At 34.4% G+C, this 57,671-nt stretch carries 51 protein-coding genes, 3 tRNA genes, 1 other RNA gene, 1 pseudogene and 1 other annotated feature (1 of these 57 running past the window's edge); of the genes and pseudogenes, 11 read left to right on the forward strand and 45 right to left on the reverse strand.

Features of this window, described 5'->3' with window-relative positions:
- Nucleotides 1–248: 248 nt before the first annotated feature.
- Nucleotides 249–321, reverse strand: a tRNA-Gln gene (locus tag M3005_RS01310).
- A 108-nt stretch (nucleotides 322–429) separates the two neighbouring features.
- On the opposite strand from M3005_RS01310, the gene M3005_RS01315 reads away from it, so the two are divergent.
- A tRNA-Glu gene (locus M3005_RS01315) sits at nucleotides 430–503 on the forward strand.
- A gap of 35 nt (nucleotides 504–538) precedes the next feature.
- Here M3005_RS01315 and M3005_RS01320 read toward each other — a convergent pair.
- Nucleotides 539–1,198, reverse strand: a complete 660-nt coding sequence (locus tag M3005_RS01320) for a cysteine peptidase family C39 domain-containing protein (RefSeq protein ID WP_293792975.1) — start codon at nucleotides 1,196–1,198, stop codon at nucleotides 539–541.
- Nucleotides 1,199–1,333: 135 nt separating this feature from the next.
- Between M3005_RS01320 and ssrA the strand changes: the two genes are divergently transcribed.
- Nucleotides 1,334–1,704, forward strand: a transfer-messenger RNA (tmRNA) gene (gene ssrA / locus M3005_RS01325).
- 38 nt (nucleotides 1,705–1,742) lie between these two features.
- On the opposite strand, the gene M3005_RS01330 is transcribed toward ssrA, so the two are convergent.
- From M3005_RS01330 to M3005_RS01350, 5 genes are all read right to left on the reverse strand, one after another.
- A complete protein-coding gene (locus M3005_RS01330; protein WP_293792977.1) occupies nucleotides 1,743–2,687 on the reverse strand; it encodes a hypothetical protein in 945 nt (314 codons plus the stop codon).
- A gap of 299 nt (nucleotides 2,688–2,986) precedes the next feature.
- Complete coding sequence (locus M3005_RS01335; RefSeq protein ID WP_293792979.1) at nucleotides 2,987–4,165, reverse strand: GH25 family lysozyme; 1,179 nt, start codon at nucleotides 4,163–4,165, stop codon at nucleotides 2,987–2,989.
- Nucleotides 4,166–4,335: 170 nt separating this feature from the next.
- Nucleotides 4,336–4,992: a hypothetical protein gene (locus M3005_RS01340; RefSeq protein WP_293792981.1), complete on the reverse strand. Its 657-nt coding sequence runs from the start codon at nucleotides 4,990–4,992 to the stop codon at nucleotides 4,336–4,338.
- A gap of 80 nt (nucleotides 4,993–5,072) precedes the next feature.
- Complete coding sequence (locus tag M3005_RS01345) at nucleotides 5,073–6,035, reverse strand: NAD(P)H-quinone oxidoreductase (protein ID WP_293792982.1); 963 nt, start codon at nucleotides 6,033–6,035, stop codon at nucleotides 5,073–5,075.
- Between the two features lie 8 nt (nucleotides 6,036–6,043).
- Nucleotides 6,044–6,436: a tautomerase family protein gene (locus M3005_RS01350; RefSeq protein ID WP_293792984.1), complete on the reverse strand. Its 393-nt coding sequence runs from the start codon at nucleotides 6,434–6,436 to the stop codon at nucleotides 6,044–6,046.
- Between the two features lie 141 nt (nucleotides 6,437–6,577).
- Nucleotides 6,578–6,785 (forward strand) — a binding site (T-box leader).
- A gap of 59 nt (nucleotides 6,786–6,844) precedes the next feature.
- On the opposite strand from M3005_RS01350, the gene asnS reads away from it, so the two are divergent.
- Both asnS and M3005_RS01360 read left to right on the forward strand, forming a co-directional pair.
- Nucleotides 6,845–8,233 (forward strand): asparagine--tRNA ligase, encoded by a 1,389-nt coding sequence (gene asnS, locus M3005_RS01355; RefSeq protein ID WP_293792987.1) that lies wholly within the window; start codon nucleotides 6,845–6,847, stop codon nucleotides 8,231–8,233.
- 50 nt (nucleotides 8,234–8,283) lie between these two features.
- Nucleotides 8,284–8,823, forward strand: a complete 540-nt coding sequence (locus tag M3005_RS01360) for an NADPH-dependent FMN reductase (protein ID WP_293792988.1) — start codon at nucleotides 8,284–8,286, stop codon at nucleotides 8,821–8,823.
- Nucleotides 8,824–8,840: 17 nt separating this feature from the next.
- Here M3005_RS01360 and M3005_RS01365 read toward each other — a convergent pair whose 3' ends face one another.
- Entirely contained in the window at nucleotides 8,841–9,167 is a 327-nt protein-coding gene (locus tag M3005_RS01365) for a hypothetical protein (protein WP_293792989.1), read from the reverse strand.
- A gap of 178 nt (nucleotides 9,168–9,345) precedes the next feature.
- On the opposite strand from M3005_RS01365, the gene M3005_RS01370 reads away from it, so the two are divergent.
- The gene (locus tag M3005_RS01370) at nucleotides 9,346–9,852 is read left to right on the forward strand and encodes an HdeD family acid-resistance protein (RefSeq protein ID WP_293792991.1); all 507 of its coding nucleotides are present in this window, start codon (nucleotides 9,346–9,348) and stop codon (nucleotides 9,850–9,852) included.
- A 38-nt stretch (nucleotides 9,853–9,890) separates the two neighbouring features.
- On the opposite strand, the gene M3005_RS01375 is transcribed toward M3005_RS01370, so the two are convergent.
- Both M3005_RS01375 and M3005_RS01380 read right to left on the reverse strand, forming a co-directional pair.
- Entirely contained in the window at nucleotides 9,891–10,760 is an 870-nt protein-coding gene (locus M3005_RS01375; protein WP_293792993.1) for a GRP family sugar transporter, read from the reverse strand.
- A 205-nt stretch (nucleotides 10,761–10,965) separates the two neighbouring features.
- Nucleotides 10,966–11,856 (reverse strand): magnesium transporter CorA family protein, encoded by an 891-nt coding sequence (locus M3005_RS01380; RefSeq protein ID WP_293792994.1) that lies wholly within the window; start codon nucleotides 11,854–11,856, stop codon nucleotides 10,966–10,968.
- Between the two features lie 149 nt (nucleotides 11,857–12,005).
- Here M3005_RS01380 and M3005_RS01385 point away from each other — a divergent pair, with 149 nt between their 5' ends.
- Nucleotides 12,006–13,337 (forward strand): MFS transporter, encoded by a 1,332-nt coding sequence (locus M3005_RS01385; RefSeq protein WP_293792995.1) that lies wholly within the window; start codon nucleotides 12,006–12,008, stop codon nucleotides 13,335–13,337.
- A 42-nt stretch (nucleotides 13,338–13,379) separates the two neighbouring features.
- On the opposite strand, the gene M3005_RS01390 is transcribed toward M3005_RS01385, so the two are convergent.
- Both M3005_RS01390 and M3005_RS01395 read right to left on the reverse strand, forming a co-directional pair.
- Entirely contained in the window at nucleotides 13,380–14,165 is a 786-nt protein-coding gene (locus M3005_RS01390; protein WP_293792996.1) for a glucose-1-dehydrogenase, read from the reverse strand.
- A gap of 75 nt (nucleotides 14,166–14,240) precedes the next feature.
- On the reverse strand, nucleotides 14,241–15,341 hold the full coding sequence (locus M3005_RS01395; protein ID WP_293792997.1) for an SLC13 family permease: 1,101 nt from the start codon (nucleotides 15,339–15,341) through the stop codon (nucleotides 14,241–14,243).
- 158 nt (nucleotides 15,342–15,499) lie between these two features.
- Here M3005_RS01395 and M3005_RS01400 point away from each other — a divergent pair, with 158 nt between their 5' ends.
- Nucleotides 15,500–17,536, forward strand: coding sequence for a KUP/HAK/KT family potassium transporter (locus tag M3005_RS01400; protein WP_293792998.1), 2,037 nt, complete (start codon nucleotides 15,500–15,502; stop codon nucleotides 17,534–17,536).
- A gap of 39 nt (nucleotides 17,537–17,575) precedes the next feature.
- Here M3005_RS01400 and M3005_RS01405 read toward each other — a convergent pair whose 3' ends face one another.
- The 10 genes from M3005_RS01405 to cdaA form a co-directional block, all read right to left on the reverse strand.
- A complete protein-coding gene (locus M3005_RS01405) occupies nucleotides 17,576–18,760 on the reverse strand; it encodes an aminotransferase-like domain-containing protein (RefSeq protein WP_293793000.1) in 1,185 nt (394 codons plus the stop codon).
- 93 nt (nucleotides 18,761–18,853) lie between these two features.
- Nucleotides 18,854–19,114 (reverse strand): hypothetical protein, encoded by a 261-nt coding sequence (locus M3005_RS01410; RefSeq protein ID WP_293793001.1) that lies wholly within the window; start codon nucleotides 19,112–19,114, stop codon nucleotides 18,854–18,856.
- 273 nt (nucleotides 19,115–19,387) lie between these two features.
- Nucleotides 19,388–19,708: a hypothetical protein gene (locus tag M3005_RS01415; RefSeq protein WP_293793002.1), complete on the reverse strand. Its 321-nt coding sequence runs from the start codon at nucleotides 19,706–19,708 to the stop codon at nucleotides 19,388–19,390.
- Between the two features lie 47 nt (nucleotides 19,709–19,755).
- The gene (locus M3005_RS01420; RefSeq protein ID WP_293793003.1) at nucleotides 19,756–20,895 is read right to left on the reverse strand and encodes an ABC transporter ATP-binding protein; all 1,140 of its coding nucleotides are present in this window, start codon (nucleotides 20,893–20,895) and stop codon (nucleotides 19,756–19,758) included.
- A gap of 67 nt (nucleotides 20,896–20,962) precedes the next feature.
- A complete protein-coding gene (locus tag M3005_RS01425; RefSeq protein ID WP_293793004.1) occupies nucleotides 20,963–22,633 on the reverse strand; it encodes a glycoside hydrolase family 73 protein in 1,671 nt (556 codons plus the stop codon).
- 27 nt (nucleotides 22,634–22,660) lie between these two features.
- Nucleotides 22,661–22,783, reverse strand: a complete 123-nt coding sequence (locus tag M3005_RS01430; protein WP_293793006.1) for a hypothetical protein — start codon at nucleotides 22,781–22,783, stop codon at nucleotides 22,661–22,663.
- A 92-nt stretch (nucleotides 22,784–22,875) separates the two neighbouring features.
- A complete protein-coding gene (gene glmS / locus M3005_RS01435) occupies nucleotides 22,876–24,699 on the reverse strand; it encodes a glutamine--fructose-6-phosphate transaminase (isomerizing) (protein WP_293793008.1) in 1,824 nt (607 codons plus the stop codon).
- A 267-nt stretch (nucleotides 24,700–24,966) separates the two neighbouring features.
- The gene (gene glmM / locus M3005_RS01440) at nucleotides 24,967–26,316 is read right to left on the reverse strand and encodes a phosphoglucosamine mutase (RefSeq protein ID WP_293793010.1); all 1,350 of its coding nucleotides are present in this window, start codon (nucleotides 26,314–26,316) and stop codon (nucleotides 24,967–24,969) included.
- A gap of 36 nt (nucleotides 26,317–26,352) precedes the next feature.
- The gene (locus tag M3005_RS01445; RefSeq protein ID WP_293793012.1) at nucleotides 26,353–27,309 is read right to left on the reverse strand and encodes a CdaR family protein; all 957 of its coding nucleotides are present in this window, start codon (nucleotides 27,307–27,309) and stop codon (nucleotides 26,353–26,355) included.
- On the reverse strand, nucleotides 27,309–28,154 hold the full coding sequence (gene cdaA / locus M3005_RS01450) for a diadenylate cyclase CdaA (RefSeq protein WP_293793014.1): 846 nt from the start codon (nucleotides 28,152–28,154) through the stop codon (nucleotides 27,309–27,311). Before cdaA ends, M3005_RS01445 begins: the two co-directional genes overlap by 1 nt.
- Nucleotides 28,155–28,310: 156 nt before the next feature.
- Here cdaA and M3005_RS01455 point away from each other — a divergent pair, with 156 nt between their 5' ends.
- Nucleotides 28,311–28,973, forward strand: coding sequence for a DUF1361 domain-containing protein (locus M3005_RS01455; RefSeq protein ID WP_293793016.1), 663 nt, complete (start codon nucleotides 28,311–28,313; stop codon nucleotides 28,971–28,973).
- A gap of 29 nt (nucleotides 28,974–29,002) precedes the next feature.
- On the opposite strand, the gene M3005_RS01460 is transcribed toward M3005_RS01455, so the two are convergent.
- Together M3005_RS01460 and murB are read right to left on the reverse strand one after the other, a co-directional pair.
- The gene (locus M3005_RS01460; RefSeq protein WP_293793018.1) at nucleotides 29,003–30,967 is read right to left on the reverse strand and encodes a Na+/H+ antiporter; all 1,965 of its coding nucleotides are present in this window, start codon (nucleotides 30,965–30,967) and stop codon (nucleotides 29,003–29,005) included.
- 11 nt (nucleotides 30,968–30,978) lie between these two features.
- Nucleotides 30,979–31,863 carry a UDP-N-acetylmuramate dehydrogenase gene (murB, locus tag M3005_RS01465; RefSeq protein ID WP_293793019.1) on the reverse strand — a complete coding sequence of 295 codons (885 nt, stop codon included), beginning with the start codon at nucleotides 31,861–31,863 and terminating at the stop codon, nucleotides 30,979–30,981.
- 101 nt (nucleotides 31,864–31,964) lie between these two features.
- Between murB and M3005_RS01470 the strand changes: the two genes are divergently transcribed.
- The gene (locus M3005_RS01470; RefSeq protein ID WP_293793020.1) at nucleotides 31,965–32,501 is read left to right on the forward strand and encodes a 3'-5' exonuclease; all 537 of its coding nucleotides are present in this window, start codon (nucleotides 31,965–31,967) and stop codon (nucleotides 32,499–32,501) included.
- A 16-nt stretch (nucleotides 32,502–32,517) separates the two neighbouring features.
- On the opposite strand, the gene M3005_RS01475 is transcribed toward M3005_RS01470, so the two are convergent.
- The 12 genes from M3005_RS01475 to gap form a co-directional block, all read right to left on the reverse strand.
- Nucleotides 32,518–33,018 (reverse strand): GNAT family N-acetyltransferase, encoded by a 501-nt coding sequence (locus M3005_RS01475; protein WP_293793021.1) that lies wholly within the window; start codon nucleotides 33,016–33,018, stop codon nucleotides 32,518–32,520.
- Nucleotide 33,019: 1 nt separating this feature from the next.
- Entirely contained in the window at nucleotides 33,020–33,493 is a 474-nt protein-coding gene (gene tsaE, locus M3005_RS01480; protein ID WP_293793023.1) for a tRNA (adenosine(37)-N6)-threonylcarbamoyltransferase complex ATPase subunit type 1 TsaE, read from the reverse strand.
- A gap of 15 nt (nucleotides 33,494–33,508) precedes the next feature.
- Nucleotides 33,509–34,474 carry a phosphate acetyltransferase gene (pta, locus tag M3005_RS01485; protein WP_293793024.1) on the reverse strand — a complete coding sequence of 322 codons (966 nt, stop codon included), beginning with the start codon at nucleotides 34,472–34,474 and terminating at the stop codon, nucleotides 33,509–33,511.
- Nucleotides 34,475–34,485: 11 nt separating this feature from the next.
- The gene (locus tag M3005_RS01490; protein ID WP_293793025.1) at nucleotides 34,486–35,175 is read right to left on the reverse strand and encodes a uracil-DNA glycosylase; all 690 of its coding nucleotides are present in this window, start codon (nucleotides 35,173–35,175) and stop codon (nucleotides 34,486–34,488) included.
- Between the two features lie 83 nt (nucleotides 35,176–35,258).
- The gene (gene smpB / locus M3005_RS01495) at nucleotides 35,259–35,732 is read right to left on the reverse strand and encodes an SsrA-binding protein SmpB (protein ID WP_053949776.1); all 474 of its coding nucleotides are present in this window, start codon (nucleotides 35,730–35,732) and stop codon (nucleotides 35,259–35,261) included.
- 21 nt (nucleotides 35,733–35,753) lie between these two features.
- Complete coding sequence (gene rnr, locus M3005_RS01500) at nucleotides 35,754–38,102, reverse strand: ribonuclease R (RefSeq protein ID WP_293793027.1); 2,349 nt, start codon at nucleotides 38,100–38,102, stop codon at nucleotides 35,754–35,756.
- 152 nt (nucleotides 38,103–38,254) lie between these two features.
- A complete protein-coding gene (gene secG, locus M3005_RS01505) occupies nucleotides 38,255–38,494 on the reverse strand; it encodes a preprotein translocase subunit SecG (RefSeq protein ID WP_053949774.1) in 240 nt (79 codons plus the stop codon).
- A gap of 103 nt (nucleotides 38,495–38,597) precedes the next feature.
- Nucleotides 38,598–40,124 carry a ClC family H(+)/Cl(-) exchange transporter gene (locus M3005_RS01510; RefSeq protein ID WP_293793030.1) on the reverse strand — a complete coding sequence of 509 codons (1,527 nt, stop codon included), beginning with the start codon at nucleotides 40,122–40,124 and terminating at the stop codon, nucleotides 38,598–38,600.
- Nucleotides 40,125–40,218: 94 nt separating this feature from the next.
- Nucleotides 40,219–41,538 (reverse strand): phosphopyruvate hydratase, encoded by a 1,320-nt coding sequence (eno, locus tag M3005_RS01515; RefSeq protein ID WP_053949772.1) that lies wholly within the window; start codon nucleotides 41,536–41,538, stop codon nucleotides 40,219–40,221.
- A gap of 98 nt (nucleotides 41,539–41,636) precedes the next feature.
- Entirely contained in the window at nucleotides 41,637–42,398 is a 762-nt protein-coding gene (gene tpiA / locus M3005_RS01520) for a triose-phosphate isomerase (protein WP_293793032.1), read from the reverse strand.
- A gap of 174 nt (nucleotides 42,399–42,572) precedes the next feature.
- On the reverse strand, nucleotides 42,573–43,787 hold the full coding sequence (locus M3005_RS01525; RefSeq protein ID WP_293793033.1) for a phosphoglycerate kinase: 1,215 nt from the start codon (nucleotides 43,785–43,787) through the stop codon (nucleotides 42,573–42,575).
- 159 nt (nucleotides 43,788–43,946) lie between these two features.
- Complete coding sequence (gene gap / locus M3005_RS01530) at nucleotides 43,947–44,960, reverse strand: type I glyceraldehyde-3-phosphate dehydrogenase (protein ID WP_053949769.1); 1,014 nt, start codon at nucleotides 44,958–44,960, stop codon at nucleotides 43,947–43,949.
- A 249-nt stretch (nucleotides 44,961–45,209) separates the two neighbouring features.
- Here gap and M3005_RS01535 point away from each other — a divergent pair.
- Together M3005_RS01535 and clpP are read left to right on the forward strand one after the other, a co-directional pair.
- Nucleotides 45,210–45,281 (forward strand) — tRNA-Arg (locus M3005_RS01535).
- 95 nt (nucleotides 45,282–45,376) lie between these two features.
- Nucleotides 45,377–45,973: pseudogene (clpP, locus tag M3005_RS01540) on the forward strand (ATP-dependent Clp endopeptidase proteolytic subunit ClpP); the annotation flags it as partial.
- Between the two features lie 35 nt (nucleotides 45,974–46,008).
- On the opposite strand, the gene whiA reads toward clpP, so the two are convergent.
- The 9 genes from whiA to hprK all read right to left on the reverse strand — a co-directional run.
- Entirely contained in the window at nucleotides 46,009–46,944 is a 936-nt protein-coding gene (gene whiA, locus M3005_RS01545; RefSeq protein ID WP_293793037.1) for a DNA-binding protein WhiA, read from the reverse strand.
- A gap of 11 nt (nucleotides 46,945–46,955) precedes the next feature.
- Complete coding sequence (locus M3005_RS01550; RefSeq protein WP_293793039.1) at nucleotides 46,956–47,930, reverse strand: gluconeogenesis factor YvcK family protein; 975 nt, start codon at nucleotides 47,928–47,930, stop codon at nucleotides 46,956–46,958.
- Nucleotides 47,931–48,035: 105 nt separating this feature from the next.
- Entirely contained in the window at nucleotides 48,036–50,897 is a 2,862-nt protein-coding gene (gene uvrA, locus M3005_RS01555; protein WP_293793041.1) for an excinuclease ABC subunit UvrA, read from the reverse strand.
- Nucleotides 50,898–50,909: 12 nt separating this feature from the next.
- Nucleotides 50,910–52,919 (reverse strand): excinuclease ABC subunit UvrB, encoded by a 2,010-nt coding sequence (gene uvrB, locus M3005_RS01560; RefSeq protein ID WP_435370535.1) that lies wholly within the window; start codon nucleotides 52,917–52,919, stop codon nucleotides 50,910–50,912.
- Between the two features lie 153 nt (nucleotides 52,920–53,072).
- A complete protein-coding gene (trxB, locus tag M3005_RS01565; protein WP_293793215.1) occupies nucleotides 53,073–53,993 on the reverse strand; it encodes a thioredoxin-disulfide reductase in 921 nt (306 codons plus the stop codon).
- A gap of 83 nt (nucleotides 53,994–54,076) precedes the next feature.
- Nucleotides 54,077–54,949, reverse strand: a complete 873-nt coding sequence (gene galU, locus M3005_RS01570; protein ID WP_293793043.1) for a UTP--glucose-1-phosphate uridylyltransferase GalU — start codon at nucleotides 54,947–54,949, stop codon at nucleotides 54,077–54,079.
- A 21-nt stretch (nucleotides 54,950–54,970) separates the two neighbouring features.
- The gene (locus M3005_RS01575) at nucleotides 54,971–55,987 is read right to left on the reverse strand and encodes an NAD(P)H-dependent glycerol-3-phosphate dehydrogenase (protein WP_293793045.1); all 1,017 of its coding nucleotides are present in this window, start codon (nucleotides 55,985–55,987) and stop codon (nucleotides 54,971–54,973) included.
- Between the two features lie 19 nt (nucleotides 55,988–56,006).
- The gene (lgt, locus tag M3005_RS01580) at nucleotides 56,007–56,831 is read right to left on the reverse strand and encodes a prolipoprotein diacylglyceryl transferase (RefSeq protein ID WP_293793047.1); all 825 of its coding nucleotides are present in this window, start codon (nucleotides 56,829–56,831) and stop codon (nucleotides 56,007–56,009) included.
- Nucleotides 56,832–56,856: 25 nt separating this feature from the next.
- Nucleotides 56,857–57,671: the 3' portion of an HPr(Ser) kinase/phosphatase gene (gene hprK / locus M3005_RS01585; RefSeq protein ID WP_293793049.1), read on the reverse strand. It continues 124 nt past the right edge of the window; the window shows 815 of its 939 coding nt (coding positions 125–939); its start codon lies beyond the right edge, outside the window — the gene reads right to left on this strand; the stop codon is at nucleotides 56,857–56,859.

Here is a 57,671-nt window from a genome sequence, read left to right on the forward strand (position 1 = left end):
TTAAATAAAAAAGAGATGCATTGGCATCTCTTTTTATTTTTCAATAAATTATTCCATGATAACTGTCATTTATTTTTTTCGCTAGTTATAAAATGATTGTGATATCAACATTTCTAAAGTGTTTAGTAAATGTCCTTTGCCCATATGTTAATGACTTTTAACGAATAAACTTGGATACTAAAAAAACGCCATCATCCCCAACATGACAGCGTTATGACAACTAATACCCGCTTATGAATATCAGCTTATTGGGCATACTGGACTCGAACCAGTAAATTAAGGATTCAGAGTCCTCTGCCTTACCAATTTGGCGAATGCCCAATGAACATCACGTATTCAATATTAATACAAAGATTTCGTTAATGTCAACATGTCAGGTGCGTTGACATCAATAATATTGGATAGTAATATTGAAAGTGTAAGTTTTATTGCCCGCTGGTCAAACTGGTTTAAGACGTCGCCCTCTCAAGGCGGAGTTACGGGTTCGATCCCCGTGCGGGTGATAATTAAAAAGACAACCATTATTTGGTTGTCTTTTTTAGTAACTAATGGCTTTATAGCCACTTTTTTTCCATAACTTTGTTAACTCTTTAATGGTAATAACCTTCTTTAGTCCGTCTTCTGGATCATAGTAAAAGAATATTTTATGATTAAATCCAAATAAGACCAAACATTGACTATCACGTCTACCCCAGATTAAAACCGGTCGATTTCGACTAATCTGACTTCTTAAGCGACGGAATGACTTTTTAGTAATGTTCTTGTATGAACCAACACTATTTACTAATACTGTTTTATATTCTTTATCTGTTAAATTATCAACTGTTGAATCAATTTTTTCAAAGACTGGATAATCCGGTTTTGAAAAATGAACTAACGTTGATAAGGCATTAGCCTCATTAGAGTTCACTTCGCTAAATTCAATTTGTGTTAAACTCAACACTCGATAGTTTTTACGAATGAATTTATTGGGAATCCAACCGTTAGTAACTTCATTTTCGAAATGAAACCAAAGATGATTTTGAAAAAAGCCGATTTGATCAATTTCAAATTTAGTTAGTTCGTCTTCATGACGAAAAGATTGTCTTTTAGACTTAGCATCTTGCATGTTAGAAATATACCATTTTTCTACGCGACGATGTTTCAAACGAACGTAAAAAGATGGCACTCTTTCACTAGCAATGGCATTGCTCTTCATTTGTTCACCCTCAATTTTTAGGTTTGTATTATATTATACCAATAAATATGTACTAAACACATTAAAATAAGTCTTTTATCTGATATAATTATTTTACTACCTTCTTAAATATGGTAACATTGATATGTATCTTTTGGGGGCGTTATGGATTCGACGGGTATAGTTCGAATTCGGATTGCGTTCGCAGCGGCGTCTGCTCAACCGTCCAGTTTTTAAATTATAACTGCAAACAATAATTCAAACAACGTCGCTTTAGCTGCCTAATAAGCAGTCTACGACAATCCAACTAGCTTTGCCTAGGGGCTAACTTGGGTTTTATATAATAATAGGCTTACGTTGCTTGCTCACACCTGAAGTTAAGCAAAAGAGATTAATCAGGTTAGCTAATCACGTTAACCCCGGAATACGGTGCTCTGATTAGTGAAGTTTAAATAGTATCCCTATGAGCGTAGATGTTCGAATGTCGATATGCTCGGACGCGGGTTCGACTCCCGCCGCCTCCATTGAATAAAAAAGGATTGTAATCAACGATTACAATCCTTTTTTAATATTTACTATCAGCAGAAAGTATAACGATATTAATTTGTACGCTACGATTCATTCTAATAACGCGAATTCCAATCCCGTAGTGTCTTAACCCATAGCCTTCATTACCTAGCAATTGATCCATATGACCGTATCCAGAGTCCGCATCATTAGTAATCATTTCTTTAAAATATCCAACGTACTTGCTAACATTAGAAATCCGATTATCTAAATTCGCATATTCATTTGATTCATAAATGTTATTTTGGTTTCCAACAATTCCCATAGATTGACCATCTAATATTGCGGCTAATTGCTTATGGCGTTTTCCATTAGCTGTTGTATAGTGAGATGCATCCCCTAAGGCAGGATTTACATAGTTTGCTCTTTCTTGAGCCACTTTATCTAAACCTGCACTTCTTAACCAACTACCATTTTTGGTATTAGAACGACTTGACTTAACAAATTGTACGAACTGACTTCTTACACTAGCTATGATTTGCGAGTCAGACATCTTCGTAACATTACCATCAGTATTATCGGTTTGTTCCCCGATATCATCATTGTCTATTATTGTATTTAATGAAGTTGACTTCGCAGCTGCTGGAGCTGCATTATTTTGATGAACAGAAATAATATCGCCTGTGTACATCCAACCCTTTTTAGTCTTGTCTTTACTTTCGACTAACTTAAATTTTTGGGTCTTACCTTTCTTCTTAACAGTTGATTCTGCTTTCGCATAAAGTTCTTTACCGCCAAAATAATCTTTTGCTGATCTCGCTTTGACAGAATTAGCTTGATCATTTTTATAAACCTTCTTATTACCTTTTACTTTAACTTGTTCTGTGCTAATTGATTTCTTAGCAGCATTTACTTGATACCCTTGTGTCAATAATGAAGTACCAACCATTAAAGTTCCAATCATGGTTACAACTATCTTTTTACTTGGTATGGGTATATTCAAAATATTCTATCCTCTCATTAAACTCATACTATTTTCGTTTTTCTTATGCAATACAAAAGATTATATAATGTCTTAAAAGATTAAGAAAGATATAAGCTAGTTAATTTTTTATTAATAAAATAGTTTATTTTTATACACTTAATGTAAAATATCTTATTTTTAGAGGTAATCTTAAGATTTTCTTAATAACTTTTATACAACATTTTTAATAAAAAGGGCATAAAGCGTAATGATTTATGCCCTTTTTTGATTGAAATTAATATAAAAAATAAAAAAGCATCGTCTTAGGACAATGCTTTTTAAAATGCTCGTTGATAAATCCATCCAATAAATTTGCCTTCGTAATAACACTTGTAATAATAACTATGCCAACCATCCTTTATGGCTCTTCCAGTTATGTGAACTCTCTTACCAGCATACTTACTGCCATTTACTAGTTTATGAGTATTAGTAAAGTGGCTATCTACAACATGATTGTAGAAATTATAGTAATTTTTAGCTTTAATTTGTTTAGTCATATTAACCCTTGAGTATGTGATATGAGGACCTAACGCCTTTACGTTAATCCATCCCAAAAGATGGCCATCAAAGTAAGTACGATAATAAGTTTCATTATTAACAGTCGCCTTCATATTGTATGAAATAGTTTTTCCTTTATAATTAGCAACTTCATTACTTACTTTTAATTTGCTTGCATACTTATTATCACCAACTACATGGTTATAAAAGTTATCAGTAGCTCTTGATCTAACTGTGAAAATTCCATTTATCTTTTCATATTTAGCATTAGACTTTGGAGTCGTATTACCAATGAACCAGTCACTATTTTTAACTGTTAGTAAACTGGAGTCAACATATTGACCTAGTGCTGGTGAATAGTAATGGTCAGTATATTGCCATAAGACGTGTTCTCTTTGTGGCTCATTTGTTTGATATGCAGCCAGCCAATAACCATCATAGGCACTAATTGCTTGTGCTGCATGCGTTAACATAAAGCTTTGGTATGAATAGAACAGAATCTTTCTATTTCCAACTAACGGTCTAAGTGCATTAATCCAAGCTAATGTTGATTCGTTAGTTCCACCAGATTTTACGGTTTGTTGTTCATAGTCATTAACATAGAACTTAGCATCAGGTGCTCTATTATATAATGCCTTAGCTTCATCAGCAGCATCGTTTGGATCAGTATACTGACTAAATGAATATACTCCATATGGAACATTATACTTCTTCATTAAAGCGACATTGTTATCAAAAGTCTTGTCGTAATAAGCACTACCAAACTGAACTCTTAAAATAACAAATGGTACTTCGTCCTTTAATTTTTTTACTTGATCATCAGTAAATTTACCTTGCCACTCTGATAAATCGTATACATTATTTTGTGCTGCATGGCTTTGCATAGAACCAAATAACATACAGAACATTCCTACCAATGTAACTCCAACAATCATTAATACATATTTAAGTCTTAACATATTCTCATCCTTTAACACTATGATTAAGTACATTGTACAATGTTAATGTTGCAAGAATAATATACACAAATTACAATTTTTCCCAATTTCTTTACAAAATATTAAAAAAACGGGCATAATTTGTAACAATTTGAGACTTGACAGTATAAAATAAAATAAGGATTCCAGATTTAGGAGTCCTTATTTTGTGTATGAACATATATGATTAAAATTAATCCGATTAAAATTATTATTGATCCAAGTCCCATTCCAAACAGTCCAGTTGATTCAGAAGCATTATGTGAATTTTCAGTTGATAAAATCGCATATTGCGTAACTATAATGGCCATTAAACCATCGATTACATTTAAAGACTTAATAAATGTAATTGCCGGACTATATAATTTTCTCGACTTAGTTAATCCAATAATTGATGAAATGATTTTAATGAAACCAAGTGTGGCAATTGCTAACATTACGTTTTTAGCGTATACCTGTGGATCTATATTGAGATATAAATACAGGCAAATCAATACAAATGAGATTCCTAAAACAATATAAGTTATGGCACCCCTTAATAAATATCTCAAATCTTGTTTTTCAGTATATTTATGTAATCTTTCCTTAGTGTATACGTGTAAGAAAATAACCCTCGTAATAAACATGATTCCATAATAAATACCAAACACTAATACCCATGTTGATGAAATAATTATTGCTAATACGATTTTAATAATGGATATAACAAAACTTTCAATTGTATTTCCAACTGAAAATAATGCATGTCGATCTGCACTCTCTTTTACATACTTAGATAAAAAATTGAATTTACATAGTTTCTTTGCCATCTTTACGCTCCCAGAAGAATTATTAATAGAATAACTAATTCCAAATAATTAGTAAATAAAAAAGCCGTTTTTCAACGACTTTAATCAACAGATAAAATGATTTTACCAATATTTTCTTTATTTCTCATACATGCTAAAGCATCTCTAGATTCACTTAACTTAAAATGATTGCCAACTTTTAAATCAATTTGATTATCATTTAATAGTGGTAATACATCTTTGCTAAATGATGAAATTAAGTCAGCCTTATATTGATTGGAACGTGTTGATAATAATGTTCCCTCTACGCTAACTCGTTTACCAATGATATCCATGATGTTCATGCTTTCAACAACGCTTCCACCTAAGTTACCAACTAGTACTAGTTTTCCTTCAAACGCTAGAGAAGCAATGTTTTGTTGATAATAGCTGGCACCAATGAAATCAATGATTAAATCCACCCCACGATTATCGGTTGCCTTTTGGACTTCTTCAACGAAATCTTGACTAATGTAGTCAATGGCTACATCAGCACCATAATTCAAACAGATTCCGGTTTTCTTACTACTAGAAGTTGTAATTACTTGGGCATTGGTTAACTTTTTAACCAGTTGAATTGCTGCGGTACCAACTCCACTAGCTCCAGCGTGAATTAATACAGATTGATTGTCTTTTAAATTACCAATGGTAAATAGTGTTTGATAAGCGGTTAAATAACTTTCTGGAATCGTGGCAGCTACATCATATTCAATCTTATCAGGAACTAACATAATTCTTTCTTGGTTAACTGCGACATACTCAGCATATCCACCATTATCCAAAAGTGTCATTACACGTTGTCCTTTATGGTAGTCAGTAGATTTGCTTTCGACAATTTCTCCAGCAACTTCTAATCCTGGAATTGTATCGTCAGACTTCACTTTTTGATCCGCCCATAATAAATCAACATGGTTAACACCAACGGCATGAATTTTTATTAATACTTGGCCATCTAATAGTTTTGGTGTTTGCACATCTACCAATGAGTTTTCATTTTTTACGCTCGCTATTGTTACTGCTTTCATCTTGGCACCTACTTTAATGGACCGTCGATAAATTGAGCGATTCCATTACCAAAGCTCCAATCAGTATCAGTATTGGTAGTCAAATTAATCATTAAATCTGATTTTTTCAATCCAATCGTTTGTTCCAGTTTTTCAGCTAAATCATGGTAGAACTTTAATTTTTGTTCTTCGGTACGTGGTCTAGTAGTTAAACTGAAAACAACCACATCATTAGTTCTTTCAATTCCCAAACCAGTATCTAAAATATTCATTTCAAAATCTTCATGTTGGGTCAAAATTTGGTAACGATCACCTTCTGGTGCACCGAAACAAGCTAACATTACTTCGTAAGAAACTTGCATTAATTGTTTTAAGTACTCTTTATCGTGTCCTTTAATTACATCAATTCTCATTAATGGCATTATCTTCACTCCTTTAGACTAATGTGCTAATTATCCACTAGTACAGTTGCAAAATCAAACAAATTGCTTTTACGTTAATTGATAACTTTATATTGTATTTAACACTTAAATAGTGGTAATATTTAAGTGTTAAATAGTTAATATGAAACTGTAAATACGGATAAGTAATTAGTATTACCTTTTAGCGAGTTAAGGACAGTGAAAGCTTAACAGCACTAATATTAATGAATAACACCTATTTGTTTTTATTCTGAATCTTCAGTAGGAATAAACGCGTTCAAAGCGTTATTTGATTTGAGTGGCCTATTAAAGGCACTTTAGGTGGTACCGCGGAACTTCCGTCCTATGTTTAGGATGGGAGTTTTTTTATTTATCTCGTATTTATAATATGGAAAGGCGTGAATTTTTATGCAACAACTTAGTGTTAAAGATTTATACACTAAAGACATTGAAGATAACACTGTCGTTGCTCTTGAAGGTTCAATCAAAACCATTCGCGGTTCAAAAAACATTAGTTTTATTGAATTAAACGATGGTTCTTGCTTCAAGAGTGCTCAAGTAATCGTTAAAAAGAGTAACGAAAACTTCGAAACAATTAGCAAATTACCAATTGCTTCTACTATCATTGTTGAAGGTGCATTTGTTAAAACTCCAGATGCTCCACAACCATTTGAAGTCCATGGTGACAAAGTTGAACTAGTTGGTAAATCAGATTTAGATTACCCTCTACAAAAGAAAAAACAAACTTATGAATTCTTACGTACTATTGCACATTTACGTCCACGTACTAATACTTTCTACTCAGTATTTAGAATTCGTTCACTAGCTTCATTTGCCGTTCATGAATATCTACAACACCAAGATTTTGTTTACGTAAACACTCCAATCATCACAAGTAGTGATACTGAAGGTGCCGGTGAAATGTTCAGAGTTACTACAATGGACATGAACAACCTACCTAAAGATGATCAAGGTAATGTTGATAACTCAAAAGATTTCTTCAAGACTGAAACTAACCTAACAGTTAGTGGTCAACTTCCTGAAGAAGCATTTACAATGGCATTCAAGAACGTATATACTTTCGGTCCTACTTTTAGAGCTGAAAACTCACATACTCCTCGTCATGCTTCAGAATTCTGGATGATTGAACCTGATATGGCATACACTCGTCTTCCAGGTATGATGGATGTTGCTGAAGGTCTTCTAAAATACGTTATCAACTACGTATTAGAACATGCTCAAGACGAACTAGCTTTCTTAGATGAAAACGTTAAACCTGGTTTAATTGAAAAACTAAAGAAAACTGCTAGCGAAGACTTTGCTCGTGTTACTTATACTGATGCCGTTAAGATTCTACAAGATGCAGATACTGAATTTAAAGTACCTGTTGAATGGGGAATTGATTTACAATCTGAACATGAAAGATACTTGTGTGAAGAAGTATACAAACGCCCTACTTTCTTAACTGACTACCCACGTGATATCAAAGCATTCTACATGCGTGATAATGACGATGGTAAGACTGTTGCTGCAGCCGACTGTTTAGTACCAGGTATTGGTGAAATCGTTGGTGGTAGTGAACGTGAAGAAAGATATGATGTCTTAAACGACAAGATTAAAGAATTTAACCTAAATCCAGAAGAATATGACTGGTACCAAGATCTTAGAAAATATGGTGAAATCAAACATTCCGGTTTCGGAATTGGTTTCGAACGTTTAGTTATGTACGTAACTGGAATGGAAAACATCAGAGATGTTATCCCATTCCCACGTGAACCAGGTAGCGCTAAGTTTTAATCAAAAAAGCATTCGTAATGAATGCTTTTTTTACTAAGGAGAATTTAAACATGAAAAAAATTGGCCTTATTTTAGGCAGTAATCTCCCTAGTCGTATCTGTCCCGAAATAGGCAATTGGGTACATAACAATTTAGATTCATCAGATTATGAAACTGAAGTACTAGATTTAAGCCAAATCAATCTGCCCTTTTTAGACGAGACAGAAATACCTGCTAAACAACAATATCAAAAAGATCATTCTAAGGAATGGTCGCAAAAAATCAAATCTTTGGATGCCGTTATTTTCCTTTATCCACAATATAACTGGGGATATCCTGCCGTTCTTAAGAATGCTATTGATTATCTAGCCAGTGAATGGCGTGATAAGAAAGTTTCATTTATCTCATATGGTAGTCATGGTGGACTACAAGCTCAAATCGCGCTTGACCTAGTTGCAGTCGGTTTAAAGATGGCTAAACTATCCACCAATCCATTGATTAACATCAATGCTGATATGTTCACCGATGATCATCAACTTATTAGTGGACAACTGGATAGACAAAAATATAAAATCGCATTACTTAAAACAGAACTTGAATCAATTATTTAACAAAAAAGCAAGCTGAATTATTCAGCTTGCTTTTTTATGTTGCCATCAGGGTCAATATCAAAGGTGCCTAAATCTCCATCCAATCCCTTTTGGATGTCAGATTTAGAGATACCTTGAATTGTGAAGATGTTTTTTTCAAAGTCAAAGAAACGAGGAACCATTATTAACTCATCATTTTCTCGATGTAAAAATTCTTTTAACAATTGCTCAGCGTCTACAAATGATTCGACCTTGGCTTCTTTGTTAACTAAATTAGTAGTGGGAAAAAAGTAACCGAATTCGCCTCTACACTTCACTTTAATTAAATTTTTATGTCTTTCCAGTACGGTAATAAGTTGATTCATTAAACATCCCTCTATAATTAATCTAAATTAATTATACATATTCATTAACTGATTTAAAATAAATCAGCCCATCATCTTTCATAAACGTTAAGATTATCTTAAGAATGCCTGTCGAATACACTTAACATGATTTCAGTGAACTATAATGAAATTATCAATACTAAAAGAGGTGAAAATAATGAATAAACTAAATCAATTTGATCCTTTTTCATTCATCGTAGGTATTCTAGGTGTGATTGTTGGAATTATAACGCTAAATCGTCCTGATATTACATTTAGCACTATCGTAATAATTGTGGCTGTCTTTTCAATTATTACTGGTATTTTCAAAATCACCCACTTATCTGATATTTTTGAATCTAAAACTTGGATCATTTTTAATAGTATCATAGATATCCTTATCGGTATTTTAATGCTTTTCAATGCTGCATTCGGAATTTTATACATTGCTATTTTCTTTGCAATCATGTTTATTTTAGATTCTTTAACAGCATTATCACTAGCCAAATACATCAAGGATATTAGCCATGGATGGTATGTTATGGATATAACTTTTGCAGTTGTCGGAATTGTGGTAGGAATTTTACTTCTTGCTTCCCCTGTTGCTTCAGCTATATCAGTCGCACTCCTAGTTGGATTATTCTTCTTAGTGAATGGAATTTTACGAATTGTTCATTCAATCTAACATCAAAAAAGACCTGCCAATTTGGCAGGTCTTTTTTATTATTCAAGATGTCCAATTAAGATTGCTGAGATAACAATCATTAATAGACCAACTACTGTAAATGTAATTTCTTTCTTATTCTTGTGTTCTTTTAGAATAATCAAACCACCGATAGTTGAAACAACCACGTTCATTTGAGTTAATGGGAAAGCATTAGCAACACCATTTAGTTTTAATGATGTTAGGTAAGCTAATGTACCTAATCCACCAAGAATTCCGATGATTCCACTCTTCATAGTTACTTTTGACTTCAAGTAACCAAATGTTTCTGATCCATTTAGAACGAAGGCAACAATCAATGCACCTAACATCATTCCGAATGTTTGTGGTAATAAACCAACTAAACCAGAAGCGTTAGTGATTCTTGGGAATACAGAACATGCTGTGTATCCGAATGAACCAATTACTAACAATGGAATTCCGGCTTTGTAGTCCATCTTCTTTCTAACCACTTTTTTATCAACATAGCTGGTACAAGTAGTTCCAAGGATTAGAAGTGCGATACTTAAGAATCCAATTAATTTAGCTAATGGGCTACCCCATTCTCCGAAGAAGATAACACCGCAAAGTGGAATTTCAATTAATTGTAGTCCAGTTGAAATTGGCATTGCTGATGATACGTTCATCTTAGTAAATGAACTGAATTGCATGTATTGAGCAACTGCCCATGCAACCCCTCCTAAGAATGGCCATAGGAATTCGTTGAATGAAATTGCTGGTCTAGTAAATATGTAGATTACAATTCCGACAATTAGTTGTCCGTATCCAGTTCCTAATAGTTGTTCGATTGGTTTACCACCAAACTTGGTAGCAATTAGAGGACCTACACCCCAAAGTAGTGCAGGTAATATTCCGATTAAGATGTCCATCTTAACACTTCCTTTTTACACTTATTATGATTTTATTGTCATTTTTTATCGATTAATAATTGGGGCTATCCCCAACTAACAATGATTATTATACAATCATGTCATTTTATAGTAAAGCGCTTACATTTAATTTCTTCAATAATTAACTAATTCTTAATAATTTATAACAAATAGTAAAAAAGCACGACTAAAAGTCGTACCATTTTTACAAATCATGATGTTTTTTCAAGTAGTATAGCATCCAGTAAATAATTGCGACTGTAATTACCAATGTAAAGAACCATGACCAACTACTATTGGCAAATGGTAATACCCCAACGTTCATACCGTAGAACCCACTAATAATTGGTGGAATTGCTAAAATCAATGACCAAACAGTCAAAACTTTCATGACATCATTCAAGTTGTTATTAATAATGTTACTGTATGTATCTTCAATTTGACTAACAATTTCATCTAGCACATCAAACATGTACTTGCTTTCATCGTATTCAACAGCAACATCATCAATGTGTTGATCCTGGCGATGGTTAAATGAAATTGGAATTTCAAAGTTATCACTAGATTTTTGTAGTTGATTAATCGCCATTATGTTAGCGGCTGTAGCTGTTTTTAAGTATACAAGGTCGTTCTTTAAAATCGCAATTTCATTTAGATGACGATTGTTAACGCGACTTTTATTACGACTATTTTGTAAGTTTTCAACAGATTCGTTAATTTGATCCAACTTGTTCATATATGGCTTATTAATTCTTTGAAGCATATTGAAAATCATATCAAACTTATTACATCTGGTTTCTTGTTTGATGCGGTATCTGGAATCACTCTTAGTAATAATTAAATCATTAGTGAAAGCAATAATAACCGGTGCGGTTTGTACGTTTTCATCTTGTCCAGAAATCAACGCACGCATGATCATAACGGAGTACTTCTTAACCGTATTATATTCAAAACGTGAATGTTCATGAGCATCCAACATGTACCCTTTTAGGATATTAGGTAATTTATATTCGTCGATTGTATCAACAACCTCTTTGGTATTTGCATCAACCATTTCCACCCATTTGGAATCAGTTAATTGATGTATTTTAATCAAATCAATTGCCCCTTTCTTATTAATTAATCGTTTTAGTTTCCTTCTTTATGATATTCATGGCCTTTTCAATTATTATGATATACTTTTTTATGACATCTTTTGAAAGGACATGATTTATTATTAGCAATTATATTAAAGTTGCTCTATTAATGGCATCCAGTTTATTCATGCAATTTTTAGATGCAACCATTGTAACTACCGCACTTCCTTATATCGGAAGAAGCCTAAACGTGCCGACTTCTTCTCTTTCATTAACTGTCAGCATTTACTTTATCACCATGGCAATTTTTATTCCACTAAGTGGATGGATTGCTAAACGCATTGGTAAGAAAAACGCTTGGTTAATCGCGACTTTATTATTTGTATTAAGCTCATTAGGTGACGCTTTAGCTCCTAGTTTTGCGGTCCTTTTAATTAGTCGTTTCGTGCAAGGGTTTGCTGGATCATTAATGACTCCAACCGCCCGCTTAATTATGTTGGAAAGAACTCCTTCAAACCAACTATTACGAATGGCAAACTACCTAGTTTGGCCAGCGCTTATTGCTCCAGCGATTGCACCAATTATTGGTGGATTTTTCGTTAAATATCTAACTTGGCAATGGATTTTCCTAATTAACGTTCCAATTGGTTTATTAGCTATTCTAATCGGAATCAAGTTAGTCGAAAAAGATTCGAAGAAAAGCAAAGATAAATTTGATTTTATCGGTTTTCTAGAAATCGCAATCTCATCTGGATTCATTTTAATAGGTGCAGAAATTGCCACATATGGTCGTAATTTCTGGCCTATTGCCGGTTTATTAGTGTTGCTTGGTTTATTCATGATCCTAGTGGTCGGCTATCATCTTTCACATGTAAAGACTCCATTATTTGATATTAAAGCCCTAAAGGTTAGTTCTTTTAGAATTTATCAAACTGGTGGAACCTTCCTATGGCTATCAGTAGGGGCACTTCCCTACCTACTAACCGTGTATCTACAAACTGTTTTTCACTGGTCAGCTTTGGTAGCCGGATATTACGTGATTTTCGTTTTCATTGGAAACATTGGTATTAAGCCTTTTACGAACGTTATAATTCGCAGCATTAAGTATAAAGCTTCATTATTAATTGCATTATTCACAGTCGCAATTAGTACAGCCGCTTTAGCAATGATTCGCCCAACAACATTCGGTGTCATCATTTCCGGATTAGCGTTTATTTCAGGATGTGGACGTTCCTTAGCTTTGACTTGCTATAACGCGGTCACATTCTCAGAAATCCCAATTGAAGAAAGAAATTCAGCCAATACACTTAGTTCCGTTTTACAAACAATGGCCCAAGGGTTAGGTGTTTCTCTTATAACAGTTGTCGTTTCTGCATTATCAAGTTTCTTCCCAGAAAACCAATCATATGAAATTGGATTTGCCTTTCTAGGAATCTTAATGTTATATCCAATTATTGAAGTGGCTATTCAACCAAAAAACTTTGGTAGTAGCGCTTTATAAAAAGTAAAAAGATGGTATCTATATTGATGCCATCTTTTTTATTTATCCGCGGCCTTTTTTAAACTCTGGATAAAGTTTCATTCCACCATCAACGTAAATTGTTTCACCAGTTACGTATGATGATTCACTAGAAGCTAACCACGCTGCGGCTGCTGCAACTTCTTCTGGTTTCCCAATTCTGTTCATTGGTACTAATTCAGCTGTGTCAGCATAAGCTTTTGGATCAGCAAATTTCTTCGCATTAATTGGTGTGTTAATTGCACCAGGTGCGATGGAATTAACTCTAATGTTATTAGGAGCATATTCTTTAGCAACCGTTTCAGTAAATAACTTACTTCCACCCTTTGATGCTGAATAATCAGCAAAATGAGGCCAAGAAATTGTTTGATGAACAGAAGACATGTTAATAATGTTTCCTGCTTGATTGTGATCTAAGAAGTAATTTAATGCTGCTTTGGTACCTAAGAAAGTACCAGTTAAGTTAACATCAATTACTCGTTGCCAATCTTTTAATTCTAACTTATGTGTAGGAACTTCTTTTTCCATCCCCGCATTATTAATAAATAAGTCTAATCCACCAAATTCTTCTTCGGCAGTCTTAACTAACTTATTTACATCTTCTTCTTTCGAAACATCAGCTTGAACGGCTACTGCATCTCCACCATTTTGCTTAATTTGATCAACGGCTACTTGCGCACCGTTTTGATCAGAATGATAGTTGAAAACTAATTTCATGTGTTCTTGCGCTAAACGTAAAGCAATTGCCTTTCCAATCCCCTTGGAAGCACCAGTAACGACTGCTACTTTGCCATTTAAATCTGTGTACATATCAATCATTCCCTTCGAATTTAAGTGAATAACATAATTATTACACAAAAAATGAGAAAGTTTAGTGAATTTCTATTATATTAAGATAATCTTTATAATTATTAAGATTATTAATAAACCGATATTTAGTCCGGTAAAAATTTTGATAAAGTTAAGTCTTTCATCCCTTGCATAATTAGCAATTTGTTTAAACGCTAATAAATTGGCGAGAGAAGCAACTAACGTCCCTAACCCACCAATCGACACTCCCCAATATATCGCACTAAAATGACCGGAAAATTTAGCAATTAAGACTGCACAAGGAACATTGCTGATAATTTGACTAATTCCGATTGATGTTAAAAATGTGCTTTGCGGTGTTTTAATAAAATGATCAATATATTCAGATACAATTGGCATCTTACTTATCATTCCAACAATTAAAAAGAAGAAAACAAACGTAATTAATAATGAATAATCAATTTTAACAAGCATTTTTGGATTTAATTTAGTGGATTTCCATATCACTAATATTAATGGAATTAAGATATTAATAATATTAAATTGAGACAATAAAACTATCGTAAATAACCCGATCACCCATACTAAATCCATTCTTTTTATGGTGGGGATTGGAATAGATTGTAATCCAATCTCTTTTTTATGATTTAGATTCACTAGAATTATCATGATAACAATCCCAACGAATAAAATCTGCAGTGATTGTGCCATAAAATCGATGAAACCAACCTGAAAATTTTCAACTAAAAAAACATTTTGAGGATTCCCTATCGGCGTAACTGCACTACCCATGTTTGCAGCAATCGTTATCAACGATACTGGATAAGCAATATTTAATTGATACTGTTTGGCAATCAATATGTATAATGGCACCAATGTAATTATTGCGACGTCATTAGTAACTATCATGGAACCAAAAAAAGATAATATTACTAACCATGCATTTATTTGGCGCGAATTGGAAACATGATTTATAATCAAGGCACTAAAATAATTCAATATGTTAGTTTCTTTTACGATTTCAATAATTAACATTAAATTGAATAAGATTAAAATTGTATTCACATCAATATCATGAAAATCTGGTTGCTTGAAAAACATCAATATAATAAAGATTGTTAAAACGATTTTAACGACATTATCTTTAGCTATATTTTTAAATAAAGTAGTTATCATATTGGTAAACGACCCCTTTTCTTAGAATTTTTATACCATTAAATTTAACATTTAATAGAACCTTTTTCATTTTTTTCTTTAAACTAGCTTAAAATAGTGGTAAATTGTACTTTATTAATGTGTGAATTTTTACATAATTATTTTTGGAGGATTTAGTCATGAAAGCTAAATTTGATAAGATTTCCTTTATGGGAATGCTAATCACTTTAGGAATTGTCTATGGTGATATTGGTACATCACCACTATATGTAATGAATTCCATTATTGGTAATGCCGGAAAAATGTCTGACATTAAACCTTTTTATATAATTGGATCCATTTCATTAATCATATGGACTCTTATGGTGATTACCACAATCAAATACGTATTAATTACCATGCGTGCTGATAACAACGGTGAAGGTGGAATTTTCGCCTTATTCGCATTAGTTAGAAAAAAGGCCAAATGGTTAGTATGGCCTGCCTTAATTGGTGGTGCCGCACTATTAGCTGATGGGACTCTAACTCCTGCCGTTTCAGTAACTTCTGCTTTGGAAGGCTTGAAAGGACAACATTTTGGTCCTATCTCATTCAGTAACTCTCAAGAAACTGTTCTAATCATTACATCATTAGTATTATTGGTATTATTCTTAATTCAACGATTTGGAACTGGAATTATTGGGAATTCATTTGGACCAGTTATGTTAATCTGGTTTTCCTTCCTGGCAATTATGGGGATTGTTAATTTATTAAAATACCCTATTATCTTAAGTGCATTTAACCCAATTTACGCGATTGAAATTCTATTTAGTCCCGTTAATAAAGTGGGATTATTCATTTTAGGTAGTGTTTTCCTTGCTACAACCGGTGCTGAGGCACTTTATTCAGATATGGGACACGTTGGTAAGAAAAACATATATGGTACTTGGCCATTCGTTTACTTCTCTTTAGTAATGAATTACTTAGGTCAAGGTGCTTGGGTTATTAACAATGCACATAACCCACAATTTGCTCATCTATCAAGTTTGAACCCATTCTATGAAATGCTTCCAGAATCACTACGTGGATTCGCAATTGTAATTGCTGCTTTAGCTGCTATCATTGCATCTCAAGCGTTGATTACTGGTTCATTTACATTAGTTGATGAAGCTATTGGTTTGAAGTTCTTACCTAGAATGATTGTTAGACATCCAAGCAATGTTAGAAGCCAAATTTACATTTCAACTGTTAACTGGTTCTTATGTATCGTTACTTTCATCGTTGTTTGGGCATTTGGTAGTTCAGAAAGAATGGAATCAGCTTATGGTTTGGCTATCACGGTTACTATGTTGATGACTACTGTTCTATTATTTGAATACCTATCAGGTAAAATGAGACGCCTATGGGCATTTTTAATTGCTGCATTCTTTGCAGTAATTGAATTTACATTCTTCATCGCAAGTATTGTTAAATTTGTTCATGGTGGATTCGTTACCCTAATCATCATGGGTGTAATCTTAATCATCATGATTCTATGGTACTTCGGTAACAAACGTCGTGACCATTATGAACGTGAAAGCGAATATGTTTCTCTTCTTGAATATCGTGATCAATTAACACAATTAAGTGAAGATGAATCAATTCCGCTATACACTTCTAACTTGGTTTACATGACTAAGATTAAGAATGATTATCAAATCAAACGTAGTACAATGTATTCTATTTTAGATAAGGAACCAAAACGTGCTAAAGTTTACTGGTTCGTTACTGTTAATGAAACAAGTAACCCATACGAAAGTAACTACACTGTTGACCTTATCGAAACTAAGAACATTGTAGATGTTCAACTTTACCTTGGATTTAGAAAGCAACAAAGTGTAAGTATTTACCTACATCAAATTGTTAACTACCTAATCAAACAAGGTGTTATTGATCCACAAAAGCAAACATATAGTTCAACTGGAAAACGTGGTAACGTTGGAGACTTTAAGTTCGTAATTATCAATGAACGTCCTTCTGATTTAGCATTAAACTCAGAAATTAACGCCTTTGATAGACAACTTATTTCTGGACGTATCTTCTTACAAAACATTACAGCCTCCCCTATCTCATGGTATGGACTGGAATTTAGTAATGTAATTGAAGAATCTTCCCCACTATTTATTACAATGCAACATGATCAATATTTAGTTCAAAGAAAGATTTATCACTCAATTCATTCCAGACATAATCTATAAAAATAAAAACACTTATCAAAATTGATAAGTGTTTTTTTATTACATCATTTCGTTAATAGCAACTGCCATTCGACGAACTCCTTCATGAATTTGATCATCTTTCATATTTGAGAAGTTCATTCTAAAGGTCCCTGGAATCACTTCATCTGGATAAAAAGGTTCACCTGGAACAAAGGCAACGTTATGCTTTACGCAGTTATAGAATAAATCCATTGTGTTAACGTTTCCTGGTACTTCAACCCAGATGAACATCCCACCTTCTGGATTACTATGTTTAACCCCTTCAGGGAATTGTGCATCAATTTCATTTAACATCATTGTGGCACGCTTTTTGTATTCGTCTGAAATGGATTGAATGTGCTTATCTAAATCATTGTCTTCCATGTATTGAGCGACAATGTATTGAGATAGATTGTCTGAATGTAAATCAGCAGATTGCTTCATAACAACAAAAGCATCAATAAAATATTTATCAGCAACAATCCAGCCTAGTCTTAGACCAGGAGCTAAAATCTTAGAAAATGTATTCATATAAACTACTGTTCCATTATTATCATAATGCTTAATTGGTGGAACAACTTCACCAGAATATCTGATTTCTCCATATGGATCATCTTCTAAGATAATAACGTTATGTTTTTCGGCAATTTCAACCATTTTTTGGCGTCTGTCTGCGGTCATAGTACGACCAGTAGGATTTTGGAAGTTGGGAATTGTATAAATTAATTTAGCTTCTTGATATTCTGTTAGCTTAGCTTCTAACGCATCCATTAACATCCCATCTTCATCCATATCAATGCCAACTACTTTAGCTCCGTAACTTTTAAATACGTCTAAAGCACATAAGTATGTGGGCTTTTCCACTAAGATGACGTCGCCCTCGTTTACCATCATTTTAGCTACTAAATCAATAGATTGTTCAGATCCAGTAGTAATACAAATATTTTCGATGGTAGTATGTACAAACTTGTTAGTTTGCATTCGATGAGCAATTGATTCTCTTAATTTAGCATTTCCAATTGAAGCGGTATATTGTAATGCATCTTTACCGTATTTATTAAAAACTTTATCGGCTGCTTCATGCATCGCTTCTACTGGAAACAATTCTGGTGCCGGCAATCCACCAGCGAATGAAATAATCTCTGGGTCACCTGCGACTTTTAAGATTTCACCAACCACATCATCATCTAGGTTTGGTACTCTTTTCGAGAATTTAAAATTCATAATCAATTCCCTCCTTCTGTATTATTTTTTAACTTATAAATAAGTTAAGACTAATATAGACCTAATTAATTCATTTTACAATCATCTATTTTATTAAATTAAGAACAAAATACTTCCGATTAACATCACTAAATGAATCAAAAGCAAAATTTGACGATATAAGGCCCTTTCTTTTTTTCTATGGGTAAATATGTATAATACATAAATAATCGTCATTAAAGCTGCAATAAATGCGGTTAAAAAGAAACCGACTTTCATCATCACTAAATTCCCACTAAGTCCACTCAAAATAAAAATAAATGGAAAAATATAGATTGCGATATTTAATAATAATTCTTTAACAATTGGTTTCATAATATTAAAAACTCCCTAATTTTTTGGTTTCGTAAATCAGCTATAAGCACTTTCAAATCGTTATAATAATAACATATTAAAGCATTTATTTTTTTAATCTTTTTGCCAGATTTATATTGTCATCGACTATCTCATCCTTTATAATATGAGATACATATTCAAGTCATCCCACTAAATGTTGCTTGTTATTTTGCTATTATTTTTTCGCAACAAACGATGTGGACACATATTACAAAAGGACGTCATCAACCTACCGATGACGTCCTTTTTTTATTATCCAATGTGGTTTTCTTTCAAAATCAATTGAAACTCTTTTTCAATATCTTCAGTTCTTTCCCATTCTTCAAAGTGATCCATGCTTTCATCAGGCATTGTATAAGTTTGATTAATATAAGCTTCATACTTAATCACATGTTCAGAGTGTGGAATGTTCAACTGAAGAATACGGACTTCTTTAATAAATCCTCTTTCGGCTGCTAATTCCGCTCTCCCGTTTTGAACCATATTACTAATTTCCATATACTTAGTTCCGTCCAAACGGGTTATTTGTTCAATTAAATCTAAGGTTTCATGACTCTTATATTCTGTTGCCATCTAATTTAATCTCCCTTCGCAAAAAAAATCCGACTACGCGGATTTTTTTATCTAATCACTGATTTAATTTCAGTTTTCTTATGTTTTTTAACTGTCTTCTTCTTAGCATTATCTTTTTCAACACCCTTAGGTAAAACTAGCTTCTTAGTTGGTTTTACAATTGATGATGGTTGATCAATAATGTGATGTAATGGATGACCAGAAACATTCACTAATGAGAAGAATAAAGTAGCAATAGTTACTAACCATGTGAATAGAACTGCAGTCTTTGGCATCTTTTCACTAATAACTGAACCGTAAAAACGTTTCTTCACAGTTGCTGAAACATGCTTATCTTCTGGATGTTCAACACGTTCTTCATCAGTAACTTGTCTTTGATATTCATCAATATCGAAGTCTTTTTGAATTTGTTTTTGTTCAGCTTCAAATTTAGCTTTATCTTTCTTTGAAAGCTTCTTAAACCATTCAATAAATTCACGATACTTAGTAGTTACTTCTTGAGTTTCACCAATCATTTTTAACTTACCATAATTGATCCATGCAACACGGTCACATAAGAATTCAATTTGTTTTAATGAATGAGAAACGAAAATAATAGTCTTACCTTGTGCTTTAAAATCAGCAATCTTATCTACACACTTTTGATAGAAAGTATCATCCCCAACAGACAATGCTTCATCAATAATTAAAATATCAGGATTAATGTGAACCGCAATTGAGAAACCTAAACGTGACTTCATACCACTTGAATAGCTCTTAACTGGTTGATCTACGAAATCACCAATATCAGCGAATGAAACGATATCATCCATTAAGTCATCAATTTGTTCATTAGTTAATCCTTGCATTAATGATTTCAAACGAATGTTTTCACGACCAGTAAGGTTCTTTCTTAAACCTGCACTAATTGCGACGATTGATGTATCCCCTTTAACATCAACCCAACCAGTAGTTTGAGGAATGATTCCTGAAATGATGTTAGAAATGGTAGATTTACCTGAACCATTAACACCAATTAGCCCTAAAGCTTCTCCTGATTTAACTTCAAATGAAACACCCATTAAAGACCAGAAATGAGGAACATCAGTCTTAATTGAGAAAAATGATTTTAGTTTATCGGTTTGTGTCTTAAACAAATCGTATTCTTTGGTTACGTTTTGTACCTTAATCTTGTAATCTTCAGACATTTTTAATACTTCCTAATTAATTTATTTCGATTTAATCATTATAAAACTAACTACTAATTATATCAAATTAATAAAATAGTAGTGCTTTTCCAGAAATCCAGTAACTCTTGTTGTTTAGCACAATTCTGTACCAAGTTGTGTTGTACTTAGTTCTAATTCCCTTGCAGTTAATTTCAACTTTAAAGTCCTTTGGAACCTTTACTTGAGACCAACTGATCTTTTTAACATTCTTATATGAACCTGGAATGTGATTATTTAAATCATACTTTCCATAATGATTTAAGTATCCGTATCCTGAATATTTAAAGTATTGCGCTGGCTTATTTATTTTTTTAACAGCTGTCTTTTTGGCGGCAGTCTTTGTTGTGGTTTTCTTTACGGTTTTTTTATTAGTTGTCTTGCTGGTATCTTTTTTAGTAGTATCTGTATTCTTTTGAGTAGCTGATACATAAGTAACGTCAACTTGATTAATCCAAACATTACCAAGTTGACCAACTGAAATTTGGTACCAAGTATTAGTGGTTCCATTTACAGTTGAAGTGGCAACTTCTTGAATGGAGTATTCCATCCCCTTCATTCCCGTAGTTTTTGAAACTCGTTTTGATAATTGAGGTGTACCAAATACGTTACTGTATAATTGACGGTAGTCACCCTTAATCTTAACTTTGTTGCTATCATTTGAGTAATTAACTAATGGGAAATTAAGCGCTGATGAGTATACCCAATATTTAGTACCGTTCTTGCTAAAACTAATACGGTACCAAGTTGTTGCTGCCCCTTTATAAGTACGAACCGCTAAACAATCGACATAAACTGTAGATCCAGCTGCTGCACTATTTTCCCATGCTGCAGTTGTATTCTTCTTTCTAGTATCTTTGACATGAGTATATAGTTTGTACTTATTAAAGTTAGATGACAATTGAACCGTTTCGTTAGTATTTCCACCAGTATAATTAGCAGTGGCTAACACTTTCGCCGCTGGCTTTTTATTAGCAGTATTATTAGTGGTGTTGTTAGTAGTATTTGTATTTGTTGTAGTACCTGTACCATTACCATCAAGTGACAATAGATTATATTGATTAATTACATTAATCAATTTAGTAGCATAAGCTGGGTCAGTTGCGTAACCATCAGCTTGAATGTTTTTGGCAGCTTGAATTCCATCTGTTGCTTGTGATCTAAATACATTGGCATATCTACTATTTTGAATTAAAAATGTTGCATATCCTTGCAAACTATCCATTAATGTTGGATATGAAGCAAAAGTAGAGTTAGTAACATAGTATCCATTGGAACCATATTCCCCTGTAGTCGTATTGTAACCTTGACCGTTAGTAGATTTAATTCCAAATAAGTTATTTGATTGTTGTGTTAAAGTGCTTTGTCCATATCCACTTTCTAATGCTGCTTGAGCAACCATTAATGATGGATATAAATTATTACTATTGGCAATTTGTTGAGCAATTGGTGAAATCGTTGAAATGAAATTATCATATGTTAGTTGATTTCCCAAGATATTAGTATTATTTAAAATACTACTTGCTTGTGCGACGGAAGTATTATTATTGCTATTGCTGCTGTTGTTACTTGCAGCTTGTGAGCTAACATTGCTTCCGCTATTAATCAATGGAACAACGGAGCTTCCATCCGCATACGCTTTATAAATATGTCCAGTTGATAGAACCAATCCCGCTGTCAGCGCATAAAGTATTGACTTGGTCATTAGTTTCTTTCTCATAATTAATATCTCTCCATTTTTACTCTATTATCGTTTAATTCCACGCTTGTTAGCGTTTAAACGATTATGCTGTTCTTTAAACTTATCAAAAGTTTTATCAGCTTTAGCTTGTTTTTTTGAATTATCTTTTGTTTTCTTAGTATATTTCATAAAAAAACACTCCCAATTAGCAATTATAACATGTTCATAGTTAAATTAATAAACTCCAAACAAAAAAGATGCTGTAAAAGCATCTTTTTTTATTATTGAACTGTAACACTCTTAGCAAGGTTTCTTGGATGATCAACATCAAGACCCTTGTTTAAACTAGTGTAATATGCAAGTAGTTGTGCAGGAATAACACTTAGTAGTGGAGTTAATAGTTCATCTACATCTGGAACCACAATGTCATCGTTTTCTTTTGATAGTGATTCGGTAGCGATAGTAATAGCCTTAGCTCCACGTGCCATTGTTTCTTCTAGGTTACTTCTAGTTAATCCAGCAGTATTTGATTGAGTAATAATTCCAACAACAGGAGTGTCTTCTTCAATCAAAGCAATAGTACCGTGTTTCAATTCTCCAGAAGCGAATCCTTCAGCTAAAATGTATGAAATTTCTTTTAATTTTAGTGATGATTCTAGTGAAACGAAGTAATCGATACCTCTACCAATGTAGAATGCACGGTTAGCGTCAGCAAAATATTTCTTTGAAATTTCGTTAATTGTTTCTTTTTCATCAACAATTGATTGCATACCAGTTGCAACAAAACCTAATTGTTGTTTTAAGTTAAAGTCCTTCGCCTTAGCGATACCTTCAGATTCACCTAAAGCCTTAGCTAAAATAGCTTCAACAGTAATTTGAGCTGTGTAAGCTTTAGTAGAAGCCACTGAAATTTCAGGACCCGCATGTAGTAGCAATGTGTAGTTAGATTCACGTGATAATGTTGAGTTAGCAACGTTAGTAATTGTTAAACTCTTGTAGTTCAAGTGATTTAGGTTAACTAATACTTCACGACTATCTGCAGTTTCTCCACTTTGACTTAAGAAAATGAAGAATGGATTCTTTGATAATAATGGCATGTTGTAAGCAAATTCAGAAGAAACGTGAACTTCAGTAGGAACTTCAGCAAGTTTTTCGAATAATTCCTTACCAACTAGTCCTGCATGGTAACTAGTACCAGCAGCGATAATGTATAGACGATCTGATTGCTTCATTGCATCTAATAAGTCTTCTTGAACTACTGGAGTACCATCTTCGTTTAGGTATTCAGCAGAAAGTTTTCTCATTACATTTGGTTGTTCATCGATTTCCTTTAGCATGTAGTATGGGTAAGTTCCCTTGTCAGTATCACTGGCGTCAATATCTACATGGAATGGTTTTCTGTCATTTACAACATCCCCATTCTTGTCTTCGATAACAACTGAATCAGGTTTAACAGTAACGAAGTCACCATCATCAAGTTCTAAGAAGTCATGAGTAATGTTTAGCATAGCTAGAGAATCAGAACATACAACGTTGCAGTCTTCTCCTAAACCAATCAATAGAGGACTCTTATTCTTTGCTACATAAATAGTGTCTGGTTCTTCACGATCCATTAATTGGAAAGCGTATGAAGCACCCTTAAGTAGTGATAATGCTTTCTTGAATGCATGCTTAGCATCTAGATTTTCTTTAACTGCAAAGTAATCAACTAATTGAACAACTACTTCTGTATCAGTTTGTGATGTGAATTCTACATCACTTAGATATTCTTCCTTTAATTCACGGTAGTTTTCGATAACTCCATTGTGAACAAGATAGAAACGGTTGTCTTGTGAGAAGTGAGGATGTGCATTTTCAACAGTTACTCCACCATGAGTTGCCCATCTAGTATGAGCAATTCCAGCACTTCCATTGATGTCCATGTCACTAACAGCATCTCTTAGGTTGCTAATAGCACCTGTTCTCTTAACAAGATAGTCTTTATTTCCTTCGTCATTCACATAAAGTCCAGCTGAATCGTAACCACGATATTCTAGCTTTTGTAAACCGTTAACTAAAATATCAACAGCTTTTTTGTTTCCTGTTACCCCAACAATTCCACACATATTAATTTTCCTTTCGAATTTAATTAAGTTATTTTATTTTTCATTTTATTATCATTTTTTTGACATATTCTAGAGTACAAGTTTTATGTCCAGTTGTCAATTGATAAATATCAAATTGGTATAGTTTATCAATAACTGTATTTTATACCAATATATCAATATTATAAAGCATTATGCAGTATCTATCTTTAGAAAAAATTAATAATTGGTATGGACAATTTAAATGAGCTAAAAGCATAAAAAAAAGACCTAAATGGTCTTTTTTTGTTAAATCCCGAATTTATCTGAAACGACATCTGCAATACGTTTTGTGTAGCCATCAACTAACTCTTGAGTTGGTGCTTCAGCCATTACTCTAAGTAATGGTTCAGTTCCACTAGGTCTAACTAGCACTCTTCCGTCGCCATTCATTTCTTTTTCAACTTCAGCAATAACATTTAAAACATCTGCGTCTTCTTGTGCAGCGTCTTTATCGCTAACTTTAACGTTAATTAATTGTTGTGGGTACTTAGTTACTTCCGCTGCTAATTCGGATAACTTCTTACCAGTATCTTTCATAACATGAAGCAATTGTAAACTGGTCAATAATCCATCACCAGTAGTATTAAAGTCTAAGAAGACGATGTGACCTGATTGTTCACCACCAAGGTTATAACCAGATTTATTCATTTCTTCAACCACATAGCGATCTCCTACCTTGGTTTGCACGTTGTGCATTCCATTAGCTTCCATCGCTTTGTACATTCCTAAGTTACTCATAACAGTAGTTACTACAGTGTCTTGTTTTAGTCGACCGTGATCTGACATGTATTTTCCACAAATGTACATGATTTTATCACCATCAACTAGTTCACCATTTTCATCTACCGCTAAACAACGGTCACCGTCACCATCAAAAGCTAAACCAATTTCAGCTTCATTTTCAACAACCATCTTTTGTAGTTGTTCTGGGTGAGTAGAACCAACTTGATCATTAATATTTACACCGTTAGGCATTGTTGCCATGGTTTCAAAATCGATTCCCAAATCAGCATATAATCTAGAAACTAAATTACTAGTTGCACCGTTTGCTGAATCAACACAAATCTTCATTCCTGATAAATCATCAGGAACAGTTTGTTCTAAGAAACGAATGTATTTTTGACTACCTTCTGAATAATCATCAACAGTTCCTAATCCATCTGATGATGGTCTTGGTAAATCATCTTCTGATTGTTCTAAAATTTCTTCGATTTCTTCTTCAAGTTCGTCAGATAGCTTATAACCATCTGAACCAAAGAATTTAATTCCATTGTATTCAGCTGGATTATGTGAAGCAGTAATCATTACACCAGCAGATGCGCCTTGAGTTCTTACAAGGTAAGCTACACCTGGAGTAGTAACTACTCCCAATTGTAAAACTTCAATCCCAACAGATAACAATCCTGCGATTAAAGCATTTTCAAGCATTTGACCAGAAATTCTAGTATCTCTAGCAACTAGTACTTGTGGTTGACCTTCTGATTGGCTGTGCTTAGTTAAAATGTATCCCCCAGCTCTACCACATTTGAAAGCAAGTTCTGGGCTTAAATCTTTATTAGCTATTCCTCTTACTCCATCGGTTCCAAAATATTTCATAATTTAATCTCCATTTCATCCTTAGATTTCATCAATCTATTCGGGTTTGACGGTAACCTTAATATTATCAGGATCAAAACCGCTGACCTCATTTAAATTTTTATCCAATGCTACCGTGACTACCTTTTTAGATGTAATTCCAGAGACATCAACATAAGCAGTCACATGCTTAATTGCTTTTAGTTGTTTTTTAGTTCCAAAAACTTTAACCGTATCTGTGTCAGAAGAAAATGAGAAACTTTGTTTTGAAGAACCATTTTCTGCCTTAAATTTAATTGGAACGTTCTTATTGTTTCCACTGCTTATTGGCAAATTAACAGAGGTAGTTGATGGTGTTACTATAACATTAACAATTCTACCTTTTCTATCAAGAGCTTCTAAAACAGCTGAAGAACTGATTGTTTTCTTTGTGTCTTGGGGAATACTCAATTGAGCAACCACATTTTTAATCTTCGCAATTTCGTTTTGCGCACCTGTTATTTTTACTTTATCAGTTCCTAATACAGGCTTACCAGCATAATATCCATCAGCGATGTTTGAAGATGTGTATTGTGCTGTAACAGGGAATTCCACTGTCTTACGTGGTTGAATATTAACATAAATATATGCTGGATTAATGTAATATCTTAATTCATTATTCAATCCATCTTGATATAAACGCACTTTATGGTATCCGACACCTAATTTAGTTAAATCAGCATAAACCTTAAAGTTTTGTGTGTTAACGGTAGTTGTTACTAGTGCTGTGGGACCAGTAATTTTCACATTAACCTTTTCCGGATAACCTGTCACAAAATACTTAGTATTATTAACGTTTAATTGAAGCGGTACCGAAATATGAGCTGTTTTGTTGGAAGTTAACTGAGTTTCTTCAGCATTATTACCACTCGTGCCAGCACCAAATAATTTAGTTTGGTTAACATACGCAAATAATAGAATTGCAAATAATAGTGAAAGTAGTCGTAATGACCATGGGCTATTTAACTTTTTCATTATTTTTGCCCCCTTACACTTTGCTTAATCTTTTCCACCCAATTGTAAATAGTTGTAAAAACTGTCTTATTCATTGGGTCTTGCTTGGTGATTAATTGATCCTTTAAGAACTTAATGTAATCATCGGTATTCATACCACGAAGCAACTCATTATTTTTAGTAATTGAAACTTCACCGGTTTCTTCAGAAATAACGATGGTTAATGCATCAGTAACTTCTGAAATCCCAACGGCAGCGCGATGCCTTGTTCCTAATTCTTTTGGAATCAAATTACTTTGTGATAATGGTAAGTATGCAGCGGCAACTGCTACACGGTTATTACTAATAATAACGGCACCATCATGCAATGGTGTATTTGGAATAAATGTATTTATCAATAGTTCACCAGTAACATCAGCGTCTAGCTTAATTCCTGTTTCGATGTAATCTTCCAATCCAGTATCCATTTGAATGGTCATTAAAGCACCAATTCTTCGTTTAGACATATATTGAATCGCTTTGTCTAGCTCCACAATCATCTTTTCATTTTCAACATTTTGATTTTGTGCATGTTTGATTATTGATCCACGACCCAAGTGTTCTAGACCGCGTCTAATTTCAGGTTGAAAAATAACAATAATTGCAATAACTCCCCAGTTAATAACTTGGTCAGTCAAGTAAGATACTGTCGTAAATCCAAAGACGACACTAATAATCTTAACAATCGCAATTACTAAAACCCCACGGAATAATTGGACCGCTTTAGTGCCCTTCAACAGGATAATAACTTCATAAATTATGAACCATACAACTAAGATATCTAATAGATTACTTAGTGTTAATATATTGCTCCAATTTATTCCCATATCTATTCCTCCAATATAATTCATACTATTTATTATATCACTGATTATGTCATATTTTTAGGTATATAATATTGATTATATTTTTTAAGCAATAATTGTTCAATAATTAAGTTTTAAGCGTTAAAATAAATATATATAATTTTGAGGAGCATAAGTATGTTTAAAAACGTTCGTTGGCAAGTACGCTTAATATTTATTTTATGGATTATTTTTCTTTCGGTGATGGTCAAACCACCATTCACATTCTTAGTATTAAATACAATTTTAGGATATATTCCAATTGAGCTAAGTTTAGAGCTTACTAATAAGTACATTGAAAAATCATGGATCTTTTGGCCAATACTAATCCTTTGGTTAGTATTTTATCCCAACGCTCCATATCTATTAACTGACTTATTTCATTTAACTTTACTTCAACCATACGCTCCTAACGGTTTATTAAGATTATCTACAACCATGTGGATTAACTATGCTTATCTACTAATTAGTGCACTGGGCTGCTCACTAATTGGATTTTATGGACAATTTCAAATTGTTAACCGTAGTTGCGCATTCTTCTCAATTAAATCAAAAGCATTTAAAGTCTTTATTATTCTAATCCTAAACATCGTTGCTTCTATTGGTATCTATGTCGGTCGCTTCCTTCGTTTCCATACCGTTTACCTATTACTTTCTCCACGATTAGTAATTAAACAATTAAGCGAAATGTGGACACCAAAGATGTTAGTCTTCGTAGTTATCTTAACAATTCTTCAATCATTCGTATATTGGATTTTGTACCTAATTATCAAAGACGCCAAAGATGAAGAACATAAATAAAAGAGCATCCATAACTGGATGCTCTTTTATTATTCATCTGAACTTAATTCTTGATTTTCAACATAGTTAACTTCTTGACGTAACTTAGAAGCCAATTCGATACTAATCTTATCGTTAATCAATAATTCGTGAATCGCTTTTCTTTGTGCTTCCAATTCACGTTCTTTCGCAATTCGATAGTATTTATCGTAGTCTAATGATCTGGTTCTAAGTGCCATATCAAAGTTAGTGTATTCGTCAACAATTGCATTAACTACTTCTGAATTACCTAATTGTTTTAACATTTTGACGGTATATTCGTTAACTAAGATTAATGCTTTTTGTATTTTTAATTTTTGTTCTTTGTCAGAACGTTGTCTAAATAGCCATAGTTTAGTAGTTTGAATAGCTGAGATGATTTCTAAACGAATGTTGTATTGGTTAAACGCAACAAGTGTTTTTAATTCACGATGGTTAATTTGATAGTTAACAGCATTCGCTTCTTTTTTAGTTAAGATGCCTTGTGCAACTAACTTTCTAACAGCTTGATGTTCATATCCGACTGCTAGTGCACGAATACTTTTTTCAACTTCATCAGGCTTAATTGATGATAATTGTTTGATCATCAATTCGCATTGGTCAATCAAGATGTTACCAATATGCTTATCGGTATGGTCCATCTTTTTGATCTCATCGATTACGTAATTTAAAACATAAATGCGCGCTTTTTCTTCATTCCAATGGTTATCATTATTATATTCAACCACATGGTCGTTCTTAGCCAAAATTGGTAAGACAAATACGGCTGCTAAAAGACTTAGCACAATCACAATTGATGCGATGAATAGCACTAATTCACGGTCTGGAAAGGCCTCATTCTGAGCTGTAATCAATGGTATTGATAAAATCCCAGCCATTGTAATCGCACCTCTAACACCTGAGAAACCAACGATGTTAGCAGTTCTAACATCCACGGGACCAACTTTTTTGGTCGTAATTAAGTTATGACAAATTTCATATAATAAAATCCAAACAATTCTAATAATTAAAATTATTAACCAAGTCACAACAGCGTATGCAATTGATTGGAAAGTGTTGAACTTAATTTCATTAATAACAGCTTCCATCGCAAATGGTAATTCAATTCCTAGAATTAAGAACACGATTCCATTTAGTAGGTAAACGATTAAGTTCCATGATTGCTCACTAATTAGTTGTAATTCGGCTGATGAAGCCAATGTAGAATCGTTGTACACATGGTAAACAATTCCCGCAGTAACAACTGCAATAACTCCTGAGGAATGGAAATAATCTTCCGCCAATAAGTAAATTACAAATGGTGATAACACTTGTAAAACAACGTTAAATACCACATTAGTTAAACCGTTTTTGTACAACCATTTTCTCACTAACGAAATTACTAACATCGTTACAACCCCAATGATTGCACCAATTATACTAATATAGAAAAAGTCAGTAACTGCGTTTTTAATTGAAAATGCTCCATATACGGTAGCTGCTACCGCATATTTGAAACCAATCAATCCACTAGCGTCATTAATTAGACTTTCACCATTAACCAAATGCAAAATGTTTTTAGGTAATCGCACCTTTTTAGCAATTGATTCAACAGCGATTGGATCTGTTGGTGATAAAATTGCAGCTAATGAAAAGGCAACTGGCAGTGGCATTGATGGAATTAGTTTATAGATTAAAATTCCACCTAAAGTCATTGTGATAAACACCAAAATAATCGCATTTGCGAAGATTGGCCATCTTAATTCCCAAAGTTCTCCCTTCGGAAAGCGTCTTCCGTCATTGAACAATAATGGCGCAATGAATAAAAGTAAAAACCAATCTGTACTTAAATTGATACTAAAGTTACCAATTAATGCTAACCCAATCCCAAAAGCAACTTGAATTAAGCTAACTGGAATTGCCTTAACATAGTGATTGACCGCTGTTGATAGTAGTAGTAATCCCGTTAATATTAGAATAATTTCAATGAGCTGCATTAATAATCCCCCTATTTATCTTGTCCTATAATTCTCACTTCTGTTTCCAAATGAACTTGATGTTGCTTATAGACTGTTTCTTGAACATGTTTAATTACATTCAAGTAGTCTGTTGCAGTAGCATGATCTACATTGACAATGAATCCTGCATGTTTAGTTGATACCTGTGCTCCCCCAGATTGATATCCTTGTAATCCAGCATCGTGAATTAACTTACCAGCGAAATATCCTTCTGGGCGTTTAAATACGCTCCCACATGATGGCAATTCCAATGGTTGTTTGGATGCTCTTAATTCATTTAGCTCATCCATCTTAGCTTGGATTGTGTTTTTATTACCTGGAACTAGTTTAAAACTAGCTTCTAAAACAATGTCATTTTGTTCTTGGATTAAACTGTGTCTATATCCAAAATCTAATTCATCATTGTTAAAAATTTTAATTTCATTTTCTGATGTTAATACCGTAACAGTATCGATAACTTCTGCAGTTTCGCCACCATAAGCACCAGCATTCATGTATACTGCCCCACCAACACTTCCTGGTATCCCCGCAGCAAATTCTAAGCCGCTTAATCCATTTTGTTGGGCAACAATTGTAGTATCAATATAACGAGCTCCCGCTTGGGCAATTACATATTCACCTTTTGAAATAATTTTATTCATATCGGTTAAAATAATTACTAAACCACGAATTCCCCCGTCTTTTATAATTAGGTTACTAGCATTACCTAATACAGTGATGGGTAATTGTTGTTCTTTTGCCATTATTAATAGTGATTGAACTTCTTTAATATCCTTTGGAAATGCAATTAAATCAGCAGGACCACCAGTTTTTGTGAATGTATATTTAGATAGTGATTCGTTTTTTAAGATTTTTATTTTTTCCATATTTGTCATTTCCCTTAATTCATAATTTATCTGATAATATAATTTTACCACGAGAGCCCATACTTATACCATGTTATAATCGTAACAGAAACAACGAAAGGATACTAATAATGAACTTTGTAGCAATCGATTTTGAAACAGCCAATTATCAACGCGATAGTGCTTGTTCCCTTGCTTTAACCGTCGTAAGAGATAATCAGGTTGTAGATGAGTTTTATACACTAATTAATCCCGAAGTAGAATTTAACTACCGAAACACTCAAATCCATGGCATTAGCGAAGAAGACGTCATTGATGCACCTACTTTTCCAGAAGTATGGAAAGTCATTAAACAGTTCTTCACGAAAGATCAACTGGTCGTTGCTCACAATAATGCCTTTGATAATTCGGTCCTTTCTAAAAGTCTACTAAGATATGATTTAACTGTACCAATTTATCAAACTTTAGATACAGTCAAAACTTGTAAGTACTTCTTCCCAGAATGTACTAACCATAAACTAAATACTGTTTGTGATTATCTAGGCATCACACTAAACCATCACCACAATGCATTAGATGATAGTTTAGCTTGTGCTAACATCTTAATTTATCAACAAGAACATTTTGACGATGAACAAATTAAGAACTATATCAGACTAAAAAAATAAGTATCCAATCGGATACTTATTTTTTTATGGTGTATTTAAATTCAAAAGTAGAATTAAATCCACCGCGAGCATTTAAAACTCTCTTCTTTGTAATTTCAAATCCAGAATGTTGATAAAGATTAATGGCATGTTGATTTGTTTTTTTAACAACTAAAGATAGTGTGGATAAATTACTATCATAGGTTGCCCAATCAATCATAAAATCCATCAACTGCGTTCCAATTCCCTTATGACTGTATTTATTTAAGACCGCGATACCGATTTCTCCGATTCCGGAATCATTGATTTCTTGAACTTGAATCATCCCGACAACTTCTCCATCCAGTTCAGCTAAACCAATTAAAAAACTTCTAGTCTGGTTGACTAACATGATCTCTCTTTCCTGTTCTTTAAGTGGCATCGTTCCTAAACTCGGATCGATTGTAAAAGCGTCTGATTCTTTCTTCAATTGAACCAATAAATTAATAAATTTTTTCGCATCCTCAGGCATTGCCCTTCTAATGACTAAATTAGTCATATTAATTTCCTTGTGGACAAACTTTATCCACAATTTTTTCAAAACGGCTACCATTAGGTTCAAACTGAATCGTTCTAAAATCAGTGCCTTTTTCATCATCTCTTCTAAAAATGATTTTTAAGTAATTGCTTGGTAATTGATCAGAAATAAATTCAGACCATTCAATCACGTTTACACCATCACCGTTAAAATATTCTTCTAAACCTAATTCATCCCCACTACCATCATCTAAACGATAAATATCCATATGATATAGCGGTAGACGACCACCTTGATATTCACGAATAATCGTAAAAGTTGGGCTTTTAATGTTTCTTTTGATACCTAATCCCTTTGCGAGACCCTTGGTGAATGTAGTTTTACCTGCACCTAAGTCTCCATCCAATAAGATTACATCTTTGGGTTCTAAAAATTCAGCAATCTTTTCACCATAAGATTGAGTTTCTTCTGGTGATTCAACATTAATTGTAATCAAAGAAACCACCTCCAATTATAGAGATTGAATTGCGTTAATAATTGCGACGTTGTATACATCTTCAGCAACACAACCACGTGATAAGTCAGAAACTGGTTTAGCTAAACCTTGTAGTAATGGACCAAATGCTTCGAATCCACCTAAACGTTGAGCAATCTTGTATCCAATATTTCCAGATTGTAATTCGGGGAAGACAAATACGTTAGCTTGACCCGCAACATTTGAACCTGGTGCCTTTTTGTTGGCAACTTCGGGAACTAATGCAGCATCAAATTGAAGTTCCCCATCTGATGGAACATCCAATTCAGTCTTAGCCATTTCAGCCGCTTCTTGTACTTTAGATACCATTTCACCTTTAGCTGATCCCTTAGTTGAGAAACTTAAGAATGCCACCTTTGGATCAATGTTAAATTGTTTAGCAGTAATTACACTTTGCTTAGCGACTTCTAGCATACCTTGAGCATCTAATTCAATGTTAATTGCACAGTCAGCAAAAATGTATCTAGTATCACCCTTTTGCATTAAGAATGAACCTGAAATACGGCGCATGCCTTCTTGAGTCTTAATAATTTGTAGTGCTGGTCTAACAGTGTCTCCAGTAGCGTGAGCTGCACCTGAAACCATTCCATCAGCTTTATCCATGTAAACTAACATAGTACCGAAGTAGTTAGGATCCTTTAACCATCCAGCTAAATCTTCACGAGTATTTTTACCGTTACGGCGTTCTTCTAGCGCATCCAACATTTCTTCGAAATCAGCTTGTGGATAATTTTCAATGTCGATAATTTCGATTTTTGAAATATCAAAGTTATCCGCATTATCTTTAATTGCTTGTGGATTACCTAATAAAACTGGTTTGATAATTCCTTCATTCGCTAAACGACTTGCTGCTTCGATAATTCTAATATCTTCACCTTCTGGAAAAACAATTCGTTTGTCCAATCCACTAATTTTTGCTTTTAATTCATCTAATAAACTCATCTTACTTCCTCCTATTGGTTGTTAACATGTTCTGGCAATTGCCAATCGATTGGTTGTTCTCCCATAGCTTTTAGCGCTTCATTAGTCTTGGAAAATGGCTTCGAACCAAAAAATCCACGATGCGCTGATAAAGGACTTGGGTGAGCAGATTCAATTACAATATTGGTTTCTGTATCAATCAACTTAATCTTGTCTCGGGCAGCTCTTCCCCACAATATAAACACCACCGGTTCAGGCCTTTCAGATAACTTAGCAATTGCTGTATCTGTTAATTGTTCCCAACCTTTGGATTTATGTGAGTATGCGACACCATCCCTTACAGTTAAAACAGAGTTCAACAATAATACACCTTGTTTCGCCCACTTTTCTAAATAACCATGATTAACTGGTGTTACCCCTAAATCTGATTGTAATTCTTTATAAATGTTTCTTAGTGAAGGCGGAATCTTCACCCATGGCAAGACTGAAAAACTTAATCCATGTGCTTGATGGGGTTCATGATACGGATCTTGACCTAATATCACTACTTTCACCTTCGAAAAAGGTGTCCATTCAAATGCTTCAAAAATTTGCGTCGCATTAGGATGAATTGTTTCGTGTTCATATTCATTTAATAGAAATTTACGTAAGTCTTGATAATATTCTTTTTCAAATTCTGGTTGTAATACTTCCCACCAGTCATTATGAATAAACGGTTTCACGATAACCACCTCAATATTAATTTTATCATATTTAGGCTAATTTAACATTGCAAAAAAAGCGTCTCTGCAATAGCAGGACGCTTTTAGTAATGTTTTAAAACACGAGAAATTTCACGTTCTTGATCACGTTTCTTCATTGTCTCACGCTTATCGTATTCATGTTTACCTTCAGCCACACCAATTAAAACCTTAGCAAAACCCTTTTTTAGGTACATCTTAAGAGGAACAATTGTTACACCCTTTTTATCTGTTTCTTTCGCTAATCTTTTAATTTCTTGTTTGTGAAGTAACAACTTTCGATTTCTTAGTGGATCATGGTTAAATTGATTACCTTGTTCGTATTCACTAATATGAATATTCATCAAGGTAGCTTGACCATCCCTAATTTGAGCAAAGCCATCTTTTAAATTAACTCGGCGTGCTCGGACAGACTTGATTTCAGTCCCAGTTAAAGCAATTCCAGCTTCATAAGTTTGGGTAATTCGATAATCATGTCGTGCCTTTCGGTTTTGAGCCATTAAGTTATCATCTTTATTAGTTGATTTCTTTTTAACCATTATCAATCACCTCTCAAGCAATTAATGTCTTGAATTAGAGTTGTTTTTGTTATTTCTACCGTTGCGGTTGTTGTTTCTTGAACGGTTATGATTGAACTTACCATTCTTGTTGTCATTGCGACGATTATTGTTACGACGACCACCACCATTACGGTTGTTTCTACCATGAGCACCATTTGAACTACTTGGTGCCTTGATGTTAGACATTGGTGTTTCTTCCGGATTAACAATATCAAAATCAACTGCACTTTGATCAACATCAACATTTACAACTTTAACTTTGATTGGTTGTCCAATCTTGTAAGTTCTATGAGTGTTTCTACCTACAAGGGCTAGGTATTGTTCAATGTATTCATAGTAGTCATCTTTCATTCTACTAATATGAACTAAACCTTCAACTGTATTTGGAAGTTCGATAAACATACCAAACTTCAATACTGAACTAACTGTTGCTTCGAATTCTTCACCGATGTGATCAGCCATAAATTCAGCTTTCTTCATTGCGTCAGTATCACGTTCAGCATCGATTGATCGACGTTCTGCCTTTGAAGAATGGTCTGAAATTTCTTCAAGTAATCCAGCATATTTAGCTTTAGATTCCTTGTTAATACCGTTTTCATCGTAATGGTGAATTAAACGGTGAACAGTAGTATCTGGATATCTACGAATTGGAGAAGTGAAATGAGTGTAGAACTCAGCTCCCAAACCAAAGTGACCAAGTGGTTGATCAGTATATCTAGCTTGTTTTAAACTTCTAAGCATCATAACTGATACCGCAGGTTCTTCTGGTTTACCAGCAACCTTACGAAGAACGTTTTGTAATACCTTAGGTTTTAAGTGATCTGGATCACCCTTAACTTCTACCCCAAAAGCAGTTAAGAATTCGAAGAATGTCTTAACTCTTTCTCCATCTGGAGTTTCATGCACACGATAAATAAATGGTGCATGTGCTTTACAATAGTGTTCAGCAACAGTTTCGTTAGCTGCCAACATGAATGATTCAATCATTCTTTCGGCAGTACCACGAACTCTTAGCTTAATGTCAATTGGGTGACCATTTTCGTCAACAATGATTTCTGCTTCATTATCATCGAAATCAATTGCACCACGACGGCGACGTTGTTTGTACAAGATTTTGTGTAATTCGCCCATTTCTTCAAACATAGGAACTAAGTCTTTGTAACGATCCATAGTGCTTTCATCATGAGCTTCTAAAATATCGTTTACGGCCTTGTAAGTCATACGAGCTTTAGACTTCATAACACTTGGGTGAATGCTGTGGTTAACAACTTGACCAGCAGGGTTAATTTCCATGTCACAACTCATACATAAACGAAGTTGACCTTCATTCAATGAACAAATTCCGTTTGATAATCTTCTTGGTAACATTGGAATAACTCTATCTGTTAGGTAAACAGAAGTTCCACGTTTGTATGCTTCTTCATCTAAAAGACTACCAGGTTTTACATAGTGAGAAACATCGGCAATGTGAACACCTAGATGATAGTTTCCATTTGGTAATTTCCATACAGTAACCGCATCATCTAAATCCTTTGATGATTCTCCATCAATAGTAACCAATGTTTGATCAGTAATGTCTTCTCTTCCTTCTTTTTCTTCTTCAGAAATTTCTTCAGGAATTGCATCGGCTTCTTGTAAAACATCTTCTGGGAATTGTGCAGGAATTTCATGTGCGTACACGATTTGTAAAATATCAATTCCTGGGTCATCAACACTACCAATTACTTCTTTGGCAATTCCGACCATGTAGTCAGGATGATCTGGACTTGGGTATTCTGTAATTTCAGCAGTAATTACTTCCCCAGCTGTTGGCTTTAATCCAACTCCAGTAATGTAGAACTTGTAGTTCATTAATTTCTTTTCTTTAAGCTTAATTTGACCGTAGTATCCATTGTCATCATCAGACTTGAAGAATTCACCAACAACTTGTTCGTAATGTCTTTCAACGATGTTAACAACTTTTCCTTCAGGGCCCTTGCCTGCGTTTTGTTCAGCCTTTTTAACGATTTCAATTTCAACGGTATCACCATTCATGGCTTGAAGGGTATTGTCAGGTGCAATAAATGCATCTTCCAAGTTTTCGTCATAGTTAACGAATCCAAATCCCTTAGGATTAGCATGGAATGTCCCTTCGATTTTTTCTCCTTGCGCGTTTAACTTGAAATTGCCGCTTTCAGTGACAACAACAGTTTTTTCGCGTTCTAATACTGCAAGAGATTGTACGATTAATTTAAATGCGTTTGCTCCGTGATATCCTAATTCATCTGCGAGTTGTTCTACAGAGAATTCTTTTCCGGAAAACTTCTTTAACACATCATGAATTTCTTGTTTTAAACTATTATCTTCCAAAATTGACTCCTTAAATCTATATTTTTGACCTTAATCAAATTCGTTATTTATTAATTTATATTTTAACATTTTTATAACTACAATAAGCATATGATTGTTTATTTTTTGCATAAAAAAAGCTCCTGTAACATATTCGTACAGGAGTTAATTAACTAGTGTGAAGAGAACCAAACTAGTCCAAGTGCAGCTGCAAAGAAAATAATTAATAGCACAACTGTTACTTTTTGCATAAATGCTTCAAAACCACGTGGCTTAGCGTTAGCGAATAAATCATCTGCACCACCGGTTAAAGAAGACATTGCGTCATTATTAGTCTTTGCTGGTTGCATTAAGACAGCAATAATAATTAATACACTGTCAATCCAAATTATATCCATTAAGAAATTATACAATTCGTTGCCTCCTACCTAAATGTAAATAGGTTTCATCTTTAACTTTATCTTTACAGCCTAGTTTATCATAGAAATGATAAACATGCCAATTAAACCAGATTTTTTAATCGTCCAGCGTTAATTTTTCCACATGAGAATAAACATATCCACGATTATCATAGTTTGTTGATAACTCGATGTTATCCCCAGCCTTTAAGATAGTATCCCCATCCGGAACAATATACTGTTCATTTCGTTTAATTGCTCTAATGATACAACCATCAGGCCAATTGATATCCTTTACTGCCGCTTGATCCATTACAGACCCTACTTGAATAGAGAAATATAGGTTTGTTAGTTTTCCACTTGTTAATAACTTTTGCGGACTTAACATTTTTTGTAGCATTTCATTATAAATTGGACTTCCACCCAATAAATCAGTTACTTCATAAGCAACTAAGGTCACAAAAGCTAATGACATCAAGTTTTGTAGTGATCCAACCATTTCAGTAATTAACAAAATAGCTGTAAATGGTGCTTTCCCTACACAAGCAAAGAATCCACTCATTGATATGATAATGAAGTTAACAAAATAAATCTGTGGTAAGACTCCGTATGATATCAATATTTGGGCATAAATCGCCCCTATTAGTGCTCCTAATGATAACATTGGTAAAAATATGCCACCGGGTAAACCAGTTGAATAAGACAAAATAGACATGAAAAATCTAATAATTAAAAACCAGATCAAAATTGTTAGTGTTGGTGTTACTTTGGCGATTAATAAAACCATTGTACTTCCACCACCTACGATTGTGGGTAAGTACATTTCAAATGGAATTACTAACATAAATGGAATTGTTATCCACACAATGTTTGGAACCCAGTTCAATTTTTCATATAGATCATTAATATGCAATGTTGACCATTCATAAATCATTCCGCACAATCCTAAAATAATCCCCAAACCAATTAAGTAAGGATAAATGTGTAACGGAATCACATGTGAATATGCCATGTGTAAAACGGGAACCTTGCCAAAGATAGCACTAGAAACAAAATTTGCACTTACAGCAGCTGATAATGAAACTATCCACACTGATGTGGAAAAGTTATGATAGATCTCTTCTAGTACAAATAATGTACTAGCAATGGGTGCATTAAATGCCGCAGATAGTCCAGCTGCAGCTCCACCGGAAACTAAAACTTTTTCATCATCGCTGTTTTGTTTCAACAATTTGGAAAGTCCTTGCGCAGTGGTCGCTCCTAATTGAATTGAAGGCCCTTCTCTTCCTAAGAATAAACCACTGGAAATCGCTAAAATCCCACCTACGAATTTTTTAGATAGAACCGACCACCAAGAATAAGTTAATTCACCATTTAGTAAACCTTCTACTTGTGGAATTCCTGAACCTTTGATGTTTTTATCTTCTTGAATCAAGCTATAACCAATTAACGCAATTAAAACGTTAATCAATATCAATAGCGCTAAAAAGCCTAAATTATGTTTAGCTAATTTGGCTAGTAATAGGAAACCTTTTGATAGGTTCTCAATTCCTAGTCTAAATAAACTAACTATTAATCCCGCAGCGATTCCAATCAGTACCCCATATAAAACTGATTTAAACCTTTTAATATTATCAACTTGCAAATTGTCCGCCTCTTTATCCACATGAAATAACATTCAAAAATATGTACAAAAAAAGCATTGAAACATTCAATGCTTTTTTATTTATAACAAGTTATTATTTGTTAATAACGTTGTTACGAGCTTCTTCAGTTAGGTTGTAGAATGAGTTGATACCCTTGTATTCTGCAACTGAAGCTAATTGATCTTCAATTCTCATTAGTTGGTTGTACTTAGCGATACGTTCGCCACGACTCATTGAACCAGTCTTAATTTGACCAGCGTTTAGAGCAACAACTAAGTCAGAAATTGTAGTATCTTCAGTTTCACCTGAACGGTGAGAGATGATAGCTGTGTAGTTAGCTTCTTTAGCCATTTCAACAGCGTTAACAGTTTCTGTTAAAGTACCAATTTGGTTAAGCTTGATTAGGATAGCGTTAGCAACGCCACTCTTAATACCTTTTTGTAGGTAATCAGTGTTAGTTACGAATAAATCATCACCAACGATTTGAACTTTCTTACCTAGGCGTTCAGTAGCCATTTGCCAGTCTTCCCATTCGTTTTCATCCAAAGGATCTTCGATTGAGATAATTGGGTACTTGTCAACTAATTGTTCTAGCAATGTAACAAATTCATCAGCAGAGTATGACTTACCATCACCTACTAAGTTGTACTTCTTAGTTTCTGCATCGTAGAATTCTGAAGCAGCACAGTCAAAGGCGATTGAAACGTCTTTACCTGGTTTGTAACCAGCACGTTGAATTGCTTCTACTAAAATTTCAAATGGTTCTTCGTTGTTCTTCAAGTCAGGGGCAAAACCACCTTCGTCACCTACGGCAGTTGAGTAACCCTTTTCGTTCAAGATAGCTTTTAGGTTGTGGAAAGTTTCAGCACCCATACGGATAGCTTCCTTAACAGTTTCCGCACCAACAGGCATGATCATGAATTCTTGGAAGTCAACCTTGTTGTTGGCATGTTTACCACCATTGATAACGTTCATCATTGGTGTTGGTAATACGTGTCCATTGAAACCACCTAAGTAGTTGTATAAAGGAACACCTAGTTCATCAGCAGCAGCACGCGCAGCAGCTAAAGAAACACCTAGAATAGCGTTAGCACCTAACTTACCTTTGTTAGGAGTTCCATCTAGCTTAATCATAGCTTCATCGATAGCAACTTGATCAGTTACATCGTAACCTACGATTTCTTTTGCGATGATGTTATTAACGTTGTTAACAGCCTTAGTAACACCTTTACCCATGAAACGGTTTTTGTCACCGTCACGTAATTCAACGGCTTCGTGTTCACCAGTAGATGCACCTGAAGGAACGATACCGCGTCCCATTGCACCTGCTTCAGTATATAGTTCTACTTCAACTGTAGGATTTCCACGAGAATCTAGTACTTCTCGAGCATAAATATCTGAAATAATTGACATTTTATTCTCTCCTTAATGAAAGTTGTTACCTCGGAATCAAGGCTACTTTCATTTTATTATTTTAACGACTAACTTTCAATAAAAAACTGTTCAATCTGTTAATTATTTTGATAATTAACGATTTTTATGAATTCTTCGGCCTTCAAACTGCTCTTTCCAGGAAGAACTCCATCCACATCCTCTTGCTTCATAATTTCAGCAACATTGCGTGAATTAACACTTCCACCATATACAATTCTAATTTCGTTAGCGATATCTTGACCATATAGATCAATTAAAGTTTCGCGAATTAAAAAACAAGCTTCTTGAATTTCTGCAGCACTAGCAGTACGACCAGTTCCAATTGCCCAACTAGGTTCGTAGCCAATCACCACGTGCTTGGCATCTTCAGGTGAAATCCCCTTCAATGCTTCAATCACTGGGTTTACCACCCAATTCATTTCATCGACTGTCTTTCTTTTTGCCATGGTTTCATCACAACAAATTATCGGTGTCATATTATTTTTAATTACTGCTTTTACTTTTTTATTAATCATTTTGTTTGATTCGTCAAAGTATTTACGACGTTCAGAATGACCAAGCATCACATACTTAACGCCCATGTCGGCTAGTGCCATTGGACTAACTTCACCAGTATATGCTCCTGAATCTTTATAAAAGCAGTTTTGTGCTGCGGTTTTTAAGTTTTTTTCTTCTTTACAAAATTTAGTCAAAGCATCCATATAAATTGAAGATGCAGCAATTGCACATTCCACGTCATGTGGATCTGGCAATCTTCCTTTGACTGTACTTAGGAAATCTTCTACTTCAGATAATGTTAAGTTCATCTTCCAATTTCCAACAATAAAAGGAGTTCTCATTTTATACCTCCTATACTCTTATTATAATTATCGTTTAACGCCACAATTTAATGATATCATTTTTCGCAATGAATATCCTGTTTAGCAATTACCTTGTTAGGCAATTCCCACTCCTCTTATTATACAAAAAAAAGACCCGATGTTATACATCGAATCTTAAAAAGATAACTTATCTTATTTATCTGTGATTGAAGCAATACCTGGTAAAGTCTTACCTTCCATGTATTCTAGAGAAGCTCCACCACCAGTTGAAACGTGTGATAGCTTGTCAGCAATACCTAATTCGTTACATGCGGCAGTTGAGTCACCACCACCAACAACAGTAGTTGCGTCAGTTAGTTGACCTAAGAACTTACCAACAGCTAATGTACCGTTAGCAAAGTTACTCATTTCAAACACACCCATAGGTCCGTTCCAAACAACAGTCTTAGCATCTTTTAGAACGCTTTCGAATAATTCAATACTCTTAGGACCAATATCTAGAGCCATTTGACCATCAGGAATATTTTCACCAACAGTTTGAATTGGAGCATCGTTGTTGAATTCTGGAGCAACGATTGAGTCGATAGGTAGAACAATCTTGTCGCCACCCTTTTCTAAGATTTCCTTAGCAGTATCAATCTTGTCCTTTTCAACTAGTGAGTTACCAATTGAGAAACCTTTAGCAGCGTAGAATGTGTAAGTCATTCCACCACCGATGATAATTTTATCAGCTTTATCTAGTAGGTTGTCGATAACACCAATCTTATCTGAAACCTTTGCACCACCTAAGATGGCAACAAATGGACGTTTAGGATCGTTTACGGCACCACCGATAAATTTAATTTCTTTTTCCATTAGGAAACCAGCAGCAACAGGTTTGTCGTTAGCTTCCATAGCAGTTGCAATACCAACGTTTGAAGCATGTGAACGGTGAGCAGTTCCGAATGCATCGTTTACGAAGCAGTCACCAAGTGAAGCCCAGTATTCACCTAACTTAGGATCATTACCCGATTCACGTTTAACAGTTTCACCGTCAACAACGTCTTCAAAACGAGTGTTTTCAACAACAACAATGTCACCATCGCTCATGTTGTTAATTGCATCTTCAAGTTGTGAACCTTCTGTTTCAGGAACAAAAGTAACAGGCTTGTTGATTAGTTCAGATAGCTTTGCAGCAACTGGACGTAGTGAAAGTTCTTTCTTATCATCTTCACTCTTGATTCTACCAAGATGTGAGAATAATACAGCCTTTCCACCATGTTCGATTACGTATTTGATTGTTGGAATAGCACCAACGATACGACTAGTATCACCAACAACGCCATCTTTAATAGGAACGTTGAAGTCAACACGCATTAAAACTTTTTTACCTTTTAAATCTAAATCAGAAACAACTGTCTTAGCCAATCTAGATTACCTCCCAAACAATATTTAATAAATAAATGTAACAATTTCAATATACTTCATTTAAAGTATAATTTCAAAGATTTTTAAAATTATTTATTATAAAAAATGGAGGAGGCATTTGCCTCCTCCACCTTAAAACTTGCTAAATTATAATTAAGATTATAGTTGAGCGAAGTGTAGTAAAGTACGAACCATGTTACAAGTGAAGCCCCATTCGTTATCGTACCATGACCAAACTTTAACAAGTTGGTCGTCACCGAATGTAGTAACATCAGTTTGAGTAGCATCAAATACTGATCCGTGAGTATCACCAATGATATCACTTGAAACGATTGGTTCATCGTTGTAACCAAATGCTTCGTTACCTTCAGTGTATTCTTTCATCTTAGCGTTAATTTCATCAGCTGTTACGTTCTTCTTTTCAACGATAGCAGTTAATTCAGTTAATGAACCGTCAACAATACCAACACGTTGAGCAACACCATTTAACTTACCGTCAAGTTCTGGAACAACAAGACCTAGGGCCTTAGCAGCACCAGTTGAATGAGGAATAGTGTTAGTTGATGCAGTACGGTTGTTTCTGAACTTCTTACCACGAGGGCCATCTAAGATAGCTTGAGTTGAAGTAAAGGCATGAATAGTAGTCATAGTACCAACTTTGATACCAAAGTCCTTGTTCAAGAAGTAAGCAGTTGGTGCAATACTACTTGTAGTACATGAACCAGCTGAAACAATCTTGTCATCTGAGTTTAGAGTATCCAAGTTAACACCAGGAACAACAGTCTTAATTTGACCTGCAGGTGCAGAAATAAGAACACGCTTTGCACCAGCGTCTAAGTGAGCTTGTGATTTTTCTTCTGAAGTGTAGAAACCAGTACATTCTAGTACAAAGTCAACACCATCATTTTTAACCCATGGTAGGTCAGCGGCATTGCGTTCAGCGTAAACTGGAACTTCCTTACCGTCAACAACGATTCCGTTATCAGTTGAAGTAACTTCACCTGGGAATTTACCATGTGTTGAATCATATTTTAATAAGTATGCAAGCATTGAAGGAGTTGTTAAATCGTTGATAGCAGCAACTTCAATTTCGTCTGAGTTTAGTTCGTGGATACGTTTGAAAGCCAAACGACCAATACGACCAAAACCGTTAATACCAATTTTTACAGTCATAACTGTTTTCCTCCTAGAGAAATAAATTTAAGTACTACGTACGGATTAAATGTTACTACTTTTTTACTGATCAGTCTACAATACTTGCTCAGTATTTTAAAAATAATTACGAATAGTTATTTTTATTAAAGTAGTTGTCTAATCCTACTTCATTAGTATATCAGTGCTATTTTATGTTTGCAAATCAATTAGCTCATTCACTATCTTGAATTTTAACGCCAATTCCGCTATAGTTTAACCTGTTTAAACGCATCTGTAGTGTAATGGATAGCACCAAAGATTCCGGTTCTTTTAATGGGGGTTCGATTCCCTCCAGATGCACTAGTAATTATTATAGTTAAATCATTTGACCTTAATTGACCATTGATATAAAATTATAATAATTCAAAAATGAATTATCTGTAAGGGAGGATAACACTATGAATTTAGTCCCAACTGTCATTGAACAATCATCAGGCGGTGAACGTGCATATGACATTTACTCAAGATTATTAAAAGACAGAATCATCATGCTATCAGGTCCAATCGAAGACAACATGGCTAATACCATTATTGCTCAACTATTATTCCTTGATGCACAAGATTCTGAAAAAGATATTTACCTATACATCAACTCTCCAGGTGGTGTGGTAACTGCAGGTATGGCAATTTACGATACTATGCAATTCATCAAAGCTGATGTTCAAACCATCGTTATGGGTATGGCTGCTTCAATGGCCAGTGTGCTAGCATCTTCAGGTGCCAAAGGTAAGCGCTTTGCTTTACCTCACTCTGAAGTTCTAATTCACCAACCTTCTGGTGGTGCCCAAGGTCAACAAACTGAAATCGCTATTGCAGCGGAATCAATTTTGAAGACTAGAAAGATGATTAACGAAATCTTAGCTCAAAACTCAGGTCAATCAATTGAAAAAGTTAACCTAGATACTGAACGTGATAAATACTTAAGCGCTCAAGAAGCTGTTGACTACGGTTTAATTGATAGCATCATGACTAACAGTTCTGAACGTAAATAATAAAAAAAGACTTAGCTATGACAGCTAAGTCTTTTTTATATCGCTTCTTCTCTTAATTTGTCAGCAAACTCATTAATTTTTCTTAATCTGTGGTTAATTCCTGACTTAGAAATACTCCCACTTGGTAGTGATTCGCTAAGTTCTTTTAAACTAACCTCTGGCATTTTCATTCGAGTCATTGCGACTTCATATAATTTTTCTGGTAAGTGATCTAAACCAACCGTTTCATCAATGAACTTGATGTTAGCTAATTGCTTAGTTGAAGCATTCGCTACCTTGTTCATATTAGCAGTTTCGCAATTTACCAATCTATTAACAGAATTACGCATATCTCGCATAATTCGCACATCTTCGAATTTAAGCATTGCATTAGTGGCACCAATTAATTGTAAGAAGTTAGCTATCTTTTCAGCTTCCTTCAAATACGTGATGTATCCACTTCTTCTATCGGTTGTTCGAGAGTTTAAATCGTAATTATTCATCATTTCAGAAATCATGTCATTATGTTCTTCATACAATGAATATATTTCCAAATGATATCTAGAAGTTTCCGGATTATTTACAGAACCACTGGCTAAAAACGCCCCTCTTAAATAAGAACGTACTTGGGAATCGTCTTTTAATAATTCGACTGGAACCCTTTCGACGATTTGGAAATTTTCTAAAATCCCTAAGTCATCCAAGATTGCTTGTGCTTGATCAGCAATTCGTACAACATAGACATTATTTTTATTTAATTTCATTTTCTTTCTAACAACTAACTTACTTTCAACCTTATAAAATTCTAAGATTAATTTGTAAATTCGACGTGCTATGGCAGGATTTTCTGTTTGAATATTTAGAATAATCTTACGATTAGCAAGCGAAATTGAACCGTTCATACGAATTAATGCCATCAATTCCGCCTTCGCATTCTTTTTATGCACTTCTAAGGTTGTTAGTTCTTTTTTTACGTCACTAGCATATGACATGTTGCATCATCCTATTCTTTGGTGACTAATTCGACTAACTTATCAGCCACTTTTTTTCCATTATGAAATGCCCCACGATTAGTTAATAATAAGAAATCGTCGTAAATCACTTGGCATCCCAATTCTTCTAATCTATTCTCATCATGTTCTACTGGACTAGATATTTCATTAAATCTTTGATGATCAATTTGACTATCTAAAACTGGTGTCTTATTAACAATCACAACATCTATAAAATTGCTGTTCATGTGTTTATTTAAGACTTCAACGTGATTGGCATCAGTAAAATTATCAGTTTCGCCAAATTGCGTCATGATATTACATATATACACAACTTGTGCTTTTGACTTTATAATCGCATCCCCAATATTTGAAATCATTAAATTAGGTAGAATGCTTGTAAATAAGCTTCCTGGTCCTAATACAATTTGATCAGCCTCTAAAATGGCATCAATCACTTCTTGATTTGCTACTGGTGGGTTATCGGGGTCATCTGTTTCCACCCAAACACGATTTATTTGCTTATCAGCGTAGGTAATTTCATATTCACCCTTCATAGTCGAACCATCTTTAAATTCAGCACAGAGCTGTAATTTTTGGTTTGTAGAAGGATATATTTTCCCAGTGATGTCCATCATTTGACTTAATAGCTTAACGGCGACATTAATGTCACCCTTCATTTCAGTCATTGCGGTAATAATTAAATTTCCTAATGAGTGTCCTGATAAAAAGTCATTATTATCGTTAAAACGATACTGGAATAAATCTAGTTCAGTTTGCGGTAAATTGGAAAGTGATGCCAATACATTTCTGATATCACCAGGAGGGACAACGTTAGCAGCTTTTCTTAGTTTTCCAGAAGAACCGCCGTCATCAGAGACATTTACGATTGATGTAATATTAACATCTTTGTCTTTTAAATTATTTAAGACCACTGGCAAACCCGTTCCGCCACCAATCACAACGACGTTTTTTAAAGTTCTCATTTGACTGGTCCCTCCTCTCCTTTTTAAGATAACCCAAGAATTATAACACACGTACCCGGGTGTGTCATTTATTAAGCAATAAAAAAGGTGCTAAAAAGCACCTTTTTATTTTTGACTTTCTTTAGTTCGCTTAGTATCACGTTCTAAGACTGGTTTTAAATATTGACCGGTATAACTATCAGCAACTTCCACCACTTCTTCAGGAGTTCCAGTTGCAATAATGGTTCCACCACCATCTCCACCTTCAGGTCCTAAATCAATAATGTGGTCAGCTGTTTTAATCACATCTAAATTATGTTCAATAATTAAAACGGTGTTGCCTTGATCCACTAATTCATGCAAAACAACTAGTAAACGGTTAATGTCATCAGTATGCAATCCAATTGTTGGTTCATCTAAAATGTATAGATTATTACCAGCTGATTTCTTATATAGTTCAGAAGCTAACTTCATTCGTTGTGCTTCCCCACCAGATAAAGTGGTTGCTGATTGGCCTAATTGAACATAGCCTAATCCTACTTCATCAATGGTTTCTAATTTTCTAGTAATCTTTGGAATTGCAGAGAAGAATTCCAACGCTTGATCGACTGTCATGTCTAATACATCAGAAATATTTTTCCCTTTGTATTGTACTTCAAGTGTTTCAGCATTGTATCGTTTACCATGACAAACTTCACATGGTACGTATACATCTGGTAGGAAGTTCATTTCAATTTTTAGAATTCCATCCCCATGACAGGTTTCACAACGTCCACCCTTAACATTAAAACTAAAACGACCCTTTTGATATCCTCTTAGCTTCGCTTCATTGGTTTCAGCGAATAATGTTCTGATATCGTCAAAGACACCGGTGTAAGTTGCCGGATTACTTCTTGGCGTTCTTCCGATTGGGCTTTGGTCGATATTAATAAGCTTATCAATATTTTTGTAACCAGAGATACTCTTATACTTACCTGGCTTTTCAGAATTATGGTTAATCTTTTGTGCGATTGCTCTCTTCACAATTCGATTAATTAATGTTGATTTACCTGAACCAGAAACTCCGGTAACAACATTAAATTCACCCAATGGAATTTCAGCAGTAACGTCTTTTAGATTATTTTCACTAGCTCCAGTGACCTTAATCTTTTTACCATTACCCTTACGGCGTTTTAATGGCACTGGCACAAACTTTTTACCAGATAGATATTGACCAGTTAATGAATTATCATTTTGAGCCACTTCTTCCGGTGTTCCAGCTGCCATCACGTTACCACCATTAGTTCCTGCACCAGGTCCAATATCAACAATATAATCTGCTGATCTTTGCGTATCTTCACCGTGTTCAACCACAACTAAAGTATTCCCCAAATCACGCATTGCCTTTAGTGAAGAAATTAGTCGGTCATTATCTCTTTGATGTAACCCAATTGATGGTTCATCTAACACATATAGGACTCCAGAAAGATTGGAACCAATTTGCGTTGCTAATCTAATTCTTTGTGATTCCCCACCAGAAAGGGTTCCTGCAGTTCTAGATAAAGTTAAATAATCTAGTCCAACATTCTTTAAGAAAGTTAGACGATCAATAATTTCTTTTAGAATTGGTTTAGCAACAACGCTATCTTTTTCACCAAAATGTAAATCGGTGAAGAAATTCAATTCTTTAATCACATCTAAATCAGTTGCTTCACTAATATTTAAATCATCAACTTTAACACTTAATGCTTCTTCATTCAGTCTGTAACCATGACAAGTTTGACATGTTAACTCTGTCATATATTGACGCATTTGGTCTCTTGTAAAATCACTATTGGTACCGTGATAACGACGGTCAATGTTATTTACAACCCCTTCAAATTCAGCATCAGTATCCTTAATGCCACCAAAACCATTAGTACTATCAAAATGAAAATGAAATTTTTTCCCATTTGATCCGTACATAATTATGTCACGTTGTTTTTTCGGTAACTTATTAAATGGAGTATCCATATCGATACCAAATTGTTCACACGCTTGCTCTAACATGCTTGGGTAGTATTTAGAACTAATTGGGTTCCAAGGCTCAATTGCCCCTTCATTTAGCGTTTTAGAGGTATCTGGAATGATTAGAGATTCATCCACTTCTAGTTTCATCCCTAAACCATCACAACTTGGACATGCCCCAATTGGTGAATTGAATGAAAATAGTCTTGGTTCTAGTTCACTAACAGTGAACCCACAAAGTGGACAAGCATAATGTTCTGAGAAAATTAGATTTTCCCCTGCACCCATTAAATCCGCAATCGCATATCCTTCACTTAAACGTAATGCGGTTTCTAGTGAGTCAGATAATCTTGATTTAATGCCATCTTTAACGATAATTCTATCCACCACAATTTCAATGTTGTGGTGTTTATTCTTATCTAATTCAATATCATCTTCGATTTCGTGCACTTCGCCATCAACACGATAACGGACAAAACCTTCACGCTTAATTTTTTCGATGATCTTCTTGTGTTGACCACGCTGTTCCCTAACAACAGGTGACAAAATTTGCATCTTAGTTCTTTCGGGTAAGGCTAGAACCGCATCCATCATTTGATCAATCGATTGTCTAGTAATCTTAGTTCCGTCATTAGGACAAATTGGAGTTCCAACTCGTGCCCACAACAATCTAAAGTAATCATTGATTTCAGTAACTGTTCCAACCGTTGAACGAGGATTTTTCGAAGTTGTCTTTTGGTCAATCGCAATCGCTGGACTTAATCCTTCAATCGAGTCGACATCTGGTTTATCCATTTGGCCTAAAAATTGACGAGCGTATGAGGAAAGACTTTCCACGTATCGACGTTGTCCTTCTGCATATAAAGTATCAAATGCCAAAGAACTCTTTCCAGAACCTGACAACCCGGTCATTACTGTTAGTTTGTTTTTAGGAATTGAAACGCTAATATCCTTTAAGTTATGTGCACGGGCACCTTTAATAACAATCTTATCGTTTTGCACCTTGTTTCCTCCTTACATCTGACTCTTTAAATCCATCACCGTATCACGCAATGCAGCAGCTTTTTCGAAATCTAGTTTTGCGGCTGCTTGTTTCATTTCCTTGGTTAATGTTTCGATCATTTGTTTTTGATCTTTCTTGGTTAGTTTTTGGAAATCAGATTCGATAAATGAATGATCTTCTTTATCATTATCATCTTTATTACCATAACTAATTAAGTCACGAATTGGTTTCTTAATTGTATGTGGCGTAATTTGATGTTCTTTATTGTATTCTTGTTGAATGCTACGTCTTCTGGCAGTTTCATCGATTGCTTTTTGCATTGAATCAGTTACATAGTCAGCGTACATAATAACTGCCCCATTTTCATTTCTGGCAGCACGTCCAATCGTTTGAATCAATGAACGTTCATTTCTTAGGAATCCTTCTTTATCGGCATCTAAGATAGCAACTAGTGAAACTTCAGGAACGTCAATTCCTTCTCTTAACAAGTTAATTCCAACTAAAACATCATATTTACCTAGTCGTAAATCTCTAATTATTTTAGTTCTTTCCAGTGTCTTAACATCTGAATGTAAGTATGCCACTTTAATCCCTAGGTCTTTCAAGTAATCAGTTAAATCTTCAGACATTTTCTTGGTTAAAGTCGTAACAAAAACACGTTCGTTCTTTTCGATTCGATCGTTAATTTCACCAACTAAGTCATCCATTTGTCCCATAATTGGACGCACTTCTACCGTTGGATCTAACAAACCAGTTGGTCGAATAATTTGTTGAACAATGTTCTTTTCAGGTGTCTCTTCCAATTCACGTGGTCCTGGCGTCGCAGACATATAAATTGCTTGATTAACACGTTCTTTAAATTCGGGCATCTTTAGCGGTCTATTATCAAGAGCACTAGGCAATCTAAAACCGTACTCAATTAAACGCTCTTTTCTAGCTTTATCACCGTTGTACATCCCACCTACCTGTGGCAATGTTTGATGTGATTCATCGACTACTAACAAGTAATCATCTGGGAAGAAATCTAATAGCGTATAAGGTGCTTCACCCGGTTTTCGATTATCCATATATCTGGAATAATTTTCAATTCCGTTGGTATATCCCATTTCTGCCATCATTTCAATATCATAAGTAGTACGTTGTTTTAATCGTTGCGCTTCTAGCAATTTACCTTCTTTTTCAAATTCGGCAACTTGTTCTATCATTTCTTCCTTAATTCCTTTTAATGCATGATCCATGTTTTGATCATCAGTCAAAAAGTGGGTTGCTGGGAAGATAATAATATTGTCTTTTTTACCAATAAATTCACCGGTTAATGTGTCGATTTCTTTAATAGAATCAATCTCATCACCAAAGAATTCAATTCTAAACGCGTGTTGGTCTCCCGAAGCAGGAAAAATATCAACAACATCTCCATGAACCCTAAATCGACCACGCTGAAAATCAATATCATTTCGATCAAATTGGATTTCAACTAGTCTTCTTAGTAATTCATCTCGCTCGATTTGTTGACCCACATTTAGTGCAATCGTATGTTTGTAGTATTCTTTAGGACTTCCTAATCCAAAAATGGATGAAACAGATGCAACAATGATAACGTCATTTCTAGTTAGTAATGAGTTAGTTGCGGCATGGCGTAGTTTATCGATTTCATCATTGATTGAAGAATCCTTTTCAATATAGGTATCACTTGAAGGTACATATGCTTCTGGTTGGTAGTAATCATAATAACTAACGAAGTATTCAACTGCGTTATTAGGAAAGAACTCTTTAAATTCACTATATAGTTGACCCGCTAATGTTTTATTATGCGATAAAATCAACGTTGGTTTATTCACATTTTTAATCACATTAGAAATCGTAAAGGTCTTCCCTGTACCCGTAGCCCCTAATAGGATTTGTTGCTTTTGTCCATCTTCAATCCCCTTGGTTAATTGACTAATAGCCTCTGGTTGATCACCAGTAGGTTTATATTTTGATACTAATTCAAATTTATTATTATTTTCGCGTTGGATTTCCAAACAAAGTCCTCCTTTGTTCACTCGTAGGGTTTTCGACCCTTTTCATTCATATTTAATAATATTTTAACATACGAACAAACTTTCTAAAACTAATGTTCTCCTTTTTAAGAGTAAAAAAAGACTGGTATTAAAACCAGTCTTTTTGATTACTTTTTATAATGATGAAACGTATTCAAATGCGTTTTGACCAGCAATTCCACCGTCTCCAACGGCAGTAGTTACTTGTCTTAATTCTTTTTGACGAACGTCTCCAATGGCAAACACACCATCAATATCAGTTTCCATTCTTTCGTTAGTCTTAATCCAACCTTTTTCATCAGTGATGTTTAGGTTCGCAAATGCTTCAGTCATTGGGTTGTTACCAACATAAATAAATACACCAGAAGCGTCAACAACACTTTCTTCGTTAGTCTTGTTGTTTACAGTTTTTACACCAGTAACTTTCATGTCATCTCCGATAACTTCAGTTACATTAGTGTCCCAAATGAATTCAATTTTGTCATTAGCAAATGCACGGTCTTGAATAACTTTTTGTGCACGAAGTTGATCACGACGGTGAATAACAGTTACTTTCGAAGCTAAACCAGCAAGGTAAAGTGCTTCAGAAATAGCTGAATCTCCACCACCGACAACTACGACTTCACGGTTCTTGAAGAAGGCACCATCACATACGGCACAGTAAGAAACTCCTCTTCCACCGTATTCATCTTCACCAGGCACGCCTAGTTTACGGTATTGTGAACCAGTACCAATGATAACAGAACTTGTTTCGTAACTACCTTGGTCGGTGTTAACAATCTTTGAATTACCCTTGTCTTCAATTGATTCAACAGTTCCGTATTCATACTTGGCGCCAAAGTTAGTTGAGCTTTCGTACATATTCTTAGCTAAATCTGGTCCTAAAATGGATTTGAATCCAGGATAGTTTTCAATTTCAGCTGTGTTGTTCATTTGACCACCGTAGATACCACGATCAATCATTAAAACTGATAAATTAGCACGAGAAGCATATAGTGCGGATGTCATTCCACCAGGTCCAGCACCAATAACAATTACGTCATATTTTTCCATAATTAACTTCCCCTTTCATATATTCAATAAATGATACTTTACTATCATATGATAGATTTGTCCATTAATTAGCACCCAAACTAATTTTAAAGTTTCTTAGCTAAATCTTTAATGTATTCTTTCAATTGGTCTGCAACTTCTGGATGTTGTAGTCCAAATTCAATGTTGGTTTGTAGCCAACCGAACTTGTTACCAGTATCGAAACGGTCACCTTTGAATTCGTGAGCGTAAACTTTACCATCTTTATTTAATGTATCAATAGCATCAGTTAATTGAACTTCATTACCTTTACCTGGCTTAGTGTTTTCCAAAATATCAAAGATTTCAGGAGTTAATAAGTAACGACCGATAATCGCTAAATCACTAGGTGCGTCTTCAGGATTTGGTTTTTCAACGAAGTTAACAACGTCGTATAGGCCATCTTTAACTTCTTTAGCTGGGTTAATTACACCGTACTTTGAAGTATCTTCATGAGGCACTCTCATAACAGCTAAAGTTGAAGAACCTGTTTCTTCGTAACTATCAATTAATTGCTTAGTTAATGGTGTTTTATCTTCCATTAAGTCATCACCTAACATGATAACAAAAGGATCATCGCCAACAAAACTCTTGGCAGTATATACAGCATCCCCTAAACCATTTGGATGTTCTTGACGTTTAAAGTAAATGTTTAAGCCATTAGTTTTCTTAACTGCTTCTAACATTTCCTTTTTACCTTTACTTTCGAGGTTTAATTCTAGTTCAGTGTTTGAATCAAAATGATCTTCGATGGCACGTTTGCCTTTACCGATAATGATTAGGATATCAGTGATTCCTGATTCAATTGCTTCTTCAACGATTAGTTGAATTGCTGGTTTATCAACTACTGGTAACATTTCTTTTGGCATTGCCTTAGTTTCTGGTAAGAATCTAGTTCCTAATCCAGCAGCTGGAATGATTGCCTTTTTAATCTTTTTCATCTTTATAAACTCCTATATCGATTAGTCTAATTCTTCTCGACCTTTACGGTTCATTAATTGTTTAATTGCATCATCAATTGTTAATTGGTTGTGTAGCACTTTGTAGATTGCTGATGTGATTGGCATATCAATACCACGTTGAGCTGCTAATTCATAAGCAGCTTCAGCTGTAGCAATTCCTTCGATTACCATTCCCATGTTCTTAACAATATCATCTAGTGTTTCACCTTTACCTAATTGGTATCCAGCACGCCAGTTTCTTGAGTCACTACTTGTGGCAGTAACAATCACATCACCAAATCCTGAAAGACCAGTAAATGTTAATGGGTTAGCACCAAATGAAGTTCCTAAACGTGAAATTTCAGCTAAACCACGAGTCATTAGCGCAGCTTTGGCGTTATCAGCATAGCCTAAACCATATAATGCTCCGGCACCGATTGCGATGATGTTCTTCAAAGCCGCTCCAATTTCAACACCGATAATGTCATCGTTTGTGTAAACTCTGAAATATTCATTGATGAATAATGATTGGATGTGTTCAGCATCTTTAATGTTTTCTGAAGCTGTAGTAACTAAAGTAATATCGTGTTTAGCAACTGATTCTGCTTGACTAGGTCCTGAAATAACTGAAACAGATTTACGATGCTTTGGATCGATTTCTTCTGATAGCACTTCAGACATTCGCTTATATGTTTTTTGTTCGATTCCTTTACTACCATGAATGATGTTAACTGACATGTCTAGTTCTTCTAGAATTTCGTTAACTTGTTTAGCAGTATTTCTAGTTACTTGAGCTGGAACAACGAATAAAATATCGTCTACACCTCTGATGGCTTCTTTCATATCACCATAAGCAACTAATTCTTTCGGATATGTAAAATCTTTAATGTATTTTTCATTTGTGTGTTGATTGTTTAATTCATCAACTTGAGCTTGTTTGTATGACCACAAACGTACTTCATTACCATTTTCTACTAAAATAGTTGCAAGCATGCTTCCCCATGAACCTGCTCCTAAAACTGCAATTTTTTCTGTCATTCTAATTACTCCTTAATTGTTAAACCAACTTACTACCATCTAAATAATATGGTAAGTCAGCTTCTTTTTTACGACGATAAATCATCAATGCAATTGCCCCAATAAATAGCACAATTGATAACATTTGAGATACTCTAATGCCACCGAATAGCATCAAGCTATCAGTTCTCATCCCTTCTACGAAGAATCGACCGAATGAGTACCAGATGATGTAAGATAAAACCACTTCACCACGTTTGAAAAACTTGTTAATGTGACGAAGATTCATTAATAATACGAATCCTAATAAATCCCATAATGATTCATACAAAAATGTAGGTTGGCGATAAAAGCCTTGAATATACATTTGATTAATTATGAACGTTGGTAAGTGTAGTGACTTAAGGAACGCTAAGCTTGTAATGTTACCAAAAGCTTCTTGGTTCATAAAGTTACCCCATCTACCGATTCCTTGACCCATAATTACTGTTGGTGCGATTACATCTAACATCGCCCAAACAGAGATTAACTTACTACGACAGTATAGATAAACTACCACTGCAGCACCGATTAGCGCTCCGTAGATAGCAATTCCACCGTCCCAAATTTTAATGATTTCATTTAAATGTTGGCTGTAATATGGCCATTGGAAAACCACGTAATAAATACGAGCACAGATAATGGCCACTGGAAGTGCCCATAAAATCATGTCATATATATTATCTGGATCAATTCCGCGCTTGCGACCTTCTTTAACAGATAAAAAGACCGCAATTAATACAGCGGAGGCGATAAAGATTCCGTACCAATGAACCGCAACTGGTCCTAAGTTAAACGCAATCGGATTTAATGCGATTGAATGCATTACTTTTCACTTCCCTGGAAAGATTTTATTTCTTGTTTCCTGAGTTTTCTTTAATTAAGTTATTTAAGTTGTCATCAAAGACTTTAGTTGCGTCATATCCCATCTTTTTAGCACGATAGTTCATGGCAGCAGCTTCAATGATGATGGCTAGGTTACGACCTGTTTTAACAGGGATGCTAACTCTTTGAACGTCAACATCAAAGATTCTTCTAGTTTCGTCACCATTACCTAATCTGTCATATGGAGCATCATCAGACCAATTTTCCAAATGAACGATTAAATCAACTTTGGTTTGTGAACGAACGGCACCAGCACCAAATAAGTTCATCACATCGATAATTCCGATTCCTCTAATTTCCAATAAGTGACGCAAAATTGTTGGTGCTTGTCCAATCAATGTTTGTTCATCTTGTTGGTAAACTTCTACTCGGTCATCAGCAATTAGTCGATGTCCACGTTTTACAAGTTCTAGGGCTGTTTCACTCTTACCAATACCAGAGTCTCCAGTCATTAAGACCCCTAATCCATAAACGTCAATTAAAACTCCATGGATAGATTTTCTTTCAGCTAGTTTACCTTCTAAGAAGTTAGTCATGTTACTCAAAACTCTTGAAGTAGTAAGCTTTGAACCTAATACTGGAATGTGTTGATTCTTGGCAGCTCTGATTAATTCATCAGGTGGATCTAATTGGGTTGAAACCACAAAGGCAGGTGTTTCTGGTAAACACATTTTTTTCATGACCTCAAACAGCTCATTACTATCCATACCCTTTGCATATGAAGTTTCAGTAATTCCCAATAATTGAATTCTCTTTGCAGGATAGTAATTAAAGTATCCTG

Source organism: Apilactobacillus sp. (assembly GCF_025290035.1).
GTDB lineage: Bacteria > Bacillota > Bacilli > Lactobacillales > Lactobacillaceae > Apilactobacillus.

What these genes read in the sequence shown, in the direction of transcription:
- M3005_RS01410 (WP_293793001.1), bottom strand. Translation starts at nt 19,114, where the DNA reads ATGAAACCAATTGTTAAAGAATTATTATTAAATATCGCAATCTATATT.
- M3005_RS01350 (WP_293792984.1), bottom strand. Translation starts at nt 6,436, where the DNA reads ATGCCATTAATGAGAATTGATGTAATTAAAGGACACGATAAAGAGTAC.
- M3005_RS01420 (WP_293793003.1), bottom strand. Translation starts at nt 20,895, where the DNA reads ATGTCTGAAGATTACAAGATTAAGGTACAAAACGTAACCAAAGAATAC.
- M3005_RS01400 (WP_293792998.1), top strand. Translation starts at nt 15,500, where the DNA reads ATGAAAGCTAAATTTGATAAGATTTCCTTTATGGGAATGCTAATCACT.
- pta (WP_293793024.1), bottom strand. Translation starts at nt 34,474, where the DNA reads ATGAGTTTATTAGATGAATTAAAAGCAAAAATTAGTGGATTGGACAAA.
- tpiA (WP_293793032.1), bottom strand. Translation starts at nt 42,398, where the DNA reads ATGAGAACTCCTTTTATTGTTGGAAATTGGAAGATGAACTTAACATTA.
- lgt (WP_293793047.1), bottom strand. Translation starts at nt 56,831, where the DNA reads ATGCATTCAATCGCATTAAATCCGATTGCGTTTAACTTAGGACCAGTT.
- smpB (WP_053949776.1), bottom strand. Translation starts at nt 35,732, where the DNA reads ATGGTTAAAAAGAAATCAACTAATAAAGATGATAACTTAATGGCTCAA.
- M3005_RS01360 (WP_293792988.1), top strand. Translation starts at nt 8,284, where the DNA reads ATGAAAAAAATTGGCCTTATTTTAGGCAGTAATCTCCCTAGTCGTATC.
- M3005_RS01340 (WP_293792981.1), bottom strand. Translation starts at nt 4,992, where the DNA reads ATGGCAAAGAAACTATGTAAATTCAATTTTTTATCTAAGTATGTAAAA.
- M3005_RS01370 (WP_293792991.1), top strand. Translation starts at nt 9,346, where the DNA reads ATGAATAAACTAAATCAATTTGATCCTTTTTCATTCATCGTAGGTATT.
- M3005_RS01395 (WP_293792997.1), bottom strand. Translation starts at nt 15,341, where the DNA reads ATGATAACTACTTTATTTAAAAATATAGCTAAAGATAATGTCGTTAAA.
- cdaA (WP_293793014.1), bottom strand. Translation starts at nt 28,154, where the DNA reads ATGGGAATAAATTGGAGCAATATATTAACACTAAGTAATCTATTAGAT.
- murB (WP_293793019.1), bottom strand. Translation starts at nt 31,863, where the DNA reads ATGACAAATATGGAAAAAATAAAAATCTTAAAAAACGAATCACTATCT.
- gap (WP_053949769.1), bottom strand. Translation starts at nt 44,960, where the DNA reads ATGACTGTAAAAATTGGTATTAACGGTTTTGGTCGTATTGGTCGTTTG.
- M3005_RS01550 (WP_293793039.1), bottom strand. Translation starts at nt 47,930, where the DNA reads ATGAGAACTTTAAAAAACGTCGTTGTGATTGGTGGCGGAACGGGTTTG.
- M3005_RS01425 (WP_293793004.1), bottom strand. Translation starts at nt 22,633, where the DNA reads ATGAGAAAGAAACTAATGACCAAGTCAATACTTTATGCGCTGACAGCG.
- M3005_RS01405 (WP_293793000.1), bottom strand. Translation starts at nt 18,760, where the DNA reads ATGAATTTTAAATTCTCGAAAAGAGTACCAAACCTAGATGATGATGTG.
- M3005_RS01460 (WP_293793018.1), bottom strand. Translation starts at nt 30,967, where the DNA reads ATGCAGCTCATTGAAATTATTCTAATATTAACGGGATTACTACTACTA.
- M3005_RS01415 (WP_293793002.1), bottom strand. Translation starts at nt 19,708, where the DNA reads ATGGCAACAGAATATAAGAGTCATGAAACCTTAGATTTAATTGAACAA.
- M3005_RS01365 (WP_293792989.1), bottom strand. Translation starts at nt 9,167, where the DNA reads ATGAATCAACTTATTACCGTACTGGAAAGACATAAAAATTTAATTAAA.
- whiA (WP_293793037.1), bottom strand. Translation starts at nt 46,944, where the DNA reads ATGTCATATGCTAGTGACGTAAAAAAAGAACTAACAACCTTAGAAGTG.
- eno (WP_053949772.1), bottom strand. Translation starts at nt 41,538, where the DNA reads ATGTCAATTATTTCAGATATTTATGCTCGAGAAGTACTAGATTCTCGT.
- M3005_RS01445 (WP_293793012.1), bottom strand. Translation starts at nt 27,309, where the DNA reads ATGAAAAAGTTAAATAGCCCATGGTCATTACGACTACTTTCACTATTA.
- M3005_RS01455 (WP_293793016.1), top strand. Translation starts at nt 28,311, where the DNA reads ATGTTTAAAAACGTTCGTTGGCAAGTACGCTTAATATTTATTTTATGG.
- glmM (WP_293793010.1), bottom strand. Translation starts at nt 26,316, where the DNA reads ATGAAATATTTTGGAACCGATGGAGTAAGAGGAATAGCTAATAAAGAT.
- M3005_RS01320 (WP_293792975.1), bottom strand. Translation starts at nt 1,198, where the DNA reads ATGAAGAGCAATGCCATTGCTAGTGAAAGAGTGCCATCTTTTTACGTT.
- M3005_RS01475 (WP_293793021.1), bottom strand. Translation starts at nt 33,018, where the DNA reads ATGACTAATTTAGTCATTAGAAGGGCAATGCCTGAGGATGCGAAAAAA.
- M3005_RS01390 (WP_293792996.1), bottom strand. Translation starts at nt 14,165, where the DNA reads ATGTACACAGATTTAAATGGCAAAGTAGCAGTCGTTACTGGTGCTTCC.
- asnS (WP_293792987.1), top strand. Translation starts at nt 6,845, where the DNA reads ATGCAACAACTTAGTGTTAAAGATTTATACACTAAAGACATTGAAGAT.
- M3005_RS01470 (WP_293793020.1), top strand. Translation starts at nt 31,965, where the DNA reads ATGAACTTTGTAGCAATCGATTTTGAAACAGCCAATTATCAACGCGAT.
- galU (WP_293793043.1), bottom strand. Translation starts at nt 54,949, where the DNA reads ATGAAAAAGATTAAAAAGGCAATCATTCCAGCTGCTGGATTAGGAACT.
- M3005_RS01375 (WP_293792993.1), bottom strand. Translation starts at nt 10,760, where the DNA reads ATGGACATCTTAATCGGAATATTACCTGCACTACTTTGGGGTGTAGGT.
- glmS (WP_293793008.1), bottom strand. Translation starts at nt 24,699, where the DNA reads ATGTGTGGAATTGTTGGGGTAACAGGAAACAAAAAAGCTGTTGATATT.
- M3005_RS01345 (WP_293792982.1), bottom strand. Translation starts at nt 6,035, where the DNA reads ATGAAAGCAGTAACAATAGCGAGCGTAAAAAATGAAAACTCATTGGTA.
- M3005_RS01575 (WP_293793045.1), bottom strand. Translation starts at nt 55,987, where the DNA reads ATGACAGAAAAAATTGCAGTTTTAGGAGCAGGTTCATGGGGAAGCATG.
- M3005_RS01385 (WP_293792995.1), top strand. Translation starts at nt 12,006, where the DNA reads ATGGCATCCAGTTTATTCATGCAATTTTTAGATGCAACCATTGTAACT.
- M3005_RS01335 (WP_293792979.1), bottom strand. Translation starts at nt 4,165, where the DNA reads ATGTTAAGACTTAAATATGTATTAATGATTGTTGGAGTTACATTGGTA.
- M3005_RS01430 (WP_293793006.1), bottom strand. Translation starts at nt 22,783, where the DNA reads ATGAAATATACTAAGAAAACAAAAGATAATTCAAAAAAACAAGCTAAA.